The sequence below is a fragment of the Flavobacterium sp. genome (assembly GCF_028689845.1).
Taxonomy (GTDB): Bacteria; Bacteroidota; Bacteroidia; order Flavobacteriales; family Flavobacteriaceae; genus Flavobacterium.
This window is the reverse complement of sequence record NZ_JAQVCH010000019.1, coordinates 1-55,875: the sequence shown is the minus strand read 5'-3', so window position 1 is coordinate 55,875 and position 55,875 is coordinate 1. Positions and strand designations below refer to the sequence as shown.

Annotated in this window: 47 protein-coding genes; 26 read left to right on the top strand and 21 right to left on the bottom strand. The window is 33.4% G+C overall.

What is annotated here, in order from left to right; genetic code table 11:
- Nucleotides 1-52: 52 nt before the first annotated feature.
- From PHR76_RS13185 to PHR76_RS08720, 3 genes are all read left to right on the top strand, one after another.
- A complete protein-coding gene (locus PHR76_RS13185; RefSeq protein ID WP_366143587.1) occupies nucleotides 53-316 on the top strand; it encodes a matrixin family metalloprotease in 264 nt (87 codons plus the stop codon).
- Between the two features lie 363 nt (nucleotides 317-679).
- Nucleotides 680-1,303 carry a hypothetical protein gene (locus tag PHR76_RS08725; protein WP_300061105.1) on the top strand — a complete coding sequence of 208 codons (624 nt, stop codon included), beginning with the start codon at nucleotides 680-682 and terminating at the stop codon, nucleotides 1,301-1,303.
- A gap of 360 nt (nucleotides 1,304-1,663) precedes the next feature.
- Nucleotides 1,664-2,953: a mechanosensitive ion channel domain-containing protein gene (locus PHR76_RS08720; protein WP_300061102.1), complete on the top strand. Its 1,290-nt coding sequence runs from the start codon at nucleotides 1,664-1,666 to the stop codon at nucleotides 2,951-2,953.
- Between the two features lie 263 nt (nucleotides 2,954-3,216).
- Here PHR76_RS08720 and PHR76_RS08715 read toward each other — a convergent pair whose 3' ends face one another.
- The 11 genes from PHR76_RS08715 to PHR76_RS08665 form a co-directional block, all read right to left on the bottom strand.
- On the bottom strand, nucleotides 3,217-3,963 hold the full coding sequence (locus tag PHR76_RS08715) for an Asp/Glu racemase (RefSeq protein WP_300061100.1): 747 nt from the start codon (nucleotides 3,961-3,963) through the stop codon (nucleotides 3,217-3,219).
- A 69-nt stretch (nucleotides 3,964-4,032) separates the two neighbouring features.
- Entirely contained in the window at nucleotides 4,033-4,941 is a 909-nt protein-coding gene (locus tag PHR76_RS08710; RefSeq protein WP_300061098.1) for a fumarylacetoacetate hydrolase family protein, read from the bottom strand.
- Nucleotides 4,942-4,993: 52 nt separating this feature from the next.
- Nucleotides 4,994-6,094 (bottom strand): cupin domain-containing protein, encoded by a 1,101-nt coding sequence (locus PHR76_RS08705; protein WP_300061095.1) that lies wholly within the window; start codon nucleotides 6,092-6,094, stop codon nucleotides 4,994-4,996.
- A gap of 61 nt (nucleotides 6,095-6,155) precedes the next feature.
- Nucleotides 6,156-7,136, bottom strand: a complete 981-nt coding sequence (locus PHR76_RS08700; protein ID WP_300061092.1) for a carbon-nitrogen hydrolase family protein — start codon at nucleotides 7,134-7,136, stop codon at nucleotides 6,156-6,158.
- A gap of 62 nt (nucleotides 7,137-7,198) precedes the next feature.
- Nucleotides 7,199-7,624 carry a thioesterase family protein gene (locus tag PHR76_RS08695; RefSeq protein ID WP_300061089.1) on the bottom strand — a complete coding sequence of 142 codons (426 nt, stop codon included), beginning with the start codon at nucleotides 7,622-7,624 and terminating at the stop codon, nucleotides 7,199-7,201.
- Between the two features lie 25 nt (nucleotides 7,625-7,649).
- Nucleotides 7,650-9,230 (bottom strand): FMN-binding glutamate synthase family protein, encoded by a 1,581-nt coding sequence (locus PHR76_RS08690; RefSeq protein WP_300061086.1) that lies wholly within the window; start codon nucleotides 9,228-9,230, stop codon nucleotides 7,650-7,652.
- A gap of 27 nt (nucleotides 9,231-9,257) precedes the next feature.
- The gene (locus PHR76_RS08685; RefSeq protein WP_300061082.1) at nucleotides 9,258-10,850 is read right to left on the bottom strand and encodes an AMP-binding protein; all 1,593 of its coding nucleotides are present in this window, start codon (nucleotides 10,848-10,850) and stop codon (nucleotides 9,258-9,260) included.
- A gap of 3 nt (nucleotides 10,851-10,853) precedes the next feature.
- A complete protein-coding gene (locus PHR76_RS08680) occupies nucleotides 10,854-11,684 on the bottom strand; it encodes a KilA-N domain-containing protein (protein ID WP_300061079.1) in 831 nt (276 codons plus the stop codon).
- A gap of 48 nt (nucleotides 11,685-11,732) precedes the next feature.
- A complete protein-coding gene (locus PHR76_RS08675; RefSeq protein WP_300061076.1) occupies nucleotides 11,733-14,054 on the bottom strand; it encodes an FAD-dependent monooxygenase in 2,322 nt (773 codons plus the stop codon).
- Between the two features lie 51 nt (nucleotides 14,055-14,105).
- A complete protein-coding gene (locus PHR76_RS08670) occupies nucleotides 14,106-14,576 on the bottom strand; it encodes an SRPBCC domain-containing protein (RefSeq protein ID WP_300061073.1) in 471 nt (156 codons plus the stop codon).
- A 1-nt stretch (nucleotide 14,577) separates the two neighbouring features.
- Nucleotides 14,578-15,186 (bottom strand): flavin reductase family protein, encoded by a 609-nt coding sequence (locus tag PHR76_RS08665; RefSeq protein WP_300061069.1) that lies wholly within the window; start codon nucleotides 15,184-15,186, stop codon nucleotides 14,578-14,580.
- A 168-nt stretch (nucleotides 15,187-15,354) separates the two neighbouring features.
- On the opposite strand from PHR76_RS08665, the gene PHR76_RS08660 reads away from it, so the two are divergent.
- The 12 genes from PHR76_RS08660 to PHR76_RS08605 all read left to right on the top strand — a co-directional run bounded on the left by PHR76_RS08660 (nucleotide 15,355) and on the right by PHR76_RS08605 (nucleotide 27,130).
- Nucleotides 15,355-15,615, top strand: a complete 261-nt coding sequence (locus tag PHR76_RS08660) for a DUF4212 domain-containing protein (RefSeq protein ID WP_300061066.1) — start codon at nucleotides 15,355-15,357, stop codon at nucleotides 15,613-15,615.
- A gap of 88 nt (nucleotides 15,616-15,703) precedes the next feature.
- Entirely contained in the window at nucleotides 15,704-17,416 is a 1,713-nt protein-coding gene (locus PHR76_RS08655; RefSeq protein ID WP_300061063.1) for a sodium:solute symporter family protein, read from the top strand.
- A 102-nt stretch (nucleotides 17,417-17,518) separates the two neighbouring features.
- Nucleotides 17,519-19,426 carry an acetate--CoA ligase gene (acs, locus tag PHR76_RS08650; protein ID WP_300061061.1) on the top strand — a complete coding sequence of 636 codons (1,908 nt, stop codon included), beginning with the start codon at nucleotides 17,519-17,521 and terminating at the stop codon, nucleotides 19,424-19,426.
- A 108-nt stretch (nucleotides 19,427-19,534) separates the two neighbouring features.
- A complete protein-coding gene (locus tag PHR76_RS08645; RefSeq protein ID WP_300061059.1) occupies nucleotides 19,535-20,905 on the top strand; it encodes a serine hydrolase domain-containing protein in 1,371 nt (456 codons plus the stop codon).
- Nucleotides 20,906-20,977: 72 nt separating this feature from the next.
- Nucleotides 20,978-22,108, top strand: a complete 1,131-nt coding sequence (locus PHR76_RS08640; RefSeq protein WP_300061057.1) for an NAD(P)/FAD-dependent oxidoreductase — start codon at nucleotides 20,978-20,980, stop codon at nucleotides 22,106-22,108.
- A complete protein-coding gene (locus tag PHR76_RS08635) occupies nucleotides 22,108-22,815 on the top strand; it encodes a methyltransferase domain-containing protein (RefSeq protein ID WP_300061054.1) in 708 nt (235 codons plus the stop codon). The genes PHR76_RS08640 and PHR76_RS08635 overlap by 1 nt, the downstream gene beginning before the upstream one ends.
- 10 nt (nucleotides 22,816-22,825) lie before the next feature.
- On the top strand, nucleotides 22,826-23,878 hold the full coding sequence (locus tag PHR76_RS08630) for a type III polyketide synthase (RefSeq protein WP_300061051.1): 1,053 nt from the start codon (nucleotides 22,826-22,828) through the stop codon (nucleotides 23,876-23,878).
- Nucleotides 23,872-24,654 (top strand): SDR family oxidoreductase, encoded by a 783-nt coding sequence (locus tag PHR76_RS08625; protein ID WP_300061048.1) that lies wholly within the window; start codon nucleotides 23,872-23,874, stop codon nucleotides 24,652-24,654. Before PHR76_RS08630 ends, PHR76_RS08625 begins: the two co-directional genes overlap by 7 nt.
- Before the next feature lie 7 nt (nucleotides 24,655-24,661).
- Nucleotides 24,662-25,096 (top strand): hydroxymyristoyl-ACP dehydratase, encoded by a 435-nt coding sequence (locus tag PHR76_RS08620; protein ID WP_300061045.1) that lies wholly within the window; start codon nucleotides 24,662-24,664, stop codon nucleotides 25,094-25,096.
- A gap of 1 nt (nucleotide 25,097) precedes the next feature.
- The gene (locus tag PHR76_RS08615; RefSeq protein ID WP_300061042.1) at nucleotides 25,098-26,375 is read left to right on the top strand and encodes a beta-ketoacyl-[acyl-carrier-protein] synthase family protein; all 1,278 of its coding nucleotides are present in this window, start codon (nucleotides 25,098-25,100) and stop codon (nucleotides 26,373-26,375) included.
- Nucleotides 26,376-26,381: 6 nt separating this feature from the next.
- On the top strand, nucleotides 26,382-26,636 hold the full coding sequence (locus tag PHR76_RS08610) for a phosphopantetheine-binding protein (RefSeq protein ID WP_300061039.1): 255 nt from the start codon (nucleotides 26,382-26,384) through the stop codon (nucleotides 26,634-26,636).
- The gene (locus PHR76_RS08605) at nucleotides 26,633-27,130 is read left to right on the top strand and encodes a 4'-phosphopantetheinyl transferase superfamily protein (protein WP_300061036.1); all 498 of its coding nucleotides are present in this window, start codon (nucleotides 26,633-26,635) and stop codon (nucleotides 27,128-27,130) included. The genes PHR76_RS08610 and PHR76_RS08605 overlap by 4 nt, the downstream gene beginning before the upstream one ends.
- Here the strand turns inward: PHR76_RS08605 and PHR76_RS08600 are convergent.
- On the bottom strand, nucleotides 27,104-27,715 hold the full coding sequence (locus PHR76_RS08600; RefSeq protein ID WP_300061033.1) for an exonuclease domain-containing protein: 612 nt from the start codon (nucleotides 27,713-27,715) through the stop codon (nucleotides 27,104-27,106). The two genes, PHR76_RS08605 and PHR76_RS08600, sit on opposite strands and share 27 nt — an antisense overlap.
- A gap of 2 nt (nucleotides 27,716-27,717) precedes the next feature.
- Complete coding sequence (locus tag PHR76_RS08595; RefSeq protein ID WP_300061031.1) at nucleotides 27,718-29,637, bottom strand: DUF294 nucleotidyltransferase-like domain-containing protein; 1,920 nt, start codon at nucleotides 29,635-29,637, stop codon at nucleotides 27,718-27,720.
- Nucleotides 29,638-30,184: 547 nt separating this feature from the next.
- Here PHR76_RS08595 and PHR76_RS08590 point away from each other — a divergent pair.
- On the top strand, nucleotides 30,185-31,822 hold the full coding sequence (locus PHR76_RS08590) for a DUF4832 domain-containing protein (protein ID WP_300061028.1): 1,638 nt from the start codon (nucleotides 30,185-30,187) through the stop codon (nucleotides 31,820-31,822).
- A 60-nt stretch (nucleotides 31,823-31,882) separates the two neighbouring features.
- On the opposite strand, the gene PHR76_RS08585 is transcribed toward PHR76_RS08590, so the two are convergent.
- The 6 genes from PHR76_RS08585 to PHR76_RS08560 form a co-directional block, all read right to left on the bottom strand.
- Nucleotides 31,883-35,788: a DUF2194 domain-containing protein gene (locus PHR76_RS08585; RefSeq protein ID WP_300061025.1), complete on the bottom strand. Its 3,906-nt coding sequence runs from the start codon at nucleotides 35,786-35,788 to the stop codon at nucleotides 31,883-31,885.
- A gap of 2 nt (nucleotides 35,789-35,790) precedes the next feature.
- Nucleotides 35,791-37,551, bottom strand: coding sequence for a hypothetical protein (locus PHR76_RS08580; protein ID WP_300061022.1), 1,761 nt, complete (start codon nucleotides 37,549-37,551; stop codon nucleotides 35,791-35,793).
- Nucleotides 37,552-37,757: 206 nt separating this feature from the next.
- Entirely contained in the window at nucleotides 37,758-38,576 is an 819-nt protein-coding gene (locus tag PHR76_RS08575; protein WP_300061019.1) for an endo alpha-1,4 polygalactosaminidase, read from the bottom strand.
- Complete coding sequence (locus PHR76_RS08570; RefSeq protein ID WP_300061016.1) at nucleotides 38,563-40,176, bottom strand: hypothetical protein; 1,614 nt, start codon at nucleotides 40,174-40,176, stop codon at nucleotides 38,563-38,565. Before PHR76_RS08570 ends, PHR76_RS08575 begins: the two co-directional genes overlap by 14 nt.
- Before the next feature lie 62 nt (nucleotides 40,177-40,238).
- A complete protein-coding gene (gene pelF, locus PHR76_RS08565; protein ID WP_300061013.1) occupies nucleotides 40,239-41,789 on the bottom strand; it encodes a GT4 family glycosyltransferase PelF in 1,551 nt (516 codons plus the stop codon).
- Nucleotides 41,790-42,157: 368 nt separating this feature from the next.
- Nucleotides 42,158-43,696 (bottom strand): DEAD/DEAH box helicase family protein, encoded by a 1,539-nt coding sequence (locus PHR76_RS08560; protein ID WP_300061008.1) that lies wholly within the window; start codon nucleotides 43,694-43,696, stop codon nucleotides 42,158-42,160.
- A gap of 190 nt (nucleotides 43,697-43,886) precedes the next feature.
- Between PHR76_RS08560 and nhaA the strand changes: the two genes are divergently transcribed.
- The 5 genes from nhaA to PHR76_RS08535 all read left to right on the top strand — a co-directional run bounded on the left by nhaA (nucleotide 43,887) and on the right by PHR76_RS08535 (nucleotide 48,155).
- Nucleotides 43,887-45,239 carry a Na+/H+ antiporter NhaA gene (gene nhaA / locus PHR76_RS08555; protein WP_300061005.1) on the top strand — a complete coding sequence of 451 codons (1,353 nt, stop codon included), beginning with the start codon at nucleotides 43,887-43,889 and terminating at the stop codon, nucleotides 45,237-45,239.
- An 8-nt stretch (nucleotides 45,240-45,247) separates the two neighbouring features.
- Nucleotides 45,248-45,859 (top strand): short-chain dehydrogenase, encoded by a 612-nt coding sequence (locus tag PHR76_RS08550; RefSeq protein ID WP_300061002.1) that lies wholly within the window; start codon nucleotides 45,248-45,250, stop codon nucleotides 45,857-45,859.
- A 1-nt stretch (nucleotide 45,860) separates the two neighbouring features.
- Nucleotides 45,861-46,133 carry a DUF3817 domain-containing protein gene (locus tag PHR76_RS08545; RefSeq protein WP_300060999.1) on the top strand — a complete coding sequence of 91 codons (273 nt, stop codon included), beginning with the start codon at nucleotides 45,861-45,863 and terminating at the stop codon, nucleotides 46,131-46,133.
- A gap of 252 nt (nucleotides 46,134-46,385) precedes the next feature.
- Nucleotides 46,386-47,681, top strand: coding sequence for an OmpA family protein (locus tag PHR76_RS08540; RefSeq protein WP_300060996.1), 1,296 nt, complete (start codon nucleotides 46,386-46,388; stop codon nucleotides 47,679-47,681).
- 75 nt (nucleotides 47,682-47,756) lie between these two features.
- Nucleotides 47,757-48,155: a glyoxalase gene (locus tag PHR76_RS08535; protein ID WP_300060993.1), complete on the top strand. Its 399-nt coding sequence runs from the start codon at nucleotides 47,757-47,759 to the stop codon at nucleotides 48,153-48,155.
- Here PHR76_RS08535 and PHR76_RS08530 read toward each other — a convergent pair whose 3' ends face one another.
- A complete protein-coding gene (locus PHR76_RS08530) occupies nucleotides 48,156-48,917 on the bottom strand; it encodes an META domain-containing protein (RefSeq protein WP_300060990.1) in 762 nt (253 codons plus the stop codon).
- A 313-nt stretch (nucleotides 48,918-49,230) separates the two neighbouring features.
- On the opposite strand from PHR76_RS08530, the gene PHR76_RS08525 reads away from it, so the two are divergent.
- From PHR76_RS08525 to PHR76_RS08505, 5 genes are all read left to right on the top strand, one after another.
- Nucleotides 49,231-49,944, top strand: a complete 714-nt coding sequence (locus tag PHR76_RS08525; protein WP_300060987.1) for an alpha/beta hydrolase-fold protein — start codon at nucleotides 49,231-49,233, stop codon at nucleotides 49,942-49,944.
- A 33-nt stretch (nucleotides 49,945-49,977) separates the two neighbouring features.
- Nucleotides 49,978-50,934, top strand: coding sequence for a hypothetical protein (locus tag PHR76_RS08520; protein WP_300060984.1), 957 nt, complete (start codon nucleotides 49,978-49,980; stop codon nucleotides 50,932-50,934).
- A 24-nt stretch (nucleotides 50,935-50,958) separates the two neighbouring features.
- Nucleotides 50,959-52,074: a carboxylate-amine ligase gene (locus PHR76_RS08515; RefSeq protein WP_300060981.1), complete on the top strand. Its 1,116-nt coding sequence runs from the start codon at nucleotides 50,959-50,961 to the stop codon at nucleotides 52,072-52,074.
- A 147-nt stretch (nucleotides 52,075-52,221) separates the two neighbouring features.
- A complete protein-coding gene (locus tag PHR76_RS08510; RefSeq protein ID WP_300060978.1) occupies nucleotides 52,222-53,049 on the top strand; it encodes a GMP synthase in 828 nt (275 codons plus the stop codon).
- A 72-nt stretch (nucleotides 53,050-53,121) separates the two neighbouring features.
- Entirely contained in the window at nucleotides 53,122-54,312 is a 1,191-nt protein-coding gene (locus tag PHR76_RS08505; protein ID WP_300060975.1) for a hypothetical protein, read from the top strand.
- 66 nt (nucleotides 54,313-54,378) lie between these two features.
- Here the strand turns inward: PHR76_RS08505 and PHR76_RS08500 are convergent, their stop codons facing one another.
- Nucleotides 54,379-54,918 carry a hypothetical protein gene (locus tag PHR76_RS08500; protein ID WP_300060972.1) on the bottom strand — a complete coding sequence of 180 codons (540 nt, stop codon included), beginning with the start codon at nucleotides 54,916-54,918 and terminating at the stop codon, nucleotides 54,379-54,381.
- Between the last annotated feature and the right edge of the window lie 957 nt (nucleotides 54,919-55,875).

Below are 55,875 nucleotides of genomic sequence, written 5' to 3'. Positions count from 1 at the left end.
TAATTTACAACGTTATGATTCCTATTAATTTAATTGGAAGCAAGGTTACGAGTTGGTCGCTGCGAGGTCAGGAGACCATCGCAGAGCACAGTGCATAGTTTTAAAGAGAAGACTTCGTGGAGCTGGGTTACAACATACAAGTCCTGAAATCCATTTTTCAAGGCTAAAAAAAGTATCTATTCATGAATTTGGACATAATTTAGGTTTGCCTCATTGTCCTAATAAAAAATGTGTCATGACTGATGCTGTTGAAAACATTGCAACGATTGACAATGCCAATTTTGATTTATGCGAAAAATGTAAAATGAAGATTTAAATAGTAAATTAAAAGTAAGTTACTATTAGCGTTTTTTTAAATAGCATGAAGCTCTGAATGTCTCTGACTTCGGAGTACTAAAACAAATCTGATTTTTAGTATATTTGATAAAAGATGTACATGGATAAAGGTTTTGTCTTATTGATGAAAGTTTGCCATATTTTATCACAGTAAGAGTTTTGATTATATTTTAAGAACGTTGCAAACGCTTTGTGTTGGTTTTAGGAGTTATAAATAGTTACTCGTTGGAGATGATCAGTAGGAGGAACATACCACCAAAGAAATGAACCCTTTTCTATAGATTTCAATAACTAATGAACATTTTGATACTTGTATAAAAAGTGCTATTTTTACATTATATAAATGAAATATGAACTGCAAAATATCATTTCAGGAAAGAGCCCTGTTAGGCATGGAGATTCTATCCAAACAATCTCCCGTTACCTTAGAAAAAGCAAGAGCTCAAGCAAAACGTTTGAGACTAGCAAGCAAATCAAAAGTAAAGAAGCAACGCTCATAAAGCAATTTTGTGATAGCACTAATTTTTGGATTACTGCTATAAACATCAATGCCTTTGTTTCCTCTGGTGCAGAACAAAAAGTATATCTCTACAATAAATTTAAAGTAATCAAACTTAATGATAGTATCTACTATGAAACTTGGGAAGATTATTTTAATAATCTATTACTAAATAATTATTTTTTTGCTGATACGGCCTACCAATTAGTAGGTTTCTATGAACAAGAGGACATCTTATACGCAGTAGTAGAACAAAAATTTGTAGAATCTGATAGCGAAACTAATCTAGAGAATGTAAAACGATTTTTAATAGAAAATGGTTTTGAAAATACAAGAAATAATGATTATTTTAACCCAGAATTAGGCATTATCCTTGAAGACTTGCATGATGAAAATGTTTTAACCTATAAAGAGAACTTATTTTTTATAGACACCGTTTTTTATATCACTGAACAATTTTATAAATGACTACCAGTTCTCTAAAGTTTCTTTAAAGTCTGCTATCCGAGAATTCTAAAATAGCACCAAACTCCCGATGCTCTGCGAATGTCTCTGACCTCGCAGCACTAAAACAAATCGGCTATTCAAATCATTTCTTTAAAACTAACACCAAACTCTCCCAACATCTCTCCCTTCCATAAAACTAATTTGTTATAGCAATCGGCTGGACTAATGAAATTCAATTCGAAAAGTTAACATACTATTAAATGAAGATGTCTCAACCCTATTTTTCGTCTATAAATGCTTAATTTGCTAAAAATTGAAATAGGTACGCTAAAGGGGCTTTTTAATCTTTAAACACTAAAATCAACATAAAGAAAAATTTGTATGACCGGATTTGATTACATCGAAAATTGGGTAGATGAACTTTTAATAAATGCTGGCGTTTCAGATGAATGGGCCATTTATCTTAGGCTGTTATCGCTTTTAATTGCACTAAGCCTTATTTCGATTATTGGTTTCTATATCACCAAAAAAGTTGTGATTAACTACTTTTATAAGTTGGTCAGAAAATCGCCTCTAAAATGGGATGACCTTTTGGCTGATAAAGAAGTTTTAAATAACTTTGCTCATATAGTACCCGCTGTTTTTGTTCGGTTACTGGCTCCAAGTATTTTTAATGATTTTGAATCAGTGCTTCCATTCATAATTAAGCTAACGGATGTTTACTTAATTATTGTAGCAATGACCATTATTGTTGCCTTACTCAAGGTAGCTGAATATGCTTTTTCTTCGCTTGAGGCCTTTAAAGACAAGCCGTTGACGAGTTATTTTCAGCTTATTCGAATAATATTCTACATTACTACCGCCATCTTTGCTTTTTCAATTCTTTTAGGGAAATCGCCCATATATTTTTTGAGTGCTTTTGGAGCCATGACTGCCATCTTGTTGTTGGTGTTTAAAGACACGATTTTAGGTTTTGTTGCCAGTGTGCAAATGTCAACCAACGATATGGTTCGAGTGGGTGACTGGATTGAAATGCCGAAGTTTAATGCCGATGGCGACGTGATAGCCATCAACCTGAATACCGTAAAAGTACAGAATTTTGATAAAACGATTACCACCATTCCAACCTATTATTTTATTTCAGACAGTTTTAAAAACTGGCGTGGAATGGTGCATAGCGGTGGCCGAAGAATTAAACGGTCTCTTTTTGTGGATACCAATTCCATTCGTTTTGTTGATCATGATACGAGAGAAGCCTTGAAGAAAATTCACCTCATTACCGACTTTATCACCGCGAGACAAGAACAAATTGAAACTTTTAACATCAATAACAAGGTGGATACTTCGGTTTTGATTAACGGAAGAAGGTTGACCAATATTGGCGTTTTTAGAAACTATATTGAATTGTATCTTCAATCACATCCTAGCATTAAAAAGGACATGACCATTATGGTTCGACAGTTGGCTTCGGAAGACAAAGGGATTCCGTTAGAAATTTATTGTTTTACGGATACTACTGATTGGTCGGATTATGAACGCATTCAATCTGATATTTTTGACCATCTGTTTTCGGCTGCTAGCTATTTTGATATTGGCTTGTTTCAACAACCAAATGGTAAAGATATAGCATCAGCAGTTCGCCGTTTTCAAACTAGAATGAGTGAGAGTTAAGGCAGCGTTTTTTAGTTTTAAAATAAGTAGTAAGCCAGCTCCTTTAAATACCAATCATTGCTTGAAGAAGTCAGCAATAACTAGTATATCTATTTTGAAGAAGATTCAAGACGGCAATAGGCGTATGAGTGAATAATCAAAAGTAATGTAAAACACCGATTTGTAATTGATACGACCTTTTTGTAATTCTGTTTTGAAGTATAAAAAATCCCAAATCTTGTTTTTAATTGATTTGGGATTTTTAATCTGATACGATAGTATCATTAATATTTTCCACTCAACAATTCTCCACCAATACTTGATTTGGCTTCAATTCCTAGTTTTTTCATCATTTCATAAGTCGTACAAACAGCGGCAGAAGTTACGGGAATGCCACATTCTACTTGGATTAAATCGATAGCTTCTAAAGAAGGCATTTGCACACAAGCAGAAACGACTAAAACATCCACATCCGTTAAATCTAATTGTTTGTATATGTCCAATAAATTCATTGGGTTTTGAGCGGCGACTTCTAAATTGTCTGGAATTTCAAGAGCGATACTTTGCTTTACTTTGATGCCTTGGTGTTCAATATAATCCACCACCATATCGGTTAACGGTCGCATATAAGGTGTAATGATGGAAATTTGCTTAGCACCTAAAACGTTCAAGCCGTTAATTAAAGCTCCAGCAGAAGTCACAATCGGCGTAGGGAAGTCGTTTGCCACCGTTTCCTGATGCAAATTCACTTCCGAAACGCAATGATAGCCACGACCCATGCTCATAATAGCAACCAAACACGCATAACCCATGACATCGACTTGAGCATCCGATAATTCTTGAGCACATTTTAAACTCATGGCATCCATGGCTTCCAATTCTTCTTTGGTTACTTTTTTCATCCGCGTTCGGCTGGAATGAAACGTAAATAGTTCTGGTAGAATGGTTTCTCTTGCTCTAAAAATTGCAGGAATTTCTGTTTCCATCGTGACGTTGGAGGAGGGGACGATTTGGCCTATTCGGTATTTCATATTTTGATTAGTTTACAGTCGCAGTCGCAGTTTGCAGTCAGAAAACTGAAAACTGCGACTGAATACTTTTTATATTTCTTTTACCGTATTAATTAATGTTCCGATTCCTTCCACAGTTGCCTCCATCACATCGCCATCTTTCAACCATTCTTGCGGAGTTCTTCCAGCTCCAACACCAGCAGGTGTACCCGTTGCGATGATGTCGCCCGCTTCTATCGTGAAAACGGTACTTAAATCTTCTATTAAATCATTGATATTGAACAGTAAAAATTTAGTATTTGAATTTTGTTTTTCAACCCCATTTACTTTTAATGATAAATTGATATCATGGGGATTTGAAAATTCATCTTTCGTTACTAAATATGGTCCCATCGGAGCAAAAGTATCTTGTCCTTTGGAAACAATCCATTGTCCTTCCCGGCGACAATCACGTGCGGAAATGTCGTTGATGACGGTGTAGCCAAACACGTAATCTAAGGCATCGGCATTGGCAACATACTTACCTGTTTTACCAATAACGACAGCCAATTCTACTTCCCAATCAAGTTGTTGTGTGAGTTTGGTGTTTAAAATGACGTTCGTATTTGTTGCCGTAACCGTTGTTGGCGGTTTAGAGAAAATAATCGGTTTTTGCGGAAGTTTTCCTGTAGTGTCTAATGTTCTTGCACTTTCCGCAACATGCTCCGTAAAATTCAATCCAATTCCGATGATATTTTTTCGAGGCTTTTGAATAGGAGCGAGGATTTCAACTTCTTCAAATTTATAACCAATTTGTTCAAAATCAATTTCACGTGTTTCCAGAATCATTTCGGAGATTTCACTGATGATTTCAAAGCCCATGTCTATTAAATCTAGCATATCAATTGGCAATGGGAAATTAGAGATTTCGCCAAAATCTTCCATGTCAATAATAAGGTTGTTGTGTAAGAAACCTAATCGTGGTTCGGTTTCTGCTGTTTTATAAGTAAGTAGTTTCATTTTTTTAAGGTACTATGGTTCTGAGGTTCTAAGGTACTGAGGTTTTTTAAAATTATTGATGTCCATTATTGTCGATGCATGCTCTTTCCTGATAAAGTCCCAGTTTTTCCATGACGGGTAAATCATTAAAAGAAAACAAACAAGCATTTTCTGTTTCAGAGGCATTGTGATGCTCGTGAATTGCCCACGAAGGGACGCAGAAGATGTCTCTTTCTTTCCAATCAAACCGTTTCCCATCAATGATGGAATAGCCTTTCCCTTTGGCACATTGATACACAAATGAACCCGTGTGTTGGTGAGCTTTTCCTTTAAAACCAGCAGGTAATAATTGCATTGAAGCTCCCATCGTTTCCATCACATGTCCACCAGTTAAGGGATTGGAATACTTCATGAAAATTCCGTCAAAGGAATTGATTTCACTCACTTTTTGCATTTCTAGTAAAGCGGGATAGACACTTTTCCAAGAATATTTAAATAAAGGAGAGTAGGGTTTGTCCCAGTTTTTATCGGCCGGAATTAATCCTGCACAACCATAAGCAATTGGTGAATAATTTATTGGAGCAATTAATTCTTGTTTTCCGTCTAAAACGGCATAATCATTGGCTTCTAAAGCATTTAATAAAGGAATGTCCAAACCATCTTGCCAAATACAGGTTTTTCCGCCTTCTTCAACGCCATGTTCGTGCCATGCTGAATTGGGTGTAATCACAAAATCATTCACTTCCAACATAATTTTATTGCCATCGACAACGGTATAACCGCCTTCACCTTCCATAATAAATCGCAAAGCAGAAGCACGATGGCGATGAGCAGAAGTACTTTCGCCCGGACGCGTCACTTGAATGCCAGTATACAGCCATCCTACAGCGGCAGAAACCTCTTTTCGTTTATCATTAACTAAATATACAACCCGGCGACCCGCTTGTTCAGGAGTGACTAATTCGGAAGATTTGAGCACTAAACTACGCAAGTCTTCATACTTCCATAACATAGGAATTGAAGTGGTTCTAGGTTCCCAAGGTTCAATTGCATTTGCTACGGTCCATAATGCACCCGCACCAAGTGATTCTAATTCTTTATAATACGCTTCAAGTTCTGGAGTATCTTGTACTCGAGCTCTTCCGTATTGATTATCTGAATGGTTTTCGTTCATAGCTTTTAATTTTAATTTTCAACTCTTCTAGAGTTTAAACCCTAGAAGGGTTGTATGCTGCTTATTTCTTATTAAATTCCTCGTGATTATCAATCAATGTAATTTTTCGAGTTGGAGCTATATTGACTCGTAAATCAAAGATATCAAATCGGTTGTAATGTCCCAAAATATCATGCATTTGTTTGGGCTGAATACATTTTTCTAAATCAATTTCTGCATAGACAATTCCTTCTTCATCAATTAAAGGTTCGCTTACAACTGCTCCATTAGGCCCAATAATTCCTGAAAACGCTGAATTTTTACGCGTTAGTAATTCTTCAATATTTGGAACCTCGTCTTTTAAAATCACCATCATTTCCTTAGATATGGTTGAACAAGAAACAACCGTAAATAATTTACCTTCAAAGGAATGAGCCGCTGCACGAATTTTAATTGCTTCAGCCATATTATAATCAGCAGGAGCAACTGGCAACGAAATATAATTGGCAATATGAATCAATTCGCCTTGAGCAAGTAAAGTGAATCGGGCCAATGTATTGGTGTTTTCGCCACAAGCTAATGTTCCGATAGGTCCTATTTTAGTTGGATACACTTTTAAGGATGAACCATCGCCACTCGTCCAAGTCAGTTTTTCAGCCCAAGTCGGCACTAATTTTCGATGTTTTCCAATTAAATTGCCTTGGTCATCAATAATTAAATTGGTGTTATAAATTTCGCCATAACTATCGCCTCGTTCATTAATTCCAATCACGAGATGCATCTTGAAATCTTTCGCTGCTTGAAATAAGGGTTTCAACGATTCATCGGTAACGGCTACCGCACTTTTATATAATTGTTCGTACCATTTACTACCTTGAACTGGAGTCATCACCCAATTCCAATACGGATAACCTGCAATAAACACTTCAGGAAAGGCAATCAATTGAGCACCATTTTCACTGGCTTCTTTGATGAAAGAAATGGCTTTTTCAATTGTTTTTTCGACATTTAAAAAAACAGGGGCAGTTTGGACGGCGGCGGCTTTGAATTTTGGAAAGGTCATAGTTGTATAATTACGAATTTGGAATTACTAATTATGTTTAAATTCGAATGTTACTTCGTAATTCATAATTTGTAATTCATAATTTTATTTTTCATTACTTCTGAAAAAGGCTCAGCTTTAATACTTTTTTTATCAGCATTTATAGCGACATTAACTAAAGTAACTTCGCCTTCTAAAATGGTTAATCCAGCTTCATTGAAAAACTGGAAACCACAAAGCATGGAGGCAAATCCGATGTCTTTTACCCATAATTTTTTGGTTAAAATTTCACCTAATCGAGCCACATTTTTAAATTGAATTTTCAAATCAACTGTTGGAATACCGTTTGTTTCATGCATTTTAGCAAAAGGTCTATCGAGTGCTTCTTCAAACCAATCTTCTACCAAACAATTTAGCATTTCCAGAAATCGGGGATAGAAAACTATACCGGCATAATCAACATGTTGAAAACGTACTTTTTCTAGTTTGACAAATTCATTTTTCATCATCGGTCTATATTTTTAGGTTGAACTATTAAAATTTTTCTATACTTGCTTTGAGCCAAAAAACTTTTAAATAGTCTGGAACAGTTGCTTCGTTTAATAAACATCCACGATCCAGTTCTGGGTATATCTCTTCAAAAGTCTGTATCATTATTGGATTAATTCGTGTACTTACTACGCTTCGGTCTACTTTATCAGGATGATCTAATCCGGCAGAAGCCATCAAATCTACGGCACTTTTTACGGTTTCATATTGATAACGGGTTACTCGCGTACTTTTATCTTCTGGAACTAATCCTTTCATTAATCTTGGATTTTGAGTAGCAACACCAGTTGGACAAGTATTGGTATGACATTCTAAAGCTTGAATACAGCCTAAGGCAAACATCATTCCTCGAGCAGAATTACATAAATCGGCTCCAATCGATAAATTCCGAATAATATCAAAACCAGAAATGACTTTGCCACTCGCAATTACTTTGATTTGTTCTTTAATACCATATCCTTTTAAACAATCGTGTACAAAAGCTAAAGCATCCCGCAAAGGCATTCCAACATGATCAGAGTATTCAGGAGGAGCAGCACCCGTTCCGCCTTCGCCACCATCAACAGTGATAAAATCTAAATACGTTTGCGTGGCAACCATTGCTTTACAAATACTGATAAATTCAGCTTTATTCCCAATACATATTTTAATTCCAATGGGTTTGCCGCCCGAACGTTCTCGTAATAATTTTATAAAATCAATTAATTCTAGTGGAGTTGTAAAAGCAGAGTGGGTTGGTGGCGAAATAATATCGTGCCCTTTATTGACTAATCGAATGGCTGCAATTTCATCAGTTACTTTTTCTTTTGGTAAAATTCCGCCATGTCCAGGTTTTGCCCCTTGTGAGAATTTTATCTCAATCATTTTTACTTCATCTAAAATCGCTCGTTTTTCAAATTCATCTGGACAAAAAGTTCCGTCAAATTTTCGACAACTAAAATAACCAGTTCCGATATTCCAAACCACATCGCCACCTAACAAATGATAGGGAGAAAGGCCGCCTTCACCCGTATTATGGTAAAATCCCCCTTTTTTAGCACCTTCATTCAACGCAATAATTGCATTTTTACTCAACGACCCATAGCTCATTGCACTGATGTTAAACATACTGGCCATATAGGGTTTTGAACAATTGGAAGAACCGATTCTTACCAAGGGTTTCGGATTCATATCCTGAAAAGTAATTGCACGAATACTGTGGTTAATCCATTCGTAACCTGATTCATAGGTGTTTTTTTGTGTACCAAAAGGCTCCATGTCAGATTCTTTTTTACTCCGAGAATAAACCATATTCCGTTGTAAGCGATTAAATGGCTTTCCATCTGTATCTGTTTCAATAAAATATTGTCGGATTTCTGGTCCTATACTACCTAATAAATACCGGAGTCTTCCTACTAATGGGAAATTTCTTCGTATGGTATGAATCGACTGATACATATCAAACAAGCCCATTAAAATTAAGGGAATTAAAATTAAAAACAATAAACTAAACTTCCAATTTATATAGGTAAGTATTCCGTTTATGACTAAGATGGTAAAACTGACAACTAAAAAGGCTCTTCGCATTTCTTTCCGATTTACTAATTATTGATTTTATTTTAATTTAAAACGTTGAATCTTTCCAGTTTCAGTTTTAGGAAGTTTGTCTACAAAATAAATCACTCTTGGATATTTATATGGAGCAGCTACTTCTTTGAACCAGTGCTGAATATGGTTTTTCATGTTATCTGTTGCTTTAGATGAATCTTTAAGCACGATGTGAGCACAAACAAGCATTCCTCTTTCGTCATCAGGCAAGCCAACGACCGCACATTCTAAAATTTCTTCATGGGTTAAAAGTACACTTTCTACTTCAATTGCCGCAATATTGTAACCAGAAGATATAATCATGTCGTCGCCTCGAGCTACAAACCAGAAGTATCCTTCCTCGTCTTTTTTAAAAATATCTCCTGTTAAATTCCAACCATTTTGGACATATTCTTGTTGTTTATCGGTTCGATTGAGGTATTTACAACCGGTAATTCCTCGTACGGCTAATCGACCTGGTTGGTTTGTAGGAGACTCATTTCCGAGGTGATCTATAATTTTGGCTTCATATCCTGTTATGGCGACACCAGTTGCTCCGGGTTTCATATTCTCTTCGTTTGAAGAAATAAATATATGTAGCATTTCGGTGGCTCCAATACCGTCGATTATTTTTAACCCTGTTGCATTATACCAATCTTCCCAAACTTTTATGGACAAGGTTTCTCCAGCGGAAACACATTTGCGTAAGCTAGAAATATCATATTCATTTATTTTGGTAGAAATAATTCGCCATGCCGTTGGAGCGGTTAAACAAATTGTAATTTGAAAGTCTTGTATCGCTTGAAGCAACGCATCAGGTGTTGGCTTTTCTATTAAAAAGGTAGAAGCACCAAAATACAATGGAAATAATACTAAACCGCCTAAACCAAAGGTAAAACCCAGTGGCGGACTCCCTGTAAAAATATCTTTGGAAGTTGGTTGTAGCGAATAATTAGGGAATGCTTCACAAATATTTAAAATATCTTTGTGAAAGTGAGCAGTCATTTTAGGTAGTCCCGTTGTTCCCGACGTAAATCCAATTAAGGCTATACTATCTGCTTTAGAATGAAAGTTCTCAAACGTTTTGGATTTGTTCATCATCAAACGTTCTAATTCAGAGGTACCGCTTTCTGAACCACAGAATTTGCAAACTTTTTTCAGAAAATCAGATTGCACCTGTTCTAGTTCTTCTTCCAAAGCTATATCGCAAAATACATGCGAAATCTCGGCACAGTCAATAATAGTGGTCAATTCTTTAGAGCGTAATAAGGGCATGGTTGCCACCACAATTCCACCAGCTTTAAGAATTGCAAACCATAAAGCGACCATCATGGGGTTATTGGCAGAACGAATTAATACTCTATTACCGGATTGCAAACCCAAATCATCCACTAAAACATGTGCAATTTGATTGGCTTTTTCATATAAATCTTGATAACGCCATGTTTTTTTAAACGTGTGTAGACAAGGAGCATTTCCGTTTCCGTTTTTAATGTGAGTATCTAAAAGACGTTCGACACAATTGAGCATTCCATCTTCATATTTTCCTTTAAAATAGAGCGGTTGTATAGCAAGGCTTGGTAAGTAATCAATAACAAAATTGTCGACAAAATGTTTCATCAGTTACGCTTTTAGTTTTTTTACTTCTTTAGAATGAACTAACGATTTCATTTGAGTAATCGCAACTTTATTGAGTTGAATAAGTCGTTCACTTTGTGATAAACCTTGTTGAATAAGCAAAGCATTTATGCTTTCCAAATTACTCAGGACTACTAATTGCTCTAAAGTCGCAAAATCTCGTATATTTCCTTTTAGATTCGGATTATTTTCTCTCCATTCTTTGGCTGTAATTCCAAACAAAGCTGTATTAAATAAATCAGCTTCATTGGCATATACAAAACTTGCTTGTTGTTTAGTAATTTCAGGTGGAATTAGATTTTCCTTAATTGCATCAGTATGAATATGATAATTTATTTTTGATATCGTGCGTTGTAAATTCCATTCTAGATTTAAGCGGTCGTTTTCATTTTCTTTTAAACGTTGGAATTCTTTAATGATATAAAGTTTAAATTCAATTGAAATCCATGAGGCGAATTCCAAAGCAATGTCTTTATGAGCAAAAGTTCCACCATATCTTCCGGCTTTTGAAACGATACCAATCGCGTTCGTGCTTTCTATCCAACGTTTAGGGGTCATTACAAAACTATTTAAGCCAGCCTGTTTTCTAAACCCGTCGAATTCGACGGGTTTAAAATTAGGATTATATATCATTTCCCAAAAACCCAAAAGCTCAATGGTATTTCTATTTCTTAACCAATTTTTTATGATATCATCTGTTTGAGATGAATTTTTATGTCTAGCAATATCTGTCAATGAAATATAATCGTTGTTACTTTGATTCACAAGGGCAATTTGAATACCTTGAACTTCTATTTTAGATTTTTTTTTTATCATTTTCTGAGTTGCTAAGTTGCTAAGAAACTAAGTTGCTGATGTTTTATATTAGATTTTTTTATTGCTTTTTGGCTTCAACGCTTTTTTCATTCCTTCAACCTGCTTCCGTTCCGAAGCTTTTAGCGGATATAAATGCGAACTTCCACTTTTGTATTGCAATGGAACATCTTTTGGGTCAGCTTTTTCATAAGCCTGTGCATTTCTAACAAAATTTGCGTCTGCTAATAATGGTTTTCCCAACGCCACTAAATCGGCTCTACCGTTCAAAATAATGGTATTAATTTGGTCAATGTCTTGGATGTATCCTGCCGTAATCGTTGGAATAGGTATCGTATTTCGAACTACATCTGAAAAAGGAGTTTGCCACATTCTTCCCATTTGCGGTTTTTGGTTTTCGACCGTATTTCCTGAAGAAACGTTGATGATGTCAGCTCCAGCTTCTTTAAAAGCGTTAGCAATATACAAAACATCTTCTTCTAAAATTCCATTTTCAGCCCAATCAGAAGCAGAAATACGTACCGACATAGGTTTGTGTTGCGGAAATACATTTCGCATTGCTGTGAACACTCGTAATGGGAATTTGATTCGATTTTCAATGCTTTCGCCGAATTCATCCGTGCGAATATTGGTTAATGGAGAGAGAAACGAAGCCAATAAAAAGCCATGATGGGCTTGCAATTCAATCATATCAAAACCGGCTTGCTCTGCGTTTTTGGTCGCTTGAACAAATTCGGCAGTAATTGTATGCATATCCTCAACAGTTATTTCCTTTGGAATTGTCATTTTGGAATTAAAAGATATTGGAGAAGCGGAAAGTAATTCCCAAGCGTTTTCAATCGGTTCGTTTTGTCCTTCCCACGGTTTAAGAATAGCACCTTTTCGACCAGAATGTCCCAATTGAATTCCAATTTTTGTTTGTGTATTTTGATGAATAAATTTAGTTATTTTTTTCCATTCAACCACTTGATTTTCATTATAAATACCCGCACAACCTAAAGTAATACGTCCGATTGGAGAAATTGCAGTCATTTCGGTTAAAATCAAACCAACACCACCGGTTGCTCGACTTCCATAATGCACTAAATGCCAGTTATTCACTAGTCCCTCTTCGGCAGAATATTGTCCCATTGGTGCCATGACAATTCGGTTAACCAATTCTAAATCACGAAGTTTGAATTTTGAAAATGCAGGAGAAAAAGGTTGTAGGTTGTAGGTTGTAGGTTGTAGGTTGCCATTGATAGTGTTCTTAAACTCTTCTAAAACCTTATCTGTAAACGATTTATCTCTAATCTGTAGGTTTTCAAAGGTCACTTTTTTAGAACGTGTCATACAACCAAAAGCAAATTGATAAAACGGATGCTGGTTATGTCGATTCATATTCTCAAACCAATCTAACGAAACCAGTGCGGCATATTGAATCATTTCCACTGTATTTCTGCGGGTTTTGTCATATTGTGCAAAAGCGGCTTGCACATTGGTTGGGTGAGCAACGACCGCATCGGATAAACCGATTGCTGAATCCATCGCTAATTTTGTTCCTGAACCGATAGAGTAGTGGGCTGTCGCTTTGGCATCGCCTAATAAAACAATGTTGTTGTAAAACCATTTTTCATTGGTTACATGGGGAAATTGACGCCAATGTGATTTATTGGTTATCAAGGAATGACCGTCTAATTCTGCTGCAAAAATTTCACTAATTTTTCGAACGGTATCTTCTTCATTCGTTTCTTCAAAGCCGATTTTTTGCCAAGTTTCTTCGCTACATTCAAATATCCAAGTACTCTTACCTTCTTCATATTGATAGGTATGAGCGACAATTGTTCCAAACGGAGTTGTTCTAAAAAAATAGGTAAAAGCATCGAGTGGTTTGGTTGAACCCATCCACACAAAACGATTTTTCATCATCTTGATTTTCGTGCCAAATTCACTTTGAAATTGTGAGCGAATGCTACTGCCAATTCCATCACAAGCCACAATAATATCGGAGTTTGCAAACTGACTTAAATCGTCAACAGCTTGTTCAAAGTGTAAATTCACGCCTTCTTCACGACAACGTTGGTGTAATAATTTCAATAATGTTTTGCGAGAACAACCACAAAAACCGTTTCCGGAAGCACTCACGGTTTGTCCGTCGCGAGCAATCACAATATCATCCCAATAGGCAAATTCACTGCGAATAAGTTCATACGATTGAACATCACGCATTAAGAATTCGCCTAAGGTTTCATCCGAGAAAACCACCCCAAAACCAAAACTGTCTTCGGGGCTATTTCGTTCATAAACATCGATTTGGCAGTTAGGCATTGCTTTCTTTGTCAAAATTGAAAAGTAAAGTCCGCCTGGTCCGCCACCAATTACTGTTATTTTCATAATGTTAATATGAGGAGAAAAGCAATGTTTTAGCCCTCAATTTAGTAGTTTTTAAGTGCATTGATTTTCTAATTTCATAAAATCAAATGCCCCTTTTCTTAAATTAATTCTATATTCTAAATAACCTTTTAAACAGGTTAAAAAATTAGCCCATCCAAAAGAATTTGCCGAAAGCCATTTCAAACCAGCAACATCATTCTCTCGACTTTTTTCGGTAATGGTAACTAAGGTTGAATTATTTTCTCGTTCTGTCAAATTCATTTCAACCAGAAGCTCAATTTCATCAATCGTCCAATAAAAAGAAATGTATTGATCTTTAATGATTTTTCCAATTCTAACCGGACAATCTGCTTCCAGTTCTGGAAAATTCCATATAAGTTCATTCCCTTCTTCCATCAAACCAGTACTTTTAGAAATAAAGTAATAGCTCATTATATTTGGATTTACTATTGCTTCAAAAACTTGATGAAGTGGTCTTCGAATCTGCATTGCTACTTCAATTTCTAATTTTTCTGTTGTCATTTTAAGCTCTTTTTATTGAAAATATTTCTCCTAGAATTCCGTAATTTGAACCTGCTAAACGTGCAACAGGCTTATATTTTTCTAAATTAATTCTATTATTTTCAGAAAGAATAGAATCGTTAATATGAATAACTTTAATTTGACCAATCACCACGCAAGCAGTTTCAGTACCGTTTTTATCTTTTATAAAATAATGATGGATTTTTTCACATTCAAAATGAACCAAACTTTCTTTCACTCTTTTTGGTTGAATTGAAACAGAATCGATAGGCGAAAGGTTTCCTAATTCAAATTCATCAATATCAGAAGTAACATTTGCCGAAGTAGTATTCATTTGTTCTACGACTTCTTTTGTCACCAGATTAACCACAAATTGGTTGTTATTTAAAACATTATTTAAGGTGTCTTTATTGGTATTATTATCTCTTCGTGTTGAAAACATCACACAGGGCGGGTCACTACTAACCATATTAAAATAAGAAAAAGGAGCTAAGTTATTGACTCCTTGATCATCAATTGTTGAAATCCAACCAATAGGTCTCGGAATAATGGTTCCGGTTAAAAGCTTGTATAATACGGAAGCATCCGTTGATTCGGTATCAAATTGCATTTTTTTTATTGTTTATACAAATTAAAGGAAATCATAGCGATTATCGAAGTAAATGGATTTAAAAATTAAGAAAGATTCAAAATCATTTTAAAAATAATCAATTATTTGTCAATTTATTATAATTTAGATAAATTTTAAACATTATTACACAATCATTTTATATAGAATATGGAAAATAAATCTCGTGCTACCGCTTATTGGAAGGAGAACTTAGGTTACCTTTTTATACTACTAGGAATTTGGTTTATAGTTTCTTTTGGAGCTGGAATTCTTTTTAAAGACAGTCTAGATAATTTTAAAATTGGAGGATTTCCGCTTGGATTTTGGTTTGCTCAACAAGGCTCAATCTATGTTTTCGTAATTTTAATCTTTGTTTATGTTCGGTTAATGAACAAATTAGATAAAAAATACGGATTCGACGAGAAATAGTTTTTTCGTGATTAATTCTTAGCAAAATAAAAAAATAAAACCTAATTTCTCAGCTACTCAGTAACGCAGCTACTCAAAAATAAAAAAAATGGATGTACAAACTTGGACGTATATAATCGTAGGAATTACGTTTGCTCTTTATATTGGAATTGCAATTTGGTCTAGAGCAGGTTCTACCAAAGAATTTTATGTTGCCGGTGGTGGCGTTTCTCCACTAGCAAACGGCATGGCAACAGCGGCCGATTGGATGAGTGCAGCTTCTTTTATTTCAATGGCGGGAATTATTTCTTTTGCAGGATATGATGGTGCTGTTTATTTAATGGGATGGACTGGCGGTTATGTTTTATTAGCCTTATTGTTAGCCCCTTATCTTAGAAAATTTGGAAAATTTACAGTGCCTGATTTTATTGGAGATCGGTACTATTCAAAAACAGCTCGAACTGTTGCTGTATTTTGTGCTTTAATTGTTTCCTTTACTTATGTAGCGGGGCAAATGCGTGGAGTAGGAGTTGTGTTTTCTAGGTTTTTAGAAGTAGATATCGAAACAGGTGTCGTAATCGGGATGATTATTGTACTTTTCTATGCCGTTTTAGGCGGCATGAAAGGAATAACTTATACCCAAGTGGCACAATATTGTGTGTTGATTTTCGCCTTTATGGTTCCAGCCATTTTTATTTCTATTCAAATGACTGGAAATCCGATTCCGCAATTCGGAATGGGTGATACTATTACAGATGGTTCGGGCACTTATTTATTAGATAAATTAAATGGTTTGCAAACAGAATTAGGATTTGCAGAATATACCAATGGTTCAAAATCGATGATTGATGTTTTTGCCATTACCTTAGCCTTAATGGTGGGAACCGCTGGTTTACCACATGTTATTGTCCGTTTTTTTACGGTCAAAAGAGTTCGAGACGCACGTAAATCAGCTGGATGGGCATTGTTGTTAATTGCAATTTTATATACTACGGCTCCTGCCGTGGCTGTATTTGCCAAAGCGAATTTAATTCAAACGGTTAGTGAAAAAGAATATGCTTCCATGCCACAATGGTTTATGAATTGGGAAAAAACGGGATTATTAACTTTTGAAGATAAAAATGAAGATGGAAAAATTCAGTATGTTGCCGATAAGGAACAAAATGAATTGACAATTGATAATGACATCATGGTGTTGGCTAACCCTGAAATTGCTAATTTGCCTAATTGGGTGATTGCTTTAGTTGCAGCTGGTGCATTGGCTGCCGCTTTATCTACGGCTGCGGGATTGTTGTTGGTTATTTCTTCTTCAATATCTCACGATTTAATCAAAAAAATGATTAATCCAGCTATCTCTGATAAAAACGAATTATGGGCTGCGAGAATTTCAGCTGCTGTAGCAGTTGTTATCGCTGGTTATTTTGGAATCAATCCGCCAGGATTTGTAGCCGCCGTCGTCGCATTAGCTTTCGGTTTAGCCGCCGCTTCCTTTTTTCCTGCAATTATTTTGGGTATTTTTTATAAAAAAATGAATAAAGAAGGAGCGATTAGCGGCATGATTGTAGGGATGGCTTTGATGCTTTATTATATGTTAAAATTCAAATTTGGCGTTTTTGATGGTGGAAAAGAAATGGTTGAATCTTTAAAGCCTAGTTGGTGGTTTGGAATTTCACCTGAAGGATTTGGTACAATCGCAATGCTAGTTAATTTTATGGTGGCTTTAGTAGTGAATAGATTTACGCCAGAACCACCACAAGAAGTTCAAGATATTGTAGAAAACATCAGAATTCCTTCTGGTGCTGGTGAGGCTTTAGACCATTAGATAATTTTTTTTAGTTTTTTAATTCCAATTTTAATAGAAAGGAATATTCATAAAACAATTAAAATCCTTAATTTTACTTTTTTCAAAGAATAAAAATCGAATATGAGTTACTATAAAATACATGACCTCGAGAATTATTTCAAGATGTATAAGAAATCAGTACGTGAACCCCGTAAATTTTGGGATCGCATTGCCGACGAAAACTTCACTTGGTATCAAAAGTGGGATAAAGTCTTTGAATTTGATATGCAAGAAGCCCAATTTAAATGGTTTATTGATGCTAAAGTGAATATCACAAAAAATTGCATTGACAGGCATTTATCTAAAAGAGGGGAAAAAACAGCTATTATTTTTGAACCCAATGACCCAAATGAAGCAGCTGTTCACATAACTTATAATGAGTTATATACTCGAGTAGCAAAAATGGCCAATGTACTTCGAGACCAAGGAATTAAAAAAGGTGATCGTGTTTGTATTTATTTACCCATGATTCCAGAATTAGCGGTTGCTATTTTGGCCTGTGCACGAATTGGAGCAATCCATTCGGTGATTTTTGCAGGTTTTTCAGCTGCAGCGATTGCAACTCGAATTAATGATAGCGATTGTAAATTAGTCATTACTTCCGATGGTGGATTTAGAGGGAATAAAACCATCGATTTAAAAGGAATTGTTGATGAAGCTTTAGAAAAAACCCCTTCAGTTGAAAAAGTGTTGGTTGTAAAACGGACTAACGAATCTATTACAATGAAAGAGGGACGTGATTTATGGCTACAACCGCTTTTAGACGAGGCAATGTCAACCAATGTAGCTGAAATAATGGATGCAGAAGACCCGTTGTTTATTTTATACACCTCTGGTTCTACCGGAAAACCAAAAGGAATGGTGCATACTACTGCGGGATACATGGTTTTTACAGCCTATACCTTTAAAAATGTTTTCAATTATGAAGAAAATGATGTGTATTGGTGCACCGCTGATATCGGCTGGATTACCGGACATTCCTATATTTTATATGGTCCATTACTAAATGGAGCAACGACTGTTATTTTTGAAGGCGTTCCTTCTTATCCCGATTTTAGTCGGTTTTGGGAAGTCATCGAAAAGCATCAAGTAACTCAGTTTTATACGGCACCCACAGCAATTCGAGCCTTAGCCAAAGAAAACTTAGATTATGTGCAACGTTTTCAATTAGATTCATTAAAAGTCATTGGATCGGTGGGCGAACCCATTAATGAAGAAGCTTGGCATTGGTATAATGATCACGTAGGTGGAAAACGCTGTCCGTTAGTAGATACATGGTGGCAAACTGAAACAGGTGGAATTATGATTTCTCCCATTCCATTTGTTACGCCAACCAAACCTACTTATGCATCTTTACCGTTACCCGGAATTCAACCAGTATTGATGGATGAATTACGTAATGAAATTGAAGGAAATCAAGTAACAGGAAGTTTGTGTATTAAATTCCCTTGGCCAGCAATGGCTCGGACAATTTGGAATGACCACCAACGCTATAAAGAAACTTATTTTACGGCTTTTCCAGGTAAATATTTTACAGGCGATGGAGCTTTACGCGATGAAGTAGGCTATTACCGAATTACAGGTCGTGTAGATGATGTCATTATTGTTTCTGGTCATAATTTAGGCACAGCACCAATCGAAGATGCAATCAATGAACATCCAGCAGTTGCTGAAAGTGCGATTGTCGGTTTTCCACATGATGTCAAAGGAAATGCGTTGTATGGATTTGTCATTTTAAAAGAAGCGGGAGCAACCCGCGATAAAGAAAACTTACGGAAAGAAATTAACCAATTAATTTCAGACCAAATTGGACCAATTGCTAAATTAGATAAAATTCAATTCGTATCCGGTTTACCAAAAACTCGTTCAGGAAAAATTATGCGTAGAATTTTACGAAAAATTGCAGAAGGTGATTATTCTAATTTTGGTGATATTTCAACTCTTTTGAATCCTGAAATAGTAGACGAAATTAAAGACGAGAAAATATAATAATTACTATTTTTCATAATTATACTAAAAACCGCTATATATTACAAAGCGGTTTTTTTTGTAAATTGCTAACAATAAACATGATAATTAAATAGAAATAAAACTCCTATGATAAAAACAGCTAAGTTTTTACTTGTTTTATATTTACTATTCGCTTTTCCAGCAGCAAATAGTTTTGCCCAATCGATAGAACAAACACTCGATGTGGTTTTTCAAAACTATTATCAGCCAAATTTGCCTGGAGCAACCGTTCTAATTGCCAAAGATGGAGAAATTATCTATCGAAAAGCATTTGGGAATGCAAATATGGAACTCAATGTAGCAATGAAACCTGAAAATATTTTAGAATTAGGCTCCATTACCAAACAATTTACAGCTGTTGCTATTTTAATGTTGATGGAACAAAATAAACTTTCGCTTCAAGATTCACTTTCAAAATATATTCCAGATTATCCAAATGGAAATAAAATAACTATTCATCATTTACTGACACATACTTCTGGAATTAAAAGTTATACCGACATGCCAAGTTTTAGAACATTCGCTAGTGAAGACATGACGCCAATTGAGCTTATTGCAATGTTTAAAAATGAACCGCTAGATTTTAAACCTGGTGAAAAATTTAACTACAGCAATTCTGGCTATATTGTGTTGGGTTATATTATTGAACAAGTTTCTAAAATTTCTTATGAAGAATTTATAGAAACTTTTATTTTTAAAAAGATTGGAATGTCTCATTCTCTTTATGGAAGTAAAACAGAAATAATAGCTAATCGTGCCAGCGGTTATCAACCTGATGGAGAAGGAGGCTATCAAAATGCAGAATATTTAAGCATGACTTTGCCTTATGCGGCCGGTTCTTTAATGTCGAATGTTGATGATTTGTTGTTGTGGAATCAAGCTATTCATACCAATAAATTAATTTCAGAAAAGTCTAAGCAATTGGCTTTTACTAATTATACGACCACTAGTGGAAAACCCCTATTTTATGGTTACGGATGGATGCCTAACGAACTTGCAGGCGAACAAACTTTAGAACATTCGGGGGGTATTTTTGGATATTCTACTTATGGACTCTATGCTCCAAAGCAAAATTGTTACGTAATTGTCTTATCCAATAATAACGGAATAAATCCTTCTGAACCTGCTTTACAAGCAGCAGCGATTGCACTTGGTAAACCAATTATAAAGCAATCAAACTCCAAAATAACAAACGAACAACTAAAAAAATGGGTGGGGACTTATATTTATGAAGACCAAACTATTCGCTATATCACTTTTAAAGACGGTAATTTATATAGCCAACGTAAAGATGGTCAAATGTTTAAATTAATAACAATCTCGGAAACTGATTTTGCTTTAGCCGATAATTTAATCACTTTAACTTTTGGAATAAAAGATTCCAAAAAAACGGTTATAATGGCTAATCGTATTGAAAAATATTATGGCATTGAAGCCGATTTACTACAAAAACAGTAAACCAAACCAAAGCAATTTCATAAAGAGCAAGAATGACACATATTTAGTATCTTTATAAAAATTGAAATCCAATTGAAAGATAAGTCAGAATTAATAGATGTTGTTATTATCGGTGGTGGTTTAGCCGGATTAACGGCAGCTATCGACTTGTCTCAAAAAGGATATCAAGTTGTTTTGTTTGAAAAAAATGAATATCCAAAACATAAAGTTTGTGGCGAATTTATTTCTAATGAAGTGTTGCCTTATTTTAAATCGTTATTAGTTGATTTAGAAACATTAAGTCCAACAAAAATTAATAAAACAACCTTTTCAATTAGTTCGGGAAAACAAATTTCTAGTAATTTAACGTTGGGCGGATTTGGAATAAGTCGGTTTGCCTTAGATTTTTATTTAGCCAAAAAAGCTGTCGAACTCGGCTGTCACATCAGACATGAAAATGTATTGAAAGTCAATTTTGAATCGGAAGAATTTACTCTCCAAACAGCAAAAAACCATTTCTTTACAGCTAAAGTTGTCTTAGGTGCTTTTGGAAAGCGTTCGACTTTAGATAAAGAACTAAATCGAAGTTTTATTTTTAAAAAATCACCATGGCTAGCCGTTAAAGGACATTATTCAGGAAACTTTCCCAATGATTTGGTTGCCTTACATAATTTTGAAGGTGGTTATTGTGGTATATCAAAAGTAGAAGAGAATATAATTAATATTTGCTATATCGTTCAATATAATGTCTTTAAAAAATATAAAAATATTGCCGATTTTCAAGAAAATGTAATGAATGAGAATCCGCAGCTAAAAGCCATTTTAAAAGAAATGACACTCTTGTTTGAAAACCCACTTACGATTAGTCAAATTTCGTTTGAAGATAAAAAACAAGTTGAAAATAAGATGCTCATGTTAGGCGATTCGGCTGGTTTAATTCATCCACTTTGCGGAAACGGCATGGCGATGGCAATTCACAGTGCAAAATTAGCTAGTATAGAAGTCGCTTTATTTCTTGAAGGAAAACAAGCTAGAGAACTAATGGAAAAAAATTATTTAAACCGATGGAATCAAGAATTTAAAAACCGATTGCAGATGGGTAAATTCTTGTCCAAAATATTATTAAATAAATACTGGAGTGCCGTTTTGATGAAAATAGTGCTCCAATTTCCAAGCTTACTTCCATTAATTATTCGTAAAACACACGGCAAACCAATACAATAGTGAGCATACAAACTAAATACCGTACTGAAGAAGAAGAAATCATGGATGATTTTACCCTTGAAGGTAAAGAACTCCAAGATGCTTTAGATAAAATCGCCTCTATTAATAAAATGTTGGGAGGAAATAAATTAACTTTACAAGGAGTGGAAAAGTTACTCAGCCTTAAACCTAAAACAATTATAACTATTGTCGACGTGGGTTGTGGTAATGGTGATATGCTTCGGACTCTAGCTGATTTTGCAATAAAAAATCAGCTTAAAGTAAATTTAATTGGAATCGATGCCAATGCATTTACAATCAATTATGCACAAAAATTATCTAAAAACTATCCGATGATTAGCTATCAAAATGAGGATGTTTTTTCTAAAGTATTTAGTGAAATTAATTATGATATAGTATTGTGTACCTTAACCTTACATCATTTTAAAAATGAACAGATTGAATATTTAATCAACTTATTTTCAAAACAGAGTAGGATAGGCGTCGTTATTAATGATTTACACAGAAGTGCGATTGCCTACCGATTATTTCAACTAATTTGTTATTTATTCGGATTGAATGAAATGTCTAGAAAAGATGGTTTAGTTTCTATTTTACGTGGATTTAAAAAGAATGAATTGCTTAATTTTTCAGAAAAAATAAACGTTTCAAAACAAAATATCCAATGGAAATGGGCTTTTCGATATCAATGGATTATCTTTAAATAAAAATAGTTATATGCCTGTAAAAATTAAAACAGTGGCCACGGCACTGCCAAAATATTCGCGTGAAACAGCTGATATTTTACCTTTTTTAGAAAGTTGGTTGCACGGTCAAGATTCTCGTTTTATCCGAAAAGTAAAAAAAATATTTGAAGGAGCTCAAGTTGACAAACGCTATTCTATCATGGATCCAGAAGATGTTTTTAGCTTACGCTCTTTTGAAGAACGAAACACCATTTATGCTCGAGAAATGATTGAACTGGGCGAAGAAGTATTAACCAAAGCCTTAAAACAAGCCGAATGGAAACCTGAGGAATTGGACTATATTATTACCGTGAGTTGCACCGGAATTATGATTCCGTCATTAGATGCTTATTTGATTAATCGTTTGCATCTAAAACAAGATATCGTGCGACTTCCCGTGACCGAAATGGGTTGTGTGGGCGGTGTTTCGGGAATGATTTATGCTAAGAATTTTCTCAAAGCTAATCCAAATAAACGAGCTGCTGTGATTACTGTTGAAAGTCCGACCGCCACTTTTCAATTAGACGATTTCTCAATGGCCAACATGGTGAGTGCTGCCATTTTTGGTGATGGAGCGGCCTGCGTTTTATTGTCTTCTTTTCCAGATGAAGTTGGTCCAACTGTACTAGATGAAGCCATGTATCATTTTTATGATAAAGAAAAAATGATGGGTTTTGATTTGACCAATAACGGTTTAAAAATGGTTTTAGACATTGAAGTGCCAGAAACGATTGGCGAACATTTTCCTGCCATTATACATCCGTTTTTAGCTCAAAATGAGCTGCTGATTAAGGATATTGACCACCTTATTTTTCATCCCGGTGGAAAAAAAATTGTACAATTAGTCGAAGGTTTATTTCAAGAATTAGGAAAAGATATACACGATACCAAGGAAGTACTACGATTGTACGGAAATATGTCGAGTGCAACTGTTTTATTTGTGTTAGAACGTATTTTAATTAAAAAACCAACTGCTGGAGAACGCGGACTACTGTTGAGTTTTGGTCCCGGTTTTACAGCACAACGCATTTTAATCGAATGGTAAAAAAATTAGAAAATCAATGGGCATTAATTCTCGGTGGAAGTGCTGGTTTAGGATTAGCTACTGCCAAAAGATTAGCTCAATCAGGAATGAATATTTGCATTGTCCATCGTGATAGTCGGGCGGCGATGACGGAAATTGAAACTGATTTTAATTTAATAAAGAGATTTGGTGTTAAATTGCTAACATTCAATTGTGATGCAACCAATCCTGAAAAAAGGATGAATTGTTTACAAACTATTCAAAATGAGTTGAAAAACGAACGAATAAATTTCATGGTTCATAGTCTAGCCAAGGGAACATTGAAAGGAATGGTAGGTGATAATTTGTTAACAAATGATGATTTCACGATTACGATTAACGCCATGGCAATCTCTTTATACGATTGGACAAAAGCTATTTTTGAACTGAATTTATTTGCTAAAAATACGGGAATTATTGCTTTTACAAGTGAAGGAAGCAGCAAACCAATCCCCTTTTATGGGGCAGTTAGTGCCGCCAAAGCAACATTAGAAGCTATTTCAAGACAAATCGCTGTCGAATTTGCACCTTTTGGAATTCGTAGCAATTGTATTCAAGCTGGCGTAACCGATACAAAATCATTGCAACTAATTCCAAATAGTGATAAAATTAAAGCAATTGCAACAAAAAGAAATCCAAATAAACGATTAACAACCCCGGAAGATGTCGCCAATGCAGTATATTTATTATGTCAGCCTGAAGCTCTTTGGATTAATGGAGCAATAATTCCTGTGGATGGTGGAGAACATTTACAATAAATAGCTCATGAACGAACTAAACCAATTGATTTTAAGTAAATTACCGTATTCAAAACCTTTTTTGTTTGTAGACGAATTAATTCGAATCGATGAGAATGGGGTGGAAGGTTGTGTAACATTTTCGGAAGAATTATCTTTTTATAAAGGACATTTTATTGATAATCCCATTACACCTGGAGTTATCTTAATTGAAACGATGGCTCAAATTGGCCTTGTTTGTTTGGGAATTTACTTGACGATAAACGATAAACCTAACAAAATTGCGTTTACTTCCTCAGAAGTTGCTTTTTTAAAACCCGTTTATCCAAATGAAAAAGTAACGGTCATTTCAGAAAAAATTTATTTTCGTTTTGGAAAATTAAAATGTAAAGTAAAGTTACTAAATAGTCAAAACGAGGAAGTTTGTACAGGAACATTGGCCGGAATCATAATAGCAGCGTAAAATGGTAAAGCAAAGAGTTGTAATTACAGGATTAGGTGTTGTTGCTCCCAATGGAGTGGGAGTTGCTGCTTTTTCAAAAGCCATTCAATTGGGTTTATCGGGAATTCAACATGATTCAGAATTAGAACGCTTGCAATTTTCTTGTCAGATAGCAGGAAAACCAATTATTTCAGAGGCAATGAAATGTTTTTATTTCACTGAATTGGAATTACGCAATTTCAATGCAAACGGCATATTATATGGAGTGATGGCTGGAATGGAAGCTTGGAAAGATGCTGGTTTATCGTTAGAAATTAATGAAAATCCTGACTGGGAAACCGGAACAATTTTTGGTTCGGGCACTTCAGGAATTGATAAATTTCGGGAAAGTATTTATAAAATTGACGATTTTCAAACAAAACGTTTAGGCAGCACCGTTGTGGCTCAAACCATGAACAGTGGTGTCAGTGCTTATTTAGCAGGAAAATTAGGTTTAGGAAACCAAGTAACAACCAATTCTTCTGCTTGTGCAACCGGAACGGAAAGTATATTGATGGGATATGACCGCATTATTTCAGGCCAAGCCAAACGCATGTTGGTAGGCAGCACGAGCGACAGCGGACCTTATATTTGGGCTGGTTTTGATGCGATGAAAGTCTGCACTTATAAACATAATCAATCGCCTGAAACAGGTTCGCGGCCTATGAGTGCTTCCGCTTCTGGATTTGTTCCAGGAAGTGGAGCAGGAGCATTTGTGTTAGAAGAGTTAGAAACCGCTTTGGCCCGAAAAGCAACTATTTATGCCGAAGTTCTGGGCGGGAATAGCAATTCGGGTGGACAACGAGGCGAAGGAACGATGACGGCACCTAACTCTATTGCGGTACAAAAATGTATTCGAGCAGCTTTAGAAAACGCAGCTATTAAACCTTCAGAAATTGATGTGATAAACGGACACCTAACTGCCACATCTAAAGATAGTTTAGAAATTCTTAATTGGACAAAAACTTTAGGTTTAAACGGCACTAATTTTCCGTATATTAATTCGTTAAAATCGATGATTGGTCATTGTTTAACCGCCTCTGGAAGTGTGGAAAGCGTGGCTACCGTTTTGCAAATTAAGGACGGTTTTATTTTTCCAAATTTGAATTGTGAAGATTTACATCCTGAAATCGCTGACTTAGTGGATTCATCAAAAATTCCGATAAAATTGATTCATAAAGACATTAAGGTTGCCATCAAAGCAAGTTTTGGCTTTGGTGATGTGAATGCTTGCGTAATTTTTAAGAAATTTAAAATTTAAAAAAATATGAAAAAAGAAGAGATAATTCAAAAATTAAAGACCATTGTCAAACCGTATATCAAAAATGAAGAAGCTTTTGAAAACCTTTCGGAAGAAACCGATTTTATAAGTGATTTAAAAATCAATTCGGCTAATTTAGTCGATGTAATATTAGATATCGAAGAAGTTTTTGATGTAGAAATAGACAATGAATCGATGGAGAAAATGATCAATGTTTCTGCTTCAATTGCAGTTATTGAAGCAAAATTAGCTAAAAAATGATTGGAAATGATGTCGTAGATTTAGCACTAGCTGCAAGAGAAAGCACGATTTCTAGAAAAGGTTTTTTAGATAAGTTATTCATTTTAGAAGAGCAACTGTTCATCAAAACTTCTGAAGATAAAACATTGACAATTTGGACAATGTGGAGTCAGAAAGAAGCGGTTTATAAAATTTTAAGACAAAAAGGAGCGACGAGAGGGTTTTATCCTAAAAAAATAGAATGTATCAGTATTGAAAAGGTTCGTTATCAAAACGAAGTTTATTATACAAAAACGATAAAAGAAGGAACTTGTTTGCACACCTTAGCGGTTACTAAAAAGGCTGATTTTAAAAATTGTATTTCGTTACCTTGCTCAGCACCCTTGATTTATAACAGAGAAATTCCGTTTTTTAACGATAACGGAAAACTAGCACCAGCAACTAAAAGTCATCACGGAGAGCTGGAATTTATCTTTTTTTTAAAGAATTTAAGCAATTTTCAACCTGCTTTTTAATTTTAGAAAAATTAAGGCGGTGATATAAGCATCGCCAGAAGCGGTATGCCTATCGCTTTTTGATACTTTTAAAGTTTTGCAAAGTTCGTCTAAACTCGAATGTTGGTCTTCTTGATATCCTTTTAGTTTTTGAAACATCGCATCGGTGTCCATATTATCATTCATTAATTTTCCAACTTCCAAACGTTTTAATGCTTGATTAATCATTTCCATATCAAAATTGACATGATGCCCAACTAAAATAGCGTCTTTAATAAAATCCAAAAAGCGAATAATTGCTTCGGCTTCCACAATTTTTTCTTCTTTTCCTTCTTTTAATAAACCATGAATAGCGGCCGTTTCAGGTTTATAAAGATCTTGTTTGAGGTATAGCTCTAATGAATCATTCACATGAATAGCATTTCCAATTACGGCTACAGCACCAATTGAAAGAATGACATCGTTTCGGAAATCCAAACCTGTCGTTTCGCAGTCAAAAACAACATATCGTTTGGGTTCGGCCAAATCACCTTCAAAATTTAAAAGGTATTTTTTCCAAAATTTAGGATGTTCTTTCTTTATTTTATTAAACCAATTCCAATCCATTTCTAGGTAAAATAAGTAAGTTGAAAACGATTTTTAATGACTTCTTGTATTTCGTGAATAGGTTGAAAAGCATATTTAAGTTTTACTTTATCTGTTTTTGATAATTCACTTAAATTCAAGTATTTACCATTTGAATTATTCAACAAACCTTCTTCTGTTCGAAAACGAGAAAAGAGTGAAAAAGCTTCGGCACAATTGTCAAATAATTCAGCATTTTGTGGTTCTATCTCTGCTAATTTTTTAAAGCGATTATAGGTGTTTTGAATTCCACGAACATCTAAACTTAAAGTCAGCAATCGAGCCGCATCAATTAACGGCATTAAAGCCCGACTCTTGATATCAAAAGCATCTTTGTGTTCGCCATCATTTTCTACTAAAAATTGTCTGAAAAAACCTAGCGGCGGAGGGTTTCGCAATGCATCTGTTCCTAAATAGGCATAAAATAATTGATTGTTTTTAAGTTGTTTAAAAATATTTTCTGTCAATGAATCCACTAATTTTTCATCGCCAAAAACCAAATCATAATCAAAGAAAATAGAACACATTAGGATTCCTTTTTCGCCAGGCGTGTTTATCCAATTATTATATTGTTTATTCCAATCAGACAAAGACTTACACCACATTGGATTACTCGCCATCATCTCGGCAGGACAAAATTCAAAACCAATTTTATTTAATGTTTTAGTTACTTTTTCTGCTAATTCTAGAAAATACTTCTTGGTTTTATCATAGTTTTCATCTTCTACATCTTCAAAAACCAAAATATTATCTTGATCAGTTATTAATAGTTGCTCTTTTCTGCCTTGACTGCCAATGCTTAACCAAGCAAATCGAGTAGGGGGTTCGGCCTCCATTTTCTCTAGTGCTAACTCAACTGCTCTTTTGGAAATTGCATTGTTTAATTCGCCTACAATATTAGAAATATGTTGAATTGGAATATTTTTATCTAACGAATGTTGAATTAAATCGGTTAATTTTTCTCGAACTACTTTTAATTCTTTAGAACGAGTCGCTCTTTTTGTCTGTTTTAAAAGAACTCCGGGGTTGTTTGCTTGAGCAACCACCACATCATGCTCAGAGATAATTCCCATAATTGCGGACTTATTCGTGCCATCAAGGGTTACGCACAAATGACCAATATTATGTTTTAACATCATCATTTGCGTTTCGGCTATCGAAATATTTTCTGGAACCGTAATGACGGGAGACGACATGATTTGATCGACAGTCGTTTCAATGGGAAAAAGTCCGGTGGCGATTTTAGAACGTAAGTCTTTATCGGTCACAATGCCTAGCGGTAATTTATTTTCTTCTATAATAACACTCCCAATCTTACTTTTGGTCATGGTTTGAGCGATAGTTTTTACACTATCTTTTCGGGTTGCCGTTATTGGTTTTTTAGTATAAGATATCGGTTGAAAGAACTGAATTTCAGATTTTTGCTCATCATAAATTACGTTTTCAGAAATTAATTTTCCTTTATTGTCCTTATCATACGGATTTCGAGTATTAGAAGCGAAACTCTCCAGCAAAAAACCTAAAACAGCTTGATTTTTAGAAACATAAGGATTGAAAACTTCAATAGGTATAGCATATAACAGACTTTCTTCGCGAGCTTTTGCAGTCATTAAATAATTGTCTTTTGCAAAAAAGGGTCGTAAACCTAAAATATCTCCTTCATCACATTTATCAATTAACGTTTCATCAGCATCAGAAGTAACAGATAAACCAATAACACCTTCTTTTACAATATAAAAATAAGGATGTGTTTGATCTCCAACTTTAAAAAGTGTTTTATTCTTTTCAAGATGAATAACGTTTATTTCATTTGCTATGGTTACAAGCTCCACAAAAGATAAACTGCTGAAAGGTGGAAAATTTTTAAGAAAATCGGCAATTCTTTCTGCGATAGAGTTTTTCATACTGTTTTTGTTATGGTATAAATTTAAACAAAATTACTTGTTATCAGTAAACGTTAAAATTGATTTTATTCACAAACTTAGCTATAATTCCAAATACAACAGCGGATGGGAGCTACTTATAGATTATTATTGATTCTTTACTTATAAGTCAAGGGTGTGATTTAATAATTTTCTATTTTACATAATATAAATTATAGTTCATTATATTATATCGATAACTAGTTAATTAATAGGTGTTTTATAAAACTATTATAAAATCTGAATTAACTATTTCCTTCCAAACCTTACAGTAGTAATTAATAAAAAATTGATATTGATGAATTATAAATCGTAAATAAGTCAAATTATATTATAAGAATTATTGTACTGAAAATAGAAATAAATGTAGTTCATCGATTAAATATGATTTTTTATAGTGTCATTCATCGGATAAAAAATACATTTCATCTATATTTGGAATGTAAAACAATGAATCCCAACATCGTTCTACAAAAATAAACTAGAACATGCTATAACCCAAATTTAGCAAAAAACTAAACCTACTACTATGAGAACATTATTTACTTTTCTGAGTGTATTGCTATGTATTGTAGCGAATGCACAAACTACTACGAAATCGTATTCTGCCTCAACTGAGCTGTTTTCCAATCCTGAACGAGGTTTTTACAAACACACCGAAACACATTCGACTGATTATCATTTACTTACTCAATCCACATTAACAAATTATCGTCAAAATCAAAAAATAACTTTGATTTTAAGGGTTTTCTACTTGGAAGATTTTGTCAATTCAGCTATTTCACAAACCTATTTAAACAATATGCAAACCGATTTTAATCGAATGCGGATTGCTGGAATTAAATGTATTGTGAGATTTGCCTACAGTGATGATGAAAGTGCTAGTCCACGTGATGCTTCTAAGTCTACAATCTTAGCTCATATTAATCAATTAAAACCTGTTTTGATTGCTAATACAGATGTGATTTCTACTTTTCAAGCGGGATTTATTGGCACTTGGGGCGAATGGTATTACACTTCTCAAGCTGATTTTGGTGGTTATGGCTACAACAGTACAACTAGTTTAACGAGTACCAACTACACCAACCGAAAAAATGTAATCGATGCTTTTTTAGCGGCTATTCCTTCTACCCGTGCAGTTCAAATTAGAACACCAAAATTTAAACAACAATTATATAACACGACTACTCCACTTCCAACGGGGCAAGCTCATTCTAACTCAACTTTGGCACGAATTGGCCATCACAATGATTGCTTTTTATCTAGTAATAGCGATGTGGGAACGTATTCTAACGTAGCCACAGAATATCCATACCTAGAGCAAGAAACAAAATATTTACCAATGGGTGGCGAAACTTGTGCTGTTTTTGAATCAAGAACCAATTGCACTACTGCCCTACAAGAAATGAATCGTTTTCATTGGTCTTATCTAAATTTAGATTATCACCCTAATGTAATAAGCGGATGGCAAACGAACGAGTGTTTTAGTGAAATTCAAAACCGTTTAGGATATCGTTTTGAACTAAACAATGCCACTTTGCCAACTCAAATAACAGCCAATAGTCAATTATCGGTAAGTTTTAATTTAACGAACATCGGATTTTCGGCTCCTTTTAATGAACGCTATATTTATGTTGTTTTGAAAAATACGGTAACCAATCAAACCTATCCCATTGTGATGAATGCGAACCCTCGATTATGGTTAGGAACCAAAACAATTACTGAAAATTTACCTTTGCCAGCAGATATTGTTCCAGGTAGTTATAAAATGTATTTACATATGCCAGATATCGATAGTTCAATAGCTAACAGACCTGAATATGCAGTTCGATTTGCTAATAATGCGATGTGGGAAAGTACAACCGGTTATAATGATTTAAACCACACGGTTGTGATTAATCAAGCTTTGGGAGTTGCAGAAAACAGTCGTTTAAATGTTACATTATATCCAGTGCCTTCTGATAATGTACTGCATATTGAAATGGATTCTGTAGAAGATTATCGTTTTACTGTTTATAATTCTTTAGGTCAAGAAATTAAATTAAACACAACTCAAAATGGAAATAAAGTTAGTATGGACACGCAAAGTCTAAGTAACGGCGTTTATTTTATTCAATTTGAAAATGGTCAAACAAACGATTCCAGACGATTTATTGTCAGACATTAAACCGCTCTTTTATCTTTAAATTTGTTAGTAAAAGGTGAAGTTTTTAAAACTTCACCTTTTTTATTTAAAATTATATTTTAATCCAACATTCAAAGTGTTGGAATAAAATTTATCTTGATTAAAGAGTTCAAAGCTTCCCATAATCGAAAAATAGTTCATAATTCTATAAGACAAGGTTCCCGATAATCGTTGAAATTCATCAGAATAGTCATCATAGAAATAAGCAGCTTCTATTCTGGCTTTAAAATCATTGGCCTCGAGACCATAATTATAACCAATTCCACCGCCACCATAAAAGCGTTCGGTTAGCATCCAATACGGATAGCCATCACTTAAATCGGCAGAACCCAACTGGTAAGACGTTTCTATAAATGGAATAAATTTTGATTTCTTTTCTGTACCACTATCCCATCCTACTCGTAAAGTGGCAGAACCATCAATATTATTATCGGTCATAAAATCACTATTGGTATTACTTTTAGTATAATAATTTGATTCTAAAGCTAAACTGGCATTAATTATGCCCGCAAAATAGACACTTTGATACAAGTTTGTTTTTACCTGATAAATTTCTTTTGCGTGACCAGGTGCGGTTTCAACCGGATTGACATTCAACTCAAAAGAACTAAAATTCTTATTAAATGATTTATTGACACCTACGCCAAATTGCATAAATAAGTCGTTAAAATTATCTATTTCAAATCGAATTCGAGACCAATATTGTAGTTTATCATAAGAAAACGGATTACTAAATCGGTACTCTAAGCCGTAAACATTTCGGAATAAATTATCTTCAGAAACAGCAGGACTTTCGTCTGCGGTAGTAGATTTTAATAATCCTGGAGCAGTATTGATGCTATCTACAGTAGAACGTATTAGCGGATAAAACTCAGAGAATGTTGCGGCAACACGATGAAGATTTTTCTTTTTGTCATAAAAATTATACGATTGACGCGTCATTAAAGCTGCTTTACGATCTTGATTAGTTTGTAATTTGTTTTCTGATTCTATAAAATTACCATATTTTAAACGGTTTGATTTCGTCAACGATTTGGTAACATTATCTAAAAACAATTCGGGATAATTAGCTAATAAATCTTGTTGCAGAAAATCATCTTGATAGATTACTTCTTCATTTAATGCTTTTCTCAAAGCCTCTTTCTCTTTCGATTCAGGCAATTCACTAGCCAAAATCCAAGCTTCTTTAAATTTACCCATTGCTTGATAATAGCTACTCATCAATGCTTTTGTTTTATAATCTAATGGATTTTCTGCAATATAAATGTTGTATTCATTGATTAGTGCCTCATATTGCTTTAGTTCAAAAAGCCATTCCATTTTATTTTCAATCTCTATTTCATTACTATAAAGTGCCCAATCATACGCTTTTTGATACATTTTTGCATTTGCATAAACCCATGTGATATTGGTGGCCAACTCTTTATATTCTGCTGAAGGTTCAATTTTTTCTAACTCACCTTGAGCTTCTTGCGGCTCATACCACAATAAATGCTGAATATAATTATACATACTTTCTTTGCCGGTGTCGATACTTAAAAGTGTAAGCAACGCCTGTTTAATTTTAGCAGCATTTTCGGGAGTATTGTAATTGGCCACATAGCTGTTAAGCAAATCTTTATCCCTAGGATTTACTAAAAGTTGTGCATTGACCCATTTCTCCATTTCTAAATCGTTGGGATAACCCAGAACCTTATCTAATTCTTGGGAATACATGATATTGTTCTTCGAAGGATTTTTTGAGCAATGTTTACCTAACAATTCCCATACTTCTACCCCTTTTTCTTCCCAAGACATGTATTCTGCATATTGATTCCAAGTTTGATAATCAATTTCTGCTTCAGATAGCATCCGTTTTTTTAACGCTATTATTTCAATTGCTAGTTTGTCTTCTTCCGCATCAACGCCAACATCTCCTTTATCAAATTCATCAACCTTTGCTAGAAAAGTATAATATTCTTTGTTGATATTACTATAAATAAAATCCAATTCTTTTTCGCGGTATTCGCGATAATCTTTAATTTTTATGGATGGATCATTGGTATAAATAGAATATAAATAACCGTCTAAATACTTTGTTTTAGAATAAATAACGGCAATCGTTTTTAATTGCAATTCAATATTTTCAGCATTTTCTGTGGTGCCATACATAAACCAATACTGACTATTTAAACCTGATTTTTCTGGATTTAATTTATCCACAAAATAATAACCATTCATTGTTTTATGATTAAAACGCGAAGCTCTCCAATTATAGGCAATCACTCCGCCTTTTTTAGCATTATAAAAACGTGATTGTGGAAACGTGCTTGTAAATTCCTGTAAATAATTGTCGAGTTCATGATATAATCCACCATTTTTACCTTTGGTTTTTTTCCAACCCATTCCGTGCGGATTCCGCAAATCAAATCCACCCGCACTTTTGTTAAACGGACTAGGAATTTGAAAAACATCATCTGGATGCACAAAATGATTCCAGATTCCAGTATATAAATACAACGATTGTAAATTATATTTTGTGTTATCATCAATATGAAAACCGCTAGAAATTCTTGGATAATCAAACATATCGTGCTGATATGGATCAAAGTCATATTCCCGATTTCCACCATCAAAGGTTTCACCTAAATATAAACTACATAAAAAATGAATCGACGGCAAACCTTCCTTTAATTTTTTGATTCCCGTTTGATCCACATAATTGGAAGGCGGTACATAAGTCACAGGTAAATCGCCGAAATTGCTCACTTTCCACTTCTTTTGAACTCCTTCTAGAGCTGTTACGATAAACTCGGGCTTCTTCCAATCTCTTTTTAATAAAGAAACATGGTTATAGCCATGAAAACCAAGTTCATGTCCGTTTTTTAAACAATCCCGCATTAACCAACTACTCAAAGGTTCTGTGTTGTTATTTTGATTTATTTTTTTATCATCCCATTGACTAAACAAAAAAGGCGGATTTGTTTTAACATTATAATCAAAGGCAGGAATTGCAGTATAACTAATTTGGTATTTTTTTGCTAAAATTTTCATGTCTGGCCACCAAGCTTTTTGCACAAAATCGGCAATAGACATGTTCATTTCCGACTTGATGGGTTCTTCTTTTGCGTCGTATAATGGAGCTGGAAAATCATCTAAAAAAATCGTATTTGTATTGGCAATTGGATATGGAATTCCTTCTAATCCCATCATCATGGCTGAAAATAGAAGACCGCGATCCATTTTTTCAAACTCAAAAGTGGTATTTAAATTTACAACTTTACCCTTCCCTACCCGATTATCCAAAATGGTAGGATATGATTTATTGTTTATCGCCGTAGCATAAATTTTAATTTTAGATTTATCAAAATTTTCTCCACTCATTCCAAAATGAATTATACTTTCACGAGCTATCGTGCCTGTTAAAGTAGGAATAAATGGCTCTGTAAATTGTATTCCAAATGAGGTAACATCGGTGGTGTATTCTGAGCTACTTTTCATTCCTAAAAGGAATCCAAAACGTTTATCTTCACAAGCAAATGGTAAAAAAAGTGTACCGCCATCGGAAACAAATTTTAAAATCTTTTTAACTGATTCGTCATTTAATTTTTTAGTTTCTAAAACACATAAAACACGAGTTGATTCAGCTATTTCTAAGTTGGCATTCCAAGATTTTATATTAATATTTTGGTATGGAATTTTGGTATAATTAGCTAATTTTTTAAGGTGATTGCTATATTTCACACTCATTGGATTTTCGAAATCGATGATGTATTGCACCAAAGGAGGCAAATTCAAAGCCTCTTCAGAATATCGTTTAAAAGTTGTATTTTCAGTTTCACTTGAAAATAAATTAATATCATTTGGGTTGATAATGGCATCAAAATCTGCACAACTAATGGTAAACAAGAACAATAAACAAATAATACTTTGTTTGAAAATTCGATAGTTTGGGGCTCGTTTTTTCATATTTAATAAATTAAATCATTTATTCGACTTGATTTGGGCTCGTTTACAATTTCGTATACATCTAAGGTCGGATTTTCATAAATTTTATTCACCTCTCGTCCTCGTTTTTTTAAGGTTGTAATATTTTCTAAAAGTAAAGGTTCTAATTCACTCTGGTCTGAAAAATAGTTGACTTCTCCTTTATTTTCTTTGTAAACAAAAACTAAAACACTTTTTGGGATGACATATTTCGGGTTTTTTAATAAGAAATTTGGTTTTTTCTTATTAGCATGATACATGACATCTCTTTCTAAGTAATCTAACAAAAAATCTTCATAATTAATAAAGAAATGTTTATTTAAACTGATTGTTTGCGTGATGTTATCATTAACTACCGCATAAGAAAGCGGAAAATAATTATGTGAAATTTCATCATAGGCATCTAAAACAATTCGAGTTGTTTTATCAGAAGGTTTGATTCCTTTTACAATATTTTTTTGGGAATAAATAATTCCAATTAAAATAAAACAGGCAGCTATCGATGCTATAAAATAATTATATTTTTTACTTTTTTGAAAAATTGGATTCAATAATCGCAAGAGCACTCCAACAGAAATACCTAATGTAATTGGAATAAAAGCAGCTAAAGCTAAACGGAGTAAATCTTCATCAATCCATTCAACATTTACAAAACTCAGCGTTACCAAGATATTAAAATAAAGGACGAATACCAGAGCAGCCTTCCAATTTTCTTTTTTAAACCAAATTAAATAGGGTAAAACGACAATACTAAGTAAAGAAAGGTATTGATAATAGGTTAATAATTGCTCAAAAGGAATGACCAAATTGGGCATATAGGTAAATGACGTTACTGAAATCAAACTAGATTGTATAAATATTAAAAAATCATTTTGATAATAGTAACACATGATATAATAGGTTGATAAAACCAAAAAAGTTCCTAGTAAATAGGCCCCTAAAGCTAACAATTTAAAATGTTTAAAATTAGGATTCCCAAAAAGTAAGGCTATAGTTAAAAAGGGCGGAAAAAGTATTAAGAGCGTAAATAAATCAATTAGTCCAATCGCAAAAAAACAAATTACAAAACTGATAAAAAAATTGGTGTTTTTAAATTTGATAATATCTGGTCGCATGATGAAAACCATTCCTGGTATTCCTAGCGTTAATCCCATTTTTACCGGTTGATTTTGCAACAAATAGTGTAGTTCAATTGGTGAAAAAGTATACAAAAATACAAATCCGAAAAAAGCAATTAAAGATGCAAAAATTGGAGAGTGAGTAAGTTTTCGAATGGACCAAAAAATGATTAAACTCAACAAAACATCTTCGATAATAGAGAGTGATTGTAAGCCTACTTCTGGACTAACGTCGAGTAATTTAGAATATAAGTTGCTTATAGCCAACTCTCCTTCTACAGAAACAGCAGATCCAAACCAATTGTTCGTATCAAAAAGAATAATTTTGTTCAAATCTGCAATCCACAAATCAGAAAGCAAATACGAATCATAAATATAAAAATAATAGCGTCCTAAAAAGGCGGTAAAAAGGAGAATCAAGGTAAGATAAAACATAAAGACACGATCATCTTTTAGCTTTTTTGGTTTTTCTAATTGAATGATTTCTTTAAGAGGCTTTTTATTCTCGGTATTTTTTACAAATTCATAAAAACGTACTTTTGAGACTTCTTTAAAAAACTTGATTGGATTTTTTAAGTTTTTAAACCCAATGGTATCAATTAAAATTACAAAGAGTAAAATTAACATGAAATTAATTAGACTATAAATTTGAAATTGAACCAATATAAATAAAATAATAATAGTTAAGCTACCGTACTTAAACCATTCATTAACAATAAACTGTAATAAAGTGTGGCTTTGTTTTCTTTTAATTAATTTGTTGTTACAATAGTATAGAAAAAGCAGCAACAAAAGGAGCCTTAAAAAACCAACTAATATGGAACTTGTTAATATCATTTATTGCTTTTGGTAAAAGTGGGCAACGATTGTAAATCAATTTTACCAATAAAATAATCAAAATTTGTAGCAGCGAGTCGGTTAATTAGAGCGAAATTTAACGATTGATTATCAGCATATTCTACGATTATAATAGGTAATTTATAGGTAGCTTGTAACTCTTTTAAACGTTTTAAATACGTTTGATATTCGACTTCATTACGCAATTGATATAAATTATCTTTAAAACTATAGTTAGAAGCAACCGATTCAAACATCATCGCATCGATATATTTATTGGTATCTTCAATCAGTTCTGCTCCCGAATTTTGTATAAGTAAATGATTTGGATATTGTTTTTTAATTTTTGAAATTAAAGCCACTAATTCTTTACGTTGTGATTTTTGAGGCCCGAATGATCCAAAATTATCGATATTATCTAAAAACATGCCATCAAAACCTTTGTCTAAATTCTTTTTAATCAATCGCATCAACACGATGATGGTTTTTTCTGATTTTAAATCGAGGTAATGACTATTCCAATTCGTGTTTTTGCCTAAGGTATTGTTTTTTAGCAAATTATAATGCGAAGCATTTGCGTTTACTTCACCTAAACTAATATAAGCAAACACTTTTTTATTGTTTTTTTTGATAAGACTGACTTCCTCTTTACTAAAATTCTTCTCTTCCAGAATTACATAGTTATATCCTTTTATTTTAGCCACTTCAATTTTTCCATAACATACTAAAACAGAACTCTTATCATTGGGCAAAGAGACCAAAGAAGTGTTTAGTAAAGCAGGTAGTAATAAAAAAAATATGTTAAAACGCCGCATAATAATGATAATCTAATTTTTTGAAAAAGAAAAAAACATTTTTCAAAGTGTATAACATAAAAAACAAGGAGCCTATTAACATGCCTACGACACTGTATTCAAAACTCAGGAATCGGCTTAATAAAAAACCAATCGTAATATTAATTACAATGGCATAGATTATTCCTTTTAAGGGTTTTTGCGATTCCCCTAACGTGAACAAATAGAGTGTATTCAGCATTCCCCAAGCCAAAAAGAAGTAACCGGTTCCGCCTAAAAAACAGACTGTCACACTGATGCTTTCTAAGTCTTCGTTAAATTGTCCTTTATATCCCCAAGAAGCAAACATCACTTGATAAATAAATATATATATCAACAAACCGGAGATAACCAGCACTAAAATATTTTGCCAATACAATTTATGCAATTCGTTATTAAAGTTTTTCGGTTTTTCAAACTGCACTAATTTTTGGGTAATATCCAAAAATCGGGTAAAAGAAGCAATGCTAAATTCTAAAACACCCGCTAATAATAAGAATACCAAAATGGCTAAGTCCATTCCTAATTCATAATCTTTTTCAAAGTACACCATAAAAGGCAATTGATTTCCTGTATTTGCAGACCAAGCAAGAATTCGATCAATAAATATAAAGAAATAGACAAAAAGACCATATAAAAAATAACGGTGATTTTGATAAATAAACACCGATGTTTTTATACTCAAATTGGCTTTTGGTGGATGGATTTTTAGATAGTTTCTAAAGAAAAAATAAAGATATAATTTGGTTATAATGATGGCAACAGCAATTCCTATCCAATGCGTATAATAAATATGTAAAGTAGTAAACTTATTTAAAGCAACGGTCATTAGCGTACCTAAAATTACTGCAACGGTTATCATCCAACGTTGTTTAATCGTATGTAGAGGTGCTAATAATAACAATAAAGTGCCTACAAAAAAAGCATACATAAATACCACTAATAAAACCTTAAAAGGATAAATATGTATAAAAACATTGATGAAGCAAATGATAGAGAATATAATGAACAGCGATTTAATTCCTAATTTCAATAAATAATTTATTGTTTTTTTTGTCATTGCATAATCGTGATAATTCCAATAAAAAGAGGCTTGGCGTCCGATTACTTGCACAAATCCGCCACTAGTAATAATTCCAATCATCACACCTAAAACGACGGCGGTAGATTGCAAATGATTAAAATGAACATGCGTCCACAGCGAATAACCAAAAACAACAATAGCGGCAATTTGAAGCACAACGGGAAGTAAATGAAAAATTCCTAAAGAATAGTATTGTGCAAAGATTTTTGCTTTAACCACCATGTAATCAGAAAGTTGAATTGTGTCGGTATTGTTTTCAACAAATTCCCGTTCTTTTAAATTCAGGCTGTCTTTGTGTTCTTCAGCAGTGGTTAACTGTTTGTATACATAAATGGACAAATCTTGGATATTTGAAACTCCAAAATCGGCATCGGTATCTATATCTCTAATTCCAAATGATTCGATAGTAGCGGCCACTACTCTACTGCTGACCGGCTTTCCTATTTTATCTTTGACATTGTGAATTAAGATTTTTATATTTTCACTATGCTTATCCATTGGCAATGTTAGAATACAAAATATTCTAGTTTATTTGAGGTAAAGTTAGGTTTAGGTTGGGGCTATGAGGCTTTTACAGCGTGTTCTTCTTCTATAGATTGGATTAAAATTGGTAATTGTACTTCTTTTACTACGCGAGTTACAACTTCATGGTACACGTTTTCATAAGCATTAATAAATTTACCAATAGTAAAGTTATCAATTACTTTTTGTCGTGCATTTTCTCCCATTTTCTGACGTAAAGCTGGATTATTTAAGAGTTCAACAACTCTTTTTCCAAGCTCTTCGTGATCTTTTGGTTTACAAATAAAGCCGCAATTTTCATCTAAAGCTTCTGTAACACCACCAACATCTGTTGCCACAACCGGAATACCACAGCTCATGGATTCTAAAACGGTATAAGGAAAACCTTCAGAAATTGAAGTCAATATCGAAATATCACCTTCAGAAAACAATTCTTGCGGTTTTTCGTGATAACCCGCTAACTTAAAATTAGCTTTTAAATCTAATTCAGCAATGAGTCGTTCACACGCTGCGGTATATTCTGGCACTGCTTGGTTATCGCCGTATACTAAATATTGAATATTCGGAATTTGCTTTTTTGCAACAGCACACGATTTAATCATCGTGACAATATCTTTTAAATCAAAAATACGAGCGGCTGCCACAACCGTAGGAATGTCTTGTAAATGGGCTGGTTTTGGTAAAGGCTTAAAAACTTGATGATCAATTCCGTTATAAATAATATCAATTTTTTCTGGGTCTGCACCATACATTTTTTCCCATTTGATATTAAATTTATTCACAGATAAAATTTTATCTGCTTTATAATAAACCAATTCGGTTACGCATTCTGAAAACTTAATCAACATTTTCTTTAAGAAAAAGGAGTATTCAGAAGAATTAATAGCTAATAAACGTTCCCGAATAAAAACACCATGCTCGGTTACAATCATTGGTGTTCCATACTTATATTTTAGAACTAAAGCAGGAATTACAGGAAAACCAGACAAGGTTAAATGCGAAACATCTACACGCGGAACTTCGATAGAAAGCGGAATTAAAAAACGATAAATCCAACGCATTCCTGAGGTTAAATCATATAAAGAAACTTTTTCGTTTTCTTCTTCCCCATTTAAATCACTAACCATAAAGCAAAATGTTTTCCAAACAGGCTCGCTTTTCATGGTTTTTTTGTAATCGTGTTTTTGAAAATAGTTCCACATTTTTCGAATAGTCGCATCAAAAGCACGTACATCTCTATTATCAGAAAAAATGTGACGCAACAAATCTTGAAAAATGGGAATAAAAACTTGGTTTATTTTATGGATATCATTTTTCTCTTTCAAGGAAATGATTTTATAATATTTCTTACCATAATCAATCATTTCCTGTGGCTCCATTGGAGACCATAGCGGAACTTGAATAAGGTTTGTTACGTTATCGCTTAATTTATATTTAGTTTTAGATTCAAACTCCGCATTGATTGAATAAAGTGTAAAATTTGAATTTTTCACCTCATTGCATAACATGTGTGCCCAAGTTGAAACTCCACCACCATTAAAGGGATAAGTTCCTTCTAAAATTAACATTACGTCGTGTTTCTTGTTCATAACATTTACATAATAAAATTTCTTTCATCTAAAATTCTGCCCGAGCAGAACATGACAAGTTGGTACATTTTACAATCTTAGGGTGGTTTGTGGTAATTTTGTACACCGGCTTTTGGGGACGACTGCACTGCATTTAAGTTTTAAAGAATCTTAACAAATAATTAATACTACTTTTAGCCCTTAAATACTTGACAAATTTATATTTAAATAAAGTTTACTCAAAATAAATGCTTTGAAATCTGTTGAAAACACTCATTTCATCGATAAAATGCATAGTGCTATAGATGAAATACTTATAACGTCGATTATCGGTTGAAGAATATTTAAAATAAAACTAAATTAGGACTAAATTAACACAAAAGGAAGGTTTATTCTTCGGAAAAAAGCTTTTCTCTAAACTTTTTTCCAATCATTACAGAAAGTCTTGTTTTATAATCTTCAATCAACCAATCACGGTAATTTTTGGTCGAACTACTCAAACAATTTGCAAAATGTCGGACGCGACTTTCAATATCATCCGCTAATTCTTTTGCTAATTGTTTTGCTTCTGGTATCGTTTCTGTATTTTCCACACACATGCTAGCATGTTGCTCAATAGATTTTTCTATAACCACTTTTGGACGGTCATTTTTGGATAAGGCTTGATGGTATTCTGTTTCTACATCAAAGGTAATATCTGCCGTTTTACTAAACTTTGCTTTTAATTCATCAGGCATTTTGTAATAGAAATTCATTTCAATTTCTACATCGCCTTTTAAGTTATGAATATACTGCTCGGGATATTTAAAGATGTGTTGCCAATCCATTTTATCAGTCCATAGTCCAAAACGAGCGGCATTATTTCCTAAATCAATGATACTAAAGTTATCTTTATTAGGCAATTTTCGAGAACCACGTCCAATCATTTGAAAATATAAAGTCAAAGATTTTGTGGCTCGGTTTAAAATAATCGATTCGACTGTAGGTTCGTCAAAACCCGTTGTTAAGATGCCCACTGAAGTTAAAATAGCATCAGGAGTATCCTTAAACCATTTTAAAATATCTTTGCGTTCCTCAGCGGTATTGGTATTATCTAAGTGTTTGATATTTCGATACCCAGAGGAAGTAAAGGTGTCTAAAACATTGAGAGAAGTAATAATTCCGTTATTAAAAATCAAAGTTTTTTTACCCAAGGCATGACTACGATACGCATGGATTAATTTTTCTTGCATCGCTAAATTAGTATACAATTCATCAGACGATTTTACGGTATAATCACCGTTGATACCAATTTTTAAAGAAGTCAATCCAACATCATAACTAAAAGTGGTTGCTTTTGCTAAATAGCCTTTATCAATTAAAGAGCCAATACTATGTCCCACTATTAATTCTTGGTAATTTTCACGCATGGGCAATTTTACGTTTGAACTTAAAGGCGTAGCAGTAACCCCTAAAAAAAAGGTATTCTTAAACGAATGAAATAACTTTCGAAAAGAATTGAAATGAGCTTCATCAATAATCAATAAACCGACATTATCTAAATTAAATTTATCGTCGTTTAGTCGGTTTTTTAAAGTTTCAACCATTGCCACAAAACAATCATATTCATTTTGTTCTGGTAAATCTTTAACGTGACTATTGATAATTTTATTTTTAACATCAAATCCCTTGAGCATTTTTGAAGTTTGTTTGCATAATTCAATTCGATGCGTCAAAACCACTACTTTTTTATCAAATTTTTCTAGATAACGTCGGGTTATTTCAGAAAAAATAACTGTTTTTCCTCCACCTGTCGGTAATTGGTAAAGTAAATGATAATTTGCAGGAGCATTTTCAATTTTATCAAAAATACGATCAATATCACCCAACTGATAACTGTAGAGCTTTTTTTTCTCCTCCAATTCGAGTAATATATCTTTTTTTGACATTAAATTAAAATGATTTTTTGCAAAAATAAGTAGATAAAATCCTGAAATCGAATTTTAAGTGTATTATCTTAAAAAAAAAGATTTACAAAAGGTTAAATTTTATACAAATTCTACAGAATAATTAGTGATTTTCCCTTATAAATCAATCTAGTTTTCTATTTTTACACCCATTTTAAAAACCAAGGCACGTATGAAATACAGAATGAGAATTACACCAATAGACAAGTGGGTTATTCAACCTGTCAATCGATTTGTAAACAAATCGACTACAGGAGGAATTGTATTATTTGTTTCTGCTGTAATTGCCTTAATTCTGGCTAATTCGCCTTGGAAAGATGCTTATCATCATTTTTGGGAATACAATATCAAATTTGGTGTTGAAGGTTATGTTTTAGATAAAACCTTACACCATTGGATTAATGATGGCTTAATGGCTATTTTCTTTTTTGTAGTTGGATTAGAACTCAAACGTGAAATCTTAGGAGGCGAATTATCAAACCCTCGAAATGCGATCTTACCTGTTGCCGCAGGTTTGGGAGGAATGATTTTTCCCGCTCTATTATATTTAGTATTTAACACCACAGGTGAAGCTCAAAATGGATGGGGAATCCCGATGGCCACTGATATTGCTTTTGCTCTTGGCGTTTTATTTTTATTAGGCGATAGAGTTCCAGCTTCCTTAAAATTATTTTTAACCGCATTGGCTATTGCAGACGATATTGGTGCGGTATTGGTGATTGCTTTCTTTTATACTTCCAACATTTCTTATGTTAGTTTATTAGTTGGTTCTGCTTTTTTATTACTCTTGATTCTTTCTAATGTACTAGGAGTCCGAAGTACAATTTATTACGGAATATTAGGAATAGGCGGCTTGTGGATGGCTTTTTTACTTTCTGGAGTTCATGCAACTATTGCTGGAGTTTTGGCAGCGTTTACTATTCCCGCAACGGTGAGAATTGACGAAGTAGGATTTGTAGAAAAAATGAAAATGTATTTAGAAAAATTTAAAAATGCCGATCCAAACGGAGCTCCAACGGTGACACCTAAACAGCTACACATATTGGAAGACATGCGAACTTTATCAAAATTAGCGATGACACCCCTTCAGCGATTAGAGCACGGAATGCATCCATTTGTTACGTATATCGTTATGCCAATTTTTGCATTGGCAAATGCAGGAGTAACCCTTTCTACAGAAACAGCAAGTTCTACCACCAGTTTTGTGGCTATTGGAATTATTGTTGGTCTGTTGGTAGGAAAATTTATTGGCATCGTGGGTGTTTCTAGTTTAATGGTTAAGCTAAAAATTGCAACTTTACCAGAAGGAATGAATTTTAAACACCTTATTGGTGCAGGTTTTTTAGCTTCTATTGGTTTTACAATGTCACTTTTTGTAGCCAATTTAGCTTTTAAAAATAATGACCTTATTCAACAAGCTAAAATTGGAATTCTAATTGCTTCCTTAATTGGTGGATTAATCGGATTTTTATTTTTATATTTCAATAAAAGTGAGCCAAAATATGATTTGAATGAGCAAGAATAATTTTTAAAATGGAAAAAGAACGAATTAAAAAAAATAAGTGGAAACAACTTCATTTATACTATACTTATACTGGTTTTTATAAGTTTATTTATGAAGGACTAAAAAGTGCCTTTTTACCGATGGTTCTCATTTTTGGTGCTCTTTTTTATGTCCATTATAATGTCATTAATATTAATGAAGCCCTTAAACTGTTAACAGTTCGCTACAGTGATTTAACAATATTTAGTGTCTTTTTTGCTTCAGAATCTATTTTGGGTCTTTTACCGCCAGATATTTTTATTGCATGGACAAAAAACACCTCTAATCCAATTTTATATCTAGCTTTTTTGGCCGTTTTATCCTATGCAGGTGGGGTAATCTCCTATTTATTAGGTAAAGCAATTCTCTTAATTCCTTCTGTTCATCACTTTATGAGTGTAAAAATGGCAAAGCATATTAAAAACATGAGAAAATGGGGCGGCTTTTTAATTGCGGTTGGTGCTTTATTACCTTTGCCTTTTGCCATGGCAGCCATGGCGGCTGGAATGATAAAATTTGACTTCAAAGTCTTTTTATTATTTGCTTTGTTACGGTTTTTAAGGTTTATTATTTATGGTTTCGCTATTTATCAAATGTTGTAGTATGCTGAATTTTTTTAAAAAAGTTGCTTGGTTCGAAGGAGTTTCACTTCTATTACTCCTATTCTTTGCCATGCCAATGAAGTATTGGGCAGGAAATGAAATTTATGTTAAAACTATCGGAATGGCTCATGGCGTCCTCTTTATTCTATATATAGTATTAGCTATTGTTCTAAAAATTAATCAAAATTGGGACTTAAAAAAATTCTTGCTTATTTGTTTGGCTTCCATTATTCCTTTTGGAACTTTTTATGTGGAGAAAAAAATTTTAGCATAAATTAAGTCAGCTATCTTTTTTAATGTTTTTAAATCAACAATTCTAAAGTTAAATTACTGATTACTTATTAGTTAACATTATACCAATCATACAGAAACATTCTTTTTTTTAATATGCTAACTTTATTAATCTGTTGATTTAACTTCTTTTAATTTAAGTCTTTAAATACTTTTTTTAACAATTTCTATTGCTTATATCAACAATTGCTTTATATTTGCACCTATTAACAATTCTAACTTGATACTTTTAAAAATGAAAAAATTAATACTTTTAATTTCATTTTCTGTTTTACCCTTAACACAAGCTGTTGCTCAGGATTCAATTCAATCAACAGTTACTGATGAATACAATAAATGGTCTTTTGAACTAAATGTAGGACAAAGTAAAGGGATTAAACCCTATTCCGTTGGCTATTTTGGTAGCGATCCTGGTAAAGAATTAGGCGGGATTACAATTAATCATTATAGTGGTGGTGTTCGTTATATGTTTAGCCCAAAATTTGGTGTGAAAGCAGATGTTGCTTTTGATCGTTTAGAAAACTTAAGTGATGAAAGTTTAGATTTTGAAATGCAACAAATTCGTTTTGGTTTACAAGGAGTTGTAAATGGAGCTCGTTTATTTGATATCCAAGAAACGTTAGGTCGTTTTGGATTATTATTTCACGGTGGTCTTCAAATTGCTCAAATGTCGCCACAAACAGGACCAAATGAAGGTAGAGACGAATGGAATGGTGGAATCATGTTTGGAATTACACCTGAATTTAGAATTACCAAAAACTTAGCATTGAATGCTGATTTTACTATGCTCTCAAATGTTAGACAACATTTTAATTGGGATGGTAGTTATTCAGAACCTAGTAATAACTTAGCTGGTAGTATGTATACAGCCTCATTAGGTTTATCATTTTCTTTTGGATCTGAAAAAATTCACGGAGACTGGGCTGTCATGAGAGATAAGCAACAAGAAGAAATTGAAGCTCTTGAAAAACGAGTAGGAGAAATTGAAAATAATATGGCAGATGTAGACCAAGATGGTGTGCCAGATTATTTAGATGTTGAACCTAATTCTATTGCAGGTGTAGCAGTTGACACTAAAGGAAGAATGGTTGATTTAAATAAAAATGGTGTTCCAGATGAAATGGAGAAATATTTAAATACAACGTATATTACAAACCAGACTTTAGTTGATTCAGAAAAAGAAACAGTTAAAAAACTAATTAACGAAGGTTATATCGCAACGTATTTTGATTTCAATAAAACTAAACCAACCAATGTTTCAACGGAAGGTATTGACTTTATCTTAACTTACTTACGTAACAACCCAACAGCTTCTGTAGACATCATTGGTCACGCAGATGAAATTGGTAAATCACCCTATAATGATAAGCTATCTGCATCTAGAGCAACTAGCGTAAAAGAAGTTTTAATGAAAGCTGGAATTGATGAAAGCAGATTAAACGTTGTTCCACAAGGAGAAGATACTTCTGTAGACAAAGGTTCTGCTGGAGCTAGAAAACTAGTAAGAAGAGTAACGTTTAGAGTGAAATAATTAACAACTCATTCTTAATAACTATATTAAACCTCTGTTTTTCAACAGAGGTTTTTTTATACTTTTAAATTAAAAATGAAAACACGAGACTCTTTCCTAATCGAAAACAGAGGAGAAGCGATTGGAAGCATAACAGAACAATCTTCTGCAGAAGAAAGCTTTCAAAATGCAACCCTACGCCCTATTCTCAAATTACAAAATGATTTGTTTCTTGAAGTCTTTAAAAATTATATATCAAAACATAAAAATGACTTCTATTCCTTTTCTGTCGAAAAGAAACTGCTATTTATAGAAAACACTATCCAAAAAGATATTAAATTCAGAAACGCTTTAAAAGGGATGGTAATTGGCTTGTTTACAATAGATGAATATGCACAATACATGCTAAACTCATCTAATTTGAATAAACGAATGATGAATATGCTTATTGAACGATTAAAAAGTAATGTGCTCCTTTTTGAATATTCAAACTAATTAATCTACCTTTCTAAATACAATTTTCAATCCGGAAGGGTTTGAAAGGAATAAACGATTGTCTCTAATTTCATAACGGGTTGAACTTTGTAAAGCCTTCAAGAATGCCTGTTCTAAATTCCCCGCAGGACAAGCCATTCTTGTACTCGCAATTGAAGTAAATCGCAATAACTCGCGTTCTTGAAACAACTTTCCGTTAATTTGATTGCAACCTGCATAACCAGAAAAGGTTTTGGTTGAAGCATTGATTTCTACTGCTGGAATCTCCTTAGTAAAGTCAGAAACAGTTACTTTTTTACCTGCTATTTCTTCCAAAGCCCAAATATCATATAATCGATAATCAGCAATATAATTCCCGCATCCAATGTATTCTTTAGAATCTCCATTGGTTTTCAACACGATCTTAACTTCATAAGAAAAATCGTCAGAAGAATTCGCTAACGAACAACTTTTTTGATAAATAGAAATCTTAATCTCTCCTTTTTCTACAAAAACAGAATACATTTTCACATTGGCATCCATCGCCCGAACAGGTTCCACATGCGGCATATTCATTTCTAATTCACCCGATTGAAACTGTATTTCCTTTTCAGAAATTTCTAAACTCCAAACCGGATTTACACCAGCTGCTTGAAAATATCCTCCAATGGTTTTTGATTTCAAAATTGGTGTTTCAATTGGCATAGGAGTGCTGGTTTGATTGCTTGTTTTACATGCTAATACCAAAAAGCTACTAACAAATAAATAAAGTATATTTTTCATACTATTAAATTATGAGGTTGAAATAAACTATTATAAATTTACACAATTTTATACTCCTATTTAGTAAAATAACCAGATTTTGTTGCTTTATGTAGTCTAAGACAAGCCTAATTGTAAATAATTAAAAATCTGAATGTTTCTAATTTCCTTTAATTATTGTTAATTATGGAAACAGCGACTCTATTTTCCTCTCTTTTTTGAATTTTATGTATTCATTTTAAATTGACAAACAAATTATCGTAAAAATCATACAAAGACCGTTAAAGCTAAAGATTTTTAACTATTTTTAAGTATTATTGTTAAAATCAACACGATGAAAGAAGAATATTTTAAATGGCACTCCCCTAACTTGGGTCGTGAGATTCAAATGTTAGTTTTTGGCCATTCCGGTTATCCACTCGTTTTATTTCCAACTTCCATGGGTAGTTATCATGAAAATAAAGACCAAGGATTGATTAATTCCGCTAAATGGTATTTAGAACAAGGCTTAATACAAATTTTTTGTCCAGAAAGTATCGATAAAGATAGTTTTTATAATAAAAAAATTCATCCTACGCATCGCATTCAAAACCATGTTTGGTATGATAAAATGATTTGTCATGAAATTGTAGAAAAAGTAAAAAATAACACTTATTCAGGGAAAGTCGCAGTTGCAGGCTGTAGTTTTGGCGGATATCATGCTATTAATTTTGCGTTTAGACATCCCGGTTACGTCAGTCATGTGTTTACTATGGGCGGAGCTTTCAATATTAAAAGCTTTATGGATGGTTATCATGATGAAAATGTGTACTTTAATAGTCCAGAAGATTATTTACCAGGTTTAAATGACCGTGAAGTGTGGAACATGGATATCGTTTTGGGGACTTCTAACTGGGATATTTGCTTAGATGCAAACCTAAAATTGAGTCGCATTTTAGCTCATCGTGATATTCCGCATTGGCTTGATATTCGCCAAGATAAAGAACATGATTGGCCAGTTTGGCGAGAAATGTTTCCGCATTATTTATCAAGAATTAAATATTTTTAATTGAATTTGAAACTAATCATAAAAATTTAGAACATGAAAAAAATTGGAATTTTATTTGGAATGGAGGATACTTTCCCACAAGCTTTTATTGAAAGGGTCAATTCAAAAAATGAAAAAGGAATTATCGCAGAAGCCGTATCAATTGACAAAGTAGTACAAAATAAAGCGACCGAATATGCGGTTATTATTGACCGAATTTCACAAGATGTGCCCTTTTATAGAGCCTATCTTAAAAACGCAGCCTTAACAGGCACCGCGGTGATAAACAACCCTTTTTGGTGGAGTGCCGATGATAAATTTTTTAATAACTGTTTGGCAGATGTATTAGGCGTTCCGCTTCCTAACACCGTTATTCTTCCTTCTGCAGAGCATCCAACAGATACCACTAGTAAATCATTTCGAAACTTAAAATATCCAATGGATTGGGAAGCTATTTTTGACTACATCAAATTTCCAGCTTATATGAAACCGTATGCTGGTGGCGGATGGAAAAATGTTTACCGTTTAGAAAATCGTGATATGTTTTGGGAAATTCACCGAGAAACAGGCCAATTAGTCATGCTTTTACAAGAAGAAATTGTTTTTGACCAGTATTTTCGGGTATATTGCCTTGGCGGAAAAGCAGTTCGAATCATGCCTTATGAACCGCGGAACCCACATCATTTACGCTATGTAGTAGATGGACCTCCAGCCGATAAAAAGTTATTAGCAACGGTGAAAGATTATACGCTACGCCTTTGCAAAGGTTTAGGTTATGATTTTAATACCGTTGAATTTGCTGTCCGCGATGGAATTCCCTATGCAATTGATTTCGGAAATCCAGCTCCTGATGCCGAGTTAACTTCTGTAGGTCAAGAAAATTTTGATTGGGTTGTGGAAGAAGCAGCAAAAATGGCCATTGAATATGCTAAAAAACAAAAAGAGGGTCAAATGAATCTTACGTGGGGAACGTTTATGAAAGATTCTGTTATGGATGCCAAACGATTTTAAGCTAAAAAAACTTTTAATAACTGAATGAATATGAAGAAAGAGTTACCTGTTTTTACCTTAGGTGTAGAAGAAGAATATTTAATTATAGATCCAGTAACAAGAGATTTACGTTCGCACATGTCTAAAATTGTTGATGGAGCAAAAATTATTCTCCAAGAACAAGTAAAATCCGAAATGCACCAATCTGTGGTGGAAGTTGGAACCAACATTTGCAAAAACGTAAAAGAAGCGAGAGAAGAAATCACTTTTTTACGTAAAAAAATCGTAGAATTAGCGGCCAATCAAGGTTTAGTAGTTGGTGCTGCTGGAACGCATCCGTTTTCAAAATGGCAAGACCAACCCATTACAGATGATCCAAGATACCATACCATCGTCAACGAATTGCAAGATGCTGCCCGTTCGAATCTTATTTTTGGGATGCATTGCCATGTCGGAATTGAAAGTCGTGAAATCGGGCTCCAATTGATCAATCAAGCTTGTTATTTCTTACCTCATATTTTTGCGTTATCTACCAATTCGCCTTTTTGGGAAGGTAGAAATACCGGCTACAAATCATTTCGCACCAAAGTATTTGACAAATTTCCGAGAACAGGTTTGCCAGAATACTTTGATTCGGTACAATCTTATGATAATTTTTTGGAAACCTTAGTCAAAACCAATTGTATTGATAATCCAAAAAAAATCTGGTGGGATTTACGTTTACATCCATTTTATAATACCATCGAATTTAGAATTTGTGATGTGAGTTTGACCGTTGATGAAACCATTTGTATCGTGGCGATTATTCAAGCAATTGTAGCAAAACTTTATCGATTAAATATGGGCAATACTAGTTTTAATGTCTATCGCTTAGCCTTAATAAAAGAAAATAAATTTCGGGCTGCTCGTTATGGTGTTCAAGGAAATATGATTGATTTTGGATTGCAAAAAGAAGTTCCTACCAAGGAGTTAATCCTAGAATTACTTGAATTTATTGAAGATGTCGTCGACGAATTAGGCAGTCGTGATGAAATCAACTATGTCCACACCATTCTACGAGAAGGAACGGGTGCCGCTAAACAATTAGCCATTTTTGAAGAAACACAAGATTTAACCAAAGTAGTAGATTTTATAACAAGTCAATTTACGAAAGGAATTTAGGTTGATTATATTATTTTAGAATAGTAATAAAGATTTCAAACATCTTGTAAAGAAAAAATGTAAATTTTTATTTTTATAAATTGAAAATTAGAGAATAACCGCTAATTAAACAAAAAAGTTATCTTTGTTTAAATTAATTGCTTTCAAATGAATAGACAAATAAAAGTAGCTGTATTAGATATGTATAATGGCGAACCCAATCAGGGAATGCGTTGTATTTTTGATATCATCAATCGGTTTAATCAAATGATTTCCTTCCAGGTTTTTGATATTCGTGGAAAAGAAGAAATTCCAGATATTAAAAAATTTGATATTTATATTTCAACTGGTGGTCCCGGAAATCCGTTAGAAGGAAACGGAAAATGGGATGCGAAATATTACGAACTCCTCGATTCTATTTGGAAATGGAATCAGGAAAATGAAATGAAAAAGCATTTGTTATTAATCTGTCATTCTTTTCAAATGGCTTGTAAACACTTTGGTTTAGCCGAAATTAATAAACGAAAAGATACTTCTTTTGGCATCATGACCACACATAAAGTGAATGCAGGTTTAAAAGATCCTATTTTTGAAGGACTTGAAAATCCATTTTATGCCATCGATAGCCGCGATTATCAAGTAGTACAACCACTTTTGAAAAACTTAAAAAAACTAGGAGCAGAAATCATTGCCTTAGAAAAAATTAGAGACCATGTACAGTACGAACGAGCCATCATGGGCATTCGTTTTTCTAATGAAATCGTTGGATTGCAATTTCATCCAGAAGCAGATCCGTTGAGTTTTTTGGCTCATTTAAAAAATAAAGATTTTAGAGAGAAAATCATTCAAATGAAAGGAAAAGCAAAATACATGAAAATGCTCGAAAATCTGGTCGAAGAAGATAAAATCTATAAAACCAATGAAACTATAATTCCTAATTTTCTTCGCATTGCCATTAATGATTTATTGAAACACAAAAAAATATTATCGAATTAATCGAATAAATCTAACAATTAAAAGGCACAATTGAAATTTATTTTTGTGCCTTTTTTGTTTAAAATTTGAATTATGAATCCCAACTATAGAACGCAATTCAACGAAGAATTTTCAATTGAAAAATACAATCATTTAGTAGAAAGTATTACGGCTGATTTTGATTACAAACCTACTTTTAGAATTGGTGAAACCCCTTTTTTTATTTCAAATGAATTAAAAAAGCAATTGATGGAAGGTTGTGAAGAAGTGATAGCATTCATTCAAAAGGAAGACTTTAAAGAATTGACAAATAAAGCATTAGAACTCAATCGAAAAGTTCCTAACGAAGATGAACACACCACTTTTTTAGCAATTGATTTTGGCATTTGCGAAGAAGACGGAAACGTGATTCCTAAATTGATTGAAGTACAAGGTTTTCCTTCTTTGTTTAATTTTCAAAGTAATTTAGCTCAAAAATTTAAAGCAGAATATCCATTTCTTTCTGATTTAACTCCGTATTTAAATGGATTAAATCCGGATTCATATTTGGCATTGATAGAAGAAGTAATTTGCAATCATTTCCCAAAAGAAAATGTCATCCTTTTAGAAATTGAGCCCGAAAAACAAAATACCAAAATTGATTTTGACTACTGTCATCGCGACATAGGAATTCCAGTAATTTGTGTCACCCAATTAGTCCAAAAAGGAAAACTATTGTTTTATACGAATGAAAAGGGAAATGAAATTCAAGTTAAACGAATCTATAACCGCGTAATTTTTGATGAATTAGATTTGCGTGCCGATTTAAAATTAAACTTTGATTTTTCAGCTGATTTAGAGGTTGAATGGGCGGGCCATCCGAATTGGTTTTTCCGTATCAGTAAATTTATTTTGCCCTACTTAAAAGGAAAATATTTCATTGAAACCACTTTATTAAGCGATTTAAAAGAAATTCCACCCGATTTAGAAAACTATGTGCTCAAACCTTTGTTTTCTTTTTCTGGAAGCGGCGTAATCTTTCATATTAAAAAAGGAGATATCGAAGCGGTGAAAGAAAAAGACTTGTACATTCTTCAGAAAAAAGTGAATTATTTGCCTATCATTCAATCGCCGGATGGTAAAGTAAAAGCAGAAGTTCGACTTTTAGCTGTTTGGAAAAAAGATGCCCCCTCGCCTACTATCGTTACGAACTTGGTGCGACTTAGTCGTGGCGAAATGATTGGTGTAAAATTCAACAAAGACAAAGATTGGGTCGGCGGAACGGTTGGAATGTTTGAGAAATAGCACGAAGACTTTTTATAACATAAAGAAATTAAGCTTAATCGAAGTTAACGTATAAAGGTTTAAAAGCTAAAAATAATTTCTTTTAATTTCATTTAAACTTAAATCTGAATTTATAATTTTCTCCACGAATTCTCTTCGTAAAAACTCCAAATTTTCATATTTCAAATACTTTGCCCAGGCTTCTTCATTCAAAATTTGTTTAATAATCTTGATCGTTTTGGCGGTTTCAACAGCATTTAACAAAACGGCTTTTCCATCATAAAATGGCATGTCTTTATGAAAAAAATCAACTGTTTTTTGGTCAAAATTAACTTGAATAAAGAATAATTTAGCGGTTTCGTCGTTCGGATAAAAATCGGTCCAACGGGCAAAACCTATTTTGGTGTGTTGGTTTTTATAATCAGACAATGAAATTAATCGCCAACGGCAATTGGCGGCTCGTCCCCAATGATTGGAAATTCGGTAAACACCTTTTTCAGTGAAATAATATTCACTTCCTGATTTACTTTTAAACTGTGGTTTTTGCAAATCAAAATCAGTTTGTGAAACCTCTGTCCAAAGGCAAAAAGTGTGTTTATGGAAGTTTTTGGAATGGTAGATTTTCAAATTATCTTTTTATTTTTACCATATAAGTCATATAAATTTTTAAAACTAAAGCTTAGTTAACTTATATGGCTTATATGGTAAATAGTTTAATGCAACTTTTTCACCGCTTGTTACTGAGCGACTGTCGAAAAATCCTTCATCAATCGCTCTGGTGTAGACCGCTGTTCATTTATGTTTTTAAATTACTTTTTTTTTACCATATAAGTCATATAAGTTTTTAAAACTAAAGCTTAGTTAACTTAAATGGCTTATATGGCTTATATGGTAAATAGTTTAATGCAACTTTTTCACTGCTTGTTGCTGAGCAACTGTGGCAAAATCCTTCATCAATCGCTCTGGTGTAGACCGCTGTTCATTTATGTTTTTAAATTACTTTTTTTTACCATATAAGTCATATAAGTTTTTAAAACTAAAGCTTAGTTAACTTAAATGGCTTTTATGGTAAATAGTTTAATGCAACTTTTTCAACGCTTATTGCTGAGCGACTGTCGCAAAATCCTTCATCATTCGCTCTGGTGTAGACCGCTGTTCATTTATGTTTTTAAATTACTTTTTTTTTACCATATAAGTCATATAAATTTTTAAAACTAAAGCTTAGTTAACTAATATGGCTTATTATGGTAAATAGTTTAATGCAACTTTTTACTGCTTGTTGCAGAGCGACTGTCGCAAAATCCTTCATCAATCGCTCTGGTGTAGACCGCTATTCATTTATGTTTTTAAATTACTTTTTTTTACCATATGAGTCATATAAGTTTTTAAACTAAAGCTTAGTTAACTTAAATGGCTTATTATGGTAAATAGTTTAATGCAACTTTTTCACCGCTTTTTGCTGAGCGACTGTCGAAAAATCCTTCATCAATCGCTCTGGTGTAGACCGCTGTTCATTTATGTTTTTAAATTACTTTTTTTTACCATATAAGTCATATAAGTTTTTAAAACTAAAGCTTATATGGC

Excerpts from the sequence above, each read along its gene's own strand:
- PHR76_RS08670 (WP_300061073.1), bottom strand. The coding sequence starts at position 14,576 with ATGACAACAGAAAAATTAGAAATTGAAGTAGCAATGCAGATTCGAAGA.
- PHR76_RS08575 (WP_300061019.1), bottom strand. The coding sequence starts at position 38,576 with ATGCGGCGTTTTAACATATTTTTTTTATTACTACCTGCTTTACTAAAC.
- acs (WP_300061061.1), top strand. The coding sequence starts at position 17,519 with ATGAGTTACTATAAAATACATGACCTCGAGAATTATTTCAAGATGTAT.
- PHR76_RS08520 (WP_300060984.1), top strand. The coding sequence starts at position 49,978 with ATGAAAAAAATTGGAATTTTATTTGGAATGGAGGATACTTTCCCACAA.
- PHR76_RS08725 (WP_300061105.1), top strand. The coding sequence starts at position 680 with ATGAAATATGAACTGCAAAATATCATTTCAGGAAAGAGCCCTGTTAGG.
- PHR76_RS08570 (WP_300061016.1), bottom strand. The coding sequence starts at position 40,176 with ATGGATAAGCATAGTGAAAATATAAAAATCTTAATTCACAATGTCAAA.
- PHR76_RS08695 (WP_300061089.1), bottom strand. The coding sequence starts at position 7,624 with ATGATGAAAAATGAATTTGTCAAACTAGAAAAAGTACGTTTTCAACAT.
- PHR76_RS08530 (WP_300060990.1), bottom strand. The coding sequence starts at position 48,917 with ATGAAAAATATACTTTATTTATTTGTTAGTAGCTTTTTGGTATTAGCA.
- PHR76_RS08590 (WP_300061028.1), top strand. The coding sequence starts at position 30,185 with ATGAGAACATTATTTACTTTTCTGAGTGTATTGCTATGTATTGTAGCG.
- PHR76_RS08710 (WP_300061098.1), bottom strand. The coding sequence starts at position 4,941 with ATGAAACTACTTACTTATAAAACAGCAGAAACCGAACCACGATTAGGT.
- PHR76_RS08580 (WP_300061022.1), bottom strand. The coding sequence starts at position 37,551 with ATGTTAATTTTACTCTTTGTAATTTTAATTGATACCATTGGGTTTAAA.
- PHR76_RS08720 (WP_300061102.1), top strand. The coding sequence starts at position 1,664 with ATGACCGGATTTGATTACATCGAAAATTGGGTAGATGAACTTTTAATA.
- PHR76_RS08645 (WP_300061059.1), top strand. The coding sequence starts at position 19,535 with ATGATAAAAACAGCTAAGTTTTTACTTGTTTTATATTTACTATTCGCT.
- PHR76_RS08685 (WP_300061082.1), bottom strand. The coding sequence starts at position 10,850 with ATGAAACATTTTGTCGACAATTTTGTTATTGATTACTTACCAAGCCTT.
- PHR76_RS08680 (WP_300061079.1), bottom strand. The coding sequence starts at position 11,684 with ATGATAAAAAAAAAATCTAAAATAGAAGTTCAAGGTATTCAAATTGCC.
- PHR76_RS08600 (WP_300061033.1), bottom strand. The coding sequence starts at position 27,715 with ATGGATTGGAATTGGTTTAATAAAATAAAGAAAGAACATCCTAAATTT.
- PHR76_RS08705 (WP_300061095.1), bottom strand. The coding sequence starts at position 6,094 with ATGAACGAAAACCATTCAGATAATCAATACGGAAGAGCTCGAGTACAA.
- PHR76_RS08690 (WP_300061086.1), bottom strand. The coding sequence starts at position 9,230 with ATGCGAAGAGCCTTTTTAGTTGTCAGTTTTACCATCTTAGTCATAAAC.
- pelF (WP_300061013.1), bottom strand. The coding sequence starts at position 41,789 with ATGAACAAGAAACACGACGTAATGTTAATTTTAGAAGGAACTTATCCC.
- PHR76_RS08665 (WP_300061069.1), bottom strand. The coding sequence starts at position 15,186 with ATGCAATTTGATACCGAATCAACGGATGCTTCCGTATTATACAAGCTT.
- PHR76_RS08545 (WP_300060999.1), top strand. The coding sequence starts at position 45,861 with ATGCTGAATTTTTTTAAAAAAGTTGCTTGGTTCGAAGGAGTTTCACTT.
- PHR76_RS08560 (WP_300061008.1), bottom strand. The coding sequence starts at position 43,696 with ATGTCAAAAAAAGATATATTACTCGAATTGGAGGAGAAAAAAAAGCTC.
- PHR76_RS08610 (WP_300061039.1), top strand. The coding sequence starts at position 26,382 with ATGAAAAAAGAAGAGATAATTCAAAAATTAAAGACCATTGTCAAACCG.
- PHR76_RS08535 (WP_300060993.1), top strand. The coding sequence starts at position 47,757 with ATGAAAACACGAGACTCTTTCCTAATCGAAAACAGAGGAGAAGCGATT.
- PHR76_RS08525 (WP_300060987.1), top strand. The coding sequence starts at position 49,231 with ATGAAAGAAGAATATTTTAAATGGCACTCCCCTAACTTGGGTCGTGAG.
- PHR76_RS08585 (WP_300061025.1), bottom strand. The coding sequence starts at position 35,788 with ATGAAAAAACGAGCCCCAAACTATCGAATTTTCAAACAAAGTATTATT.
- PHR76_RS08540 (WP_300060996.1), top strand. The coding sequence starts at position 46,386 with ATGAAAAAATTAATACTTTTAATTTCATTTTCTGTTTTACCCTTAACA.
- PHR76_RS08550 (WP_300061002.1), top strand. The coding sequence starts at position 45,248 with ATGGAAAAAGAACGAATTAAAAAAAATAAGTGGAAACAACTTCATTTA.
- PHR76_RS08625 (WP_300061048.1), top strand. The coding sequence starts at position 23,872 with ATGGTAAAAAAATTAGAAAATCAATGGGCATTAATTCTCGGTGGAAGT.
- PHR76_RS08510 (WP_300060978.1), top strand. The coding sequence starts at position 52,222 with ATGAATAGACAAATAAAAGTAGCTGTATTAGATATGTATAATGGCGAA.
- PHR76_RS08655 (WP_300061063.1), top strand. The coding sequence starts at position 15,704 with ATGGATGTACAAACTTGGACGTATATAATCGTAGGAATTACGTTTGCT.
- PHR76_RS08620 (WP_300061045.1), top strand. The coding sequence starts at position 24,662 with ATGAACGAACTAAACCAATTGATTTTAAGTAAATTACCGTATTCAAAA.
- PHR76_RS08715 (WP_300061100.1), bottom strand. The coding sequence starts at position 3,963 with ATGAAATACCGAATAGGCCAAATCGTCCCCTCCTCCAACGTCACGATG.
- PHR76_RS08605 (WP_300061036.1), top strand. The coding sequence starts at position 26,633 with ATGATTGGAAATGATGTCGTAGATTTAGCACTAGCTGCAAGAGAAAGC.
- PHR76_RS08505 (WP_300060975.1), top strand. The coding sequence starts at position 53,122 with ATGAATCCCAACTATAGAACGCAATTCAACGAAGAATTTTCAATTGAA.
- nhaA (WP_300061005.1), top strand. The coding sequence starts at position 43,887 with ATGAAATACAGAATGAGAATTACACCAATAGACAAGTGGGTTATTCAA.
- PHR76_RS08700 (WP_300061092.1), bottom strand. The coding sequence starts at position 7,136 with ATGACCTTTCCAAAATTCAAAGCCGCCGCCGTCCAAACTGCCCCTGTT.
- PHR76_RS08675 (WP_300061076.1), bottom strand. The coding sequence starts at position 14,054 with ATGAAAATAACAGTAATTGGTGGCGGACCAGGCGGACTTTACTTTTCA.
- PHR76_RS08615 (WP_300061042.1), top strand. The coding sequence starts at position 25,098 with ATGGTAAAGCAAAGAGTTGTAATTACAGGATTAGGTGTTGTTGCTCCC.
- PHR76_RS08515 (WP_300060981.1), top strand. The coding sequence starts at position 50,959 with ATGAATATGAAGAAAGAGTTACCTGTTTTTACCTTAGGTGTAGAAGAA.
- PHR76_RS08660 (WP_300061066.1), top strand. The coding sequence starts at position 15,355 with ATGGAAAATAAATCTCGTGCTACCGCTTATTGGAAGGAGAACTTAGGT.
- PHR76_RS08630 (WP_300061051.1), top strand. The coding sequence starts at position 22,826 with ATGCCTGTAAAAATTAAAACAGTGGCCACGGCACTGCCAAAATATTCG.
- PHR76_RS08595 (WP_300061031.1), bottom strand. The coding sequence starts at position 29,637 with ATGAAAAACTCTATCGCAGAAAGAATTGCCGATTTTCTTAAAAATTTT.